At 46.7% G+C, this 52,201-nt stretch carries 58 protein-coding genes and 2 tRNA genes; 44 read left to right on the top strand and 16 right to left on the bottom strand.

Annotated features, from left to right (window positions below; translation table 11 throughout):
• Positions 1–693 precede the first annotated feature (693 nt).
• Both JNN12_15260 and JNN12_15255 read right to left on the bottom strand, forming a co-directional pair.
• Positions 694–1,395, bottom strand: a complete 702-nt coding sequence (locus tag JNN12_15260; GenBank protein MBL7979693.1) for a TIGR02206 family membrane protein — start codon at positions 1,393–1,395, stop codon at positions 694–696.
• A 13-nt stretch (positions 1,396–1,408) separates the two neighbouring features.
• Complete coding sequence (locus JNN12_15255; GenBank protein ID MBL7979692.1) at positions 1,409–1,657, bottom strand: hypothetical protein; 249 nt, start codon at positions 1,655–1,657, stop codon at positions 1,409–1,411.
• Between the two features lie 60 nt (positions 1,658–1,717).
• Here JNN12_15255 and JNN12_15250 point away from each other — a divergent pair, with 60 nt between their 5' ends.
• Both JNN12_15250 and recG read left to right on the top strand, forming a co-directional pair.
• The gene (locus JNN12_15250; GenBank protein ID MBL7979691.1) at positions 1,718–2,176 is read left to right on the top strand and encodes an NUDIX pyrophosphatase; all 459 of its coding nucleotides are present in this window, start codon (positions 1,718–1,720) and stop codon (positions 2,174–2,176) included.
• A 68-nt stretch (positions 2,177–2,244) separates the two neighbouring features.
• The gene (gene recG / locus JNN12_15245) at positions 2,245–4,359 is read left to right on the top strand and encodes an ATP-dependent DNA helicase RecG (protein MBL7979690.1); all 2,115 of its coding nucleotides are present in this window, start codon (positions 2,245–2,247) and stop codon (positions 4,357–4,359) included.
• Positions 4,360–4,396: 37 nt separating this feature from the next.
• On the opposite strand, the gene JNN12_15240 is transcribed toward recG, so the two are convergent.
• Complete coding sequence (locus tag JNN12_15240) at positions 4,397–4,750, bottom strand: hypothetical protein (GenBank protein ID MBL7979689.1); 354 nt, start codon at positions 4,748–4,750, stop codon at positions 4,397–4,399.
• A 323-nt stretch (positions 4,751–5,073) separates the two neighbouring features.
• Here JNN12_15240 and JNN12_15235 point away from each other — a divergent pair, with 323 nt between their 5' ends.
• Together JNN12_15235 and JNN12_15230 are read left to right on the top strand one after the other, a co-directional pair.
• Entirely contained in the window at positions 5,074–5,502 is a 429-nt protein-coding gene (locus JNN12_15235; GenBank protein ID MBL7979688.1) for a PH domain-containing protein, read from the top strand.
• A 166-nt stretch (positions 5,503–5,668) separates the two neighbouring features.
• The gene (locus JNN12_15230; GenBank protein MBL7979687.1) at positions 5,669–7,345 is read left to right on the top strand and encodes a putative transporter; all 1,677 of its coding nucleotides are present in this window, start codon (positions 5,669–5,671) and stop codon (positions 7,343–7,345) included.
• A gap of 149 nt (positions 7,346–7,494) precedes the next feature.
• On the opposite strand, the gene JNN12_15225 is transcribed toward JNN12_15230, so the two are convergent.
• The 4 genes from JNN12_15225 to JNN12_15210 form a co-directional block, all read right to left on the bottom strand.
• Positions 7,495–8,229, bottom strand: a complete 735-nt coding sequence (locus JNN12_15225) for an SDR family oxidoreductase (protein MBL7979686.1) — start codon at positions 8,227–8,229, stop codon at positions 7,495–7,497.
• On the bottom strand, positions 8,230–9,000 hold the full coding sequence (locus tag JNN12_15220; protein ID MBL7979685.1) for a response regulator transcription factor: 771 nt from the start codon (positions 8,998–9,000) through the stop codon (positions 8,230–8,232).
• A 28-nt stretch (positions 9,001–9,028) separates the two neighbouring features.
• A complete protein-coding gene (locus JNN12_15215) occupies positions 9,029–10,162 on the bottom strand; it encodes a histidine kinase (protein ID MBL7979684.1) in 1,134 nt (377 codons plus the stop codon).
• Between the two features lie 351 nt (positions 10,163–10,513).
• Positions 10,514–11,335 carry a fasciclin domain-containing protein gene (locus tag JNN12_15210; protein ID MBL7979683.1) on the bottom strand — a complete coding sequence of 274 codons (822 nt, stop codon included), beginning with the start codon at positions 11,333–11,335 and terminating at the stop codon, positions 10,514–10,516.
• 291 nt (positions 11,336–11,626) lie between these two features.
• Between JNN12_15210 and JNN12_15205 the strand changes: the two genes are divergently transcribed.
• The 7 genes from JNN12_15205 (at position 11,627) to JNN12_15175 (ending at position 16,492) form a co-directional block, all read left to right on the top strand.
• Positions 11,627–11,857 (top strand): hypothetical protein, encoded by a 231-nt coding sequence (locus tag JNN12_15205; GenBank protein MBL7979682.1) that lies wholly within the window; start codon positions 11,627–11,629, stop codon positions 11,855–11,857.
• 170 nt (positions 11,858–12,027) lie between these two features.
• On the top strand, positions 12,028–12,786 hold the full coding sequence (locus JNN12_15200; GenBank protein MBL7979681.1) for a prolipoprotein diacylglyceryl transferase: 759 nt from the start codon (positions 12,028–12,030) through the stop codon (positions 12,784–12,786).
• A 32-nt stretch (positions 12,787–12,818) separates the two neighbouring features.
• The gene (locus JNN12_15195; protein ID MBL7979680.1) at positions 12,819–13,337 is read left to right on the top strand and encodes an acetyltransferase; all 519 of its coding nucleotides are present in this window, start codon (positions 12,819–12,821) and stop codon (positions 13,335–13,337) included.
• 147 nt (positions 13,338–13,484) lie between these two features.
• The gene (locus tag JNN12_15190) at positions 13,485–14,180 is read left to right on the top strand and encodes an HAD family hydrolase (GenBank protein MBL7979679.1); all 696 of its coding nucleotides are present in this window, start codon (positions 13,485–13,487) and stop codon (positions 14,178–14,180) included.
• Positions 14,181–14,468: 288 nt separating this feature from the next.
• Complete coding sequence (locus JNN12_15185) at positions 14,469–15,404, top strand: TerC family protein (GenBank protein MBL7979678.1); 936 nt, start codon at positions 14,469–14,471, stop codon at positions 15,402–15,404.
• On the top strand, positions 15,401–15,925 hold the full coding sequence (locus JNN12_15180) for an adenine phosphoribosyltransferase (GenBank protein ID MBL7979677.1): 525 nt from the start codon (positions 15,401–15,403) through the stop codon (positions 15,923–15,925). Before JNN12_15185 ends, JNN12_15180 begins: the two co-directional genes overlap by 4 nt.
• A 15-nt stretch (positions 15,926–15,940) precedes the next feature.
• Complete coding sequence (locus tag JNN12_15175) at positions 15,941–16,492, top strand: hypothetical protein (protein MBL7979676.1); 552 nt, start codon at positions 15,941–15,943, stop codon at positions 16,490–16,492.
• Positions 16,493–16,560: 68 nt separating this feature from the next.
• Here the strand turns inward: JNN12_15175 and JNN12_15170 are convergent, their stop codons facing one another.
• Positions 16,561–16,947 (bottom strand): RidA family protein, encoded by a 387-nt coding sequence (locus JNN12_15170; protein MBL7979675.1) that lies wholly within the window; start codon positions 16,945–16,947, stop codon positions 16,561–16,563.
• A gap of 82 nt (positions 16,948–17,029) precedes the next feature.
• Between JNN12_15170 and JNN12_15165 the strand changes: the two genes are divergently transcribed.
• From JNN12_15165 to JNN12_15150, 4 genes are all read left to right on the top strand, one after another.
• Positions 17,030–17,821: an SDR family oxidoreductase gene (locus tag JNN12_15165; protein ID MBL7979674.1), complete on the top strand. Its 792-nt coding sequence runs from the start codon at positions 17,030–17,032 to the stop codon at positions 17,819–17,821.
• Positions 17,821–18,399 carry a hypothetical protein gene (locus JNN12_15160; GenBank protein ID MBL7979673.1) on the top strand — a complete coding sequence of 193 codons (579 nt, stop codon included), beginning with the start codon at positions 17,821–17,823 and terminating at the stop codon, positions 18,397–18,399. Before JNN12_15165 ends, JNN12_15160 begins: the two co-directional genes overlap by 1 nt.
• 87 nt (positions 18,400–18,486) lie before the next feature.
• Entirely contained in the window at positions 18,487–18,912 is a 426-nt protein-coding gene (gene ndk / locus JNN12_15155; GenBank protein MBL7979672.1) for a nucleoside-diphosphate kinase, read from the top strand.
• A 108-nt stretch (positions 18,913–19,020) separates the two neighbouring features.
• Positions 19,021–20,268 (top strand): DUF1343 domain-containing protein, encoded by a 1,248-nt coding sequence (locus tag JNN12_15150; GenBank protein ID MBL7979671.1) that lies wholly within the window; start codon positions 19,021–19,023, stop codon positions 20,266–20,268.
• A gap of 71 nt (positions 20,269–20,339) precedes the next feature.
• On the opposite strand, the gene JNN12_15145 is transcribed toward JNN12_15150, so the two are convergent.
• The 4 genes from JNN12_15145 to rpsT form a co-directional block, all read right to left on the bottom strand.
• Entirely contained in the window at positions 20,340–22,754 is a 2,415-nt protein-coding gene (locus tag JNN12_15145; GenBank protein ID MBL7979670.1) for a prolyl oligopeptidase family serine peptidase, read from the bottom strand.
• 126 nt (positions 22,755–22,880) lie between these two features.
• On the bottom strand, positions 22,881–24,437 hold the full coding sequence (locus tag JNN12_15140) for a PKD domain-containing protein (protein ID MBL7979669.1): 1,557 nt from the start codon (positions 24,435–24,437) through the stop codon (positions 22,881–22,883).
• Between the two features lie 357 nt (positions 24,438–24,794).
• Positions 24,795–25,115: a hypothetical protein gene (locus JNN12_15135; GenBank protein ID MBL7979668.1), complete on the bottom strand. Its 321-nt coding sequence runs from the start codon at positions 25,113–25,115 to the stop codon at positions 24,795–24,797.
• Positions 25,116–25,247: 132 nt separating this feature from the next.
• Complete coding sequence (gene rpsT / locus JNN12_15130; GenBank protein MBL7979667.1) at positions 25,248–25,502, bottom strand: 30S ribosomal protein S20; 255 nt, start codon at positions 25,500–25,502, stop codon at positions 25,248–25,250.
• Between the two features lie 112 nt (positions 25,503–25,614).
• On the opposite strand from rpsT, the gene JNN12_15125 reads away from it, so the two are divergent.
• The 25 genes from JNN12_15125 (at position 25,615) to tgt (ending at position 43,118) form a co-directional block, all read left to right on the top strand.
• Positions 25,615–26,604 (top strand): M23 family metallopeptidase, encoded by a 990-nt coding sequence (locus JNN12_15125; GenBank protein ID MBL7979666.1) that lies wholly within the window; start codon positions 25,615–25,617, stop codon positions 26,602–26,604.
• A gap of 49 nt (positions 26,605–26,653) precedes the next feature.
• Positions 26,654–27,163, top strand: a complete 510-nt coding sequence (locus JNN12_15120; GenBank protein MBL7979665.1) for a polymer-forming cytoskeletal protein — start codon at positions 26,654–26,656, stop codon at positions 27,161–27,163.
• Between the two features lie 97 nt (positions 27,164–27,260).
• Entirely contained in the window at positions 27,261–27,527 is a 267-nt protein-coding gene (locus tag JNN12_15115) for an AtpZ/AtpI family protein (protein ID MBL7979664.1), read from the top strand.
• 224 nt (positions 27,528–27,751) lie between these two features.
• Positions 27,752–28,054, top strand: a complete 303-nt coding sequence (locus tag JNN12_15110) for a hypothetical protein (GenBank protein MBL7979663.1) — start codon at positions 27,752–27,754, stop codon at positions 28,052–28,054.
• A gap of 16 nt (positions 28,055–28,070) precedes the next feature.
• Positions 28,071–29,165 carry a F0F1 ATP synthase subunit A gene (gene atpB, locus JNN12_15105; GenBank protein ID MBL7979662.1) on the top strand — a complete coding sequence of 365 codons (1,095 nt, stop codon included), beginning with the start codon at positions 28,071–28,073 and terminating at the stop codon, positions 29,163–29,165.
• A gap of 65 nt (positions 29,166–29,230) precedes the next feature.
• Positions 29,231–29,449, top strand: a complete 219-nt coding sequence (atpE, locus tag JNN12_15100) for an ATP synthase F0 subunit C (protein MBL7979661.1) — start codon at positions 29,231–29,233, stop codon at positions 29,447–29,449.
• A 121-nt stretch (positions 29,450–29,570) separates the two neighbouring features.
• Positions 29,571–30,080 carry a F0F1 ATP synthase subunit B gene (gene atpF, locus JNN12_15095; GenBank protein MBL7979660.1) on the top strand — a complete coding sequence of 170 codons (510 nt, stop codon included), beginning with the start codon at positions 29,571–29,573 and terminating at the stop codon, positions 30,078–30,080.
• Positions 30,081–30,135: 55 nt separating this feature from the next.
• Positions 30,136–30,687, top strand: coding sequence for an ATP synthase F1 subunit delta (atpH, locus tag JNN12_15090; protein ID MBL7979659.1), 552 nt, complete (start codon positions 30,136–30,138; stop codon positions 30,685–30,687).
• A 68-nt stretch (positions 30,688–30,755) separates the two neighbouring features.
• Positions 30,756–32,345, top strand: a complete 1,590-nt coding sequence (locus JNN12_15085) for a F0F1 ATP synthase subunit alpha (protein MBL7979658.1) — start codon at positions 30,756–30,758, stop codon at positions 32,343–32,345.
• Between the two features lie 55 nt (positions 32,346–32,400).
• Entirely contained in the window at positions 32,401–33,324 is a 924-nt protein-coding gene (gene atpG / locus JNN12_15080) for an ATP synthase F1 subunit gamma (protein MBL7979657.1), read from the top strand.
• Positions 33,325–33,444: 120 nt separating this feature from the next.
• Positions 33,445–33,645, top strand: a complete 201-nt coding sequence (locus JNN12_15075; protein ID MBL7979656.1) for a hypothetical protein — start codon at positions 33,445–33,447, stop codon at positions 33,643–33,645.
• 94 nt (positions 33,646–33,739) lie between these two features.
• Positions 33,740–33,824: transfer RNA gene (locus JNN12_15070), tRNA-Ser, on the top strand.
• Between the two features lie 69 nt (positions 33,825–33,893).
• Positions 33,894–33,978, top strand: a tRNA-Ser gene (locus JNN12_15065).
• Positions 33,979–34,053: 75 nt separating this feature from the next.
• A complete protein-coding gene (locus JNN12_15060) occupies positions 34,054–34,932 on the top strand; it encodes a DUF58 domain-containing protein (protein ID MBL7979655.1) in 879 nt (292 codons plus the stop codon).
• Between the two features lie 28 nt (positions 34,933–34,960).
• A complete protein-coding gene (locus tag JNN12_15055) occupies positions 34,961–35,545 on the top strand; it encodes an isoprenylcysteine carboxylmethyltransferase family protein (GenBank protein ID MBL7979654.1) in 585 nt (194 codons plus the stop codon).
• The gene (locus tag JNN12_15050; protein MBL7979653.1) at positions 35,542–36,546 is read left to right on the top strand and encodes a hypothetical protein; all 1,005 of its coding nucleotides are present in this window, start codon (positions 35,542–35,544) and stop codon (positions 36,544–36,546) included. Before JNN12_15055 ends, JNN12_15050 begins: the two co-directional genes overlap by 4 nt.
• The gene (locus JNN12_15045; protein MBL7979652.1) at positions 36,543–37,301 is read left to right on the top strand and encodes an NAD-dependent deacylase; all 759 of its coding nucleotides are present in this window, start codon (positions 36,543–36,545) and stop codon (positions 37,299–37,301) included. Before JNN12_15050 ends, JNN12_15045 begins: the two co-directional genes overlap by 4 nt.
• Positions 37,298–38,302 carry a VWA domain-containing protein gene (locus tag JNN12_15040; GenBank protein MBL7979651.1) on the top strand — a complete coding sequence of 335 codons (1,005 nt, stop codon included), beginning with the start codon at positions 37,298–37,300 and terminating at the stop codon, positions 38,300–38,302. The genes JNN12_15045 and JNN12_15040 overlap by 4 nt, the downstream gene beginning before the upstream one ends.
• Positions 38,303–38,388: 86 nt before the next feature.
• Entirely contained in the window at positions 38,389–39,312 is a 924-nt protein-coding gene (murB, locus tag JNN12_15035; GenBank protein MBL7979650.1) for a UDP-N-acetylmuramate dehydrogenase, read from the top strand.
• A 9-nt stretch (positions 39,313–39,321) separates the two neighbouring features.
• Positions 39,322–40,038, top strand: coding sequence for a heme exporter protein CcmB (locus JNN12_15030; protein MBL7979649.1), 717 nt, complete (start codon positions 39,322–39,324; stop codon positions 40,036–40,038).
• Positions 40,039–40,078: 40 nt separating this feature from the next.
• Positions 40,079–40,777, top strand: a complete 699-nt coding sequence (gene ccsA, locus JNN12_15025) for a cytochrome c biogenesis protein CcsA (GenBank protein MBL7979648.1) — start codon at positions 40,079–40,081, stop codon at positions 40,775–40,777.
• Positions 40,778–40,801: 24 nt separating this feature from the next.
• Positions 40,802–41,053, top strand: a complete 252-nt coding sequence (locus tag JNN12_15020; protein ID MBL7979647.1) for a CcmD family protein — start codon at positions 40,802–40,804, stop codon at positions 41,051–41,053.
• Between the two features lie 36 nt (positions 41,054–41,089).
• Positions 41,090–41,473 (top strand): cytochrome c maturation protein CcmE, encoded by a 384-nt coding sequence (locus tag JNN12_15015; GenBank protein ID MBL7979646.1) that lies wholly within the window; start codon positions 41,090–41,092, stop codon positions 41,471–41,473.
• Positions 41,466–41,930, top strand: coding sequence for a DUF1499 domain-containing protein (locus JNN12_15010; protein MBL7979645.1), 465 nt, complete (start codon positions 41,466–41,468; stop codon positions 41,928–41,930). Before JNN12_15015 ends, JNN12_15010 begins: the two co-directional genes overlap by 8 nt.
• 57 nt (positions 41,931–41,987) lie before the next feature.
• A complete protein-coding gene (gene tgt, locus JNN12_15005) occupies positions 41,988–43,118 on the top strand; it encodes a tRNA guanosine(34) transglycosylase Tgt (GenBank protein ID MBL7979644.1) in 1,131 nt (376 codons plus the stop codon).
• Here tgt and JNN12_15000 read toward each other — a convergent pair.
• Complete coding sequence (locus tag JNN12_15000) at positions 43,113–43,955, bottom strand: DUF4249 family protein (GenBank protein ID MBL7979643.1); 843 nt, start codon at positions 43,953–43,955, stop codon at positions 43,113–43,115. The genes tgt and JNN12_15000 overlap by 6 nt on opposite strands.
• A 316-nt stretch (positions 43,956–44,271) precedes the next feature.
• On the opposite strand from JNN12_15000, the gene JNN12_14995 reads away from it, so the two are divergent.
• Positions 44,272–44,616 carry a ferredoxin family protein gene (locus JNN12_14995; GenBank protein MBL7979642.1) on the top strand — a complete coding sequence of 115 codons (345 nt, stop codon included), beginning with the start codon at positions 44,272–44,274 and terminating at the stop codon, positions 44,614–44,616.
• A 148-nt stretch (positions 44,617–44,764) separates the two neighbouring features.
• Here the strand turns inward: JNN12_14995 and JNN12_14990 are convergent, their stop codons facing one another.
• The 3 genes from JNN12_14990 to JNN12_14980 form a co-directional block, all read right to left on the bottom strand.
• The gene (locus JNN12_14990; GenBank protein ID MBL7979641.1) at positions 44,765–46,972 is read right to left on the bottom strand and encodes a multicopper oxidase domain-containing protein; all 2,208 of its coding nucleotides are present in this window, start codon (positions 46,970–46,972) and stop codon (positions 44,765–44,767) included.
• 72 nt (positions 46,973–47,044) lie between these two features.
• A complete protein-coding gene (locus JNN12_14985; protein MBL7979640.1) occupies positions 47,045–47,785 on the bottom strand; it encodes a DUF3347 domain-containing protein in 741 nt (246 codons plus the stop codon).
• A gap of 117 nt (positions 47,786–47,902) precedes the next feature.
• A complete protein-coding gene (locus tag JNN12_14980; protein ID MBL7979639.1) occupies positions 47,903–48,388 on the bottom strand; it encodes a hypothetical protein in 486 nt (161 codons plus the stop codon).
• Between the two features lie 217 nt (positions 48,389–48,605).
• On the opposite strand from JNN12_14980, the gene JNN12_14975 reads away from it, so the two are divergent.
• From JNN12_14975 to JNN12_14965, 3 genes are all read left to right on the top strand, one after another.
• Positions 48,606–49,241 (top strand): hypothetical protein, encoded by a 636-nt coding sequence (locus JNN12_14975; GenBank protein MBL7979638.1) that lies wholly within the window; start codon positions 48,606–48,608, stop codon positions 49,239–49,241.
• A gap of 223 nt (positions 49,242–49,464) precedes the next feature.
• On the top strand, positions 49,465–50,358 hold the full coding sequence (locus JNN12_14970) for a hypothetical protein (protein ID MBL7979637.1): 894 nt from the start codon (positions 49,465–49,467) through the stop codon (positions 50,356–50,358).
• 160 nt (positions 50,359–50,518) lie between these two features.
• A complete protein-coding gene (locus JNN12_14965; GenBank protein ID MBL7979636.1) occupies positions 50,519–51,952 on the top strand; it encodes a hypothetical protein in 1,434 nt (477 codons plus the stop codon).
• The last annotated feature ends 249 nt before the right edge of the window (positions 51,953–52,201 follow it).

Raw genomic sequence — 52,201 nt, 5'->3', positions numbered from 1 at the left:
AGAAACCTACCGCTTTCCCAATTCCAGTCTGTTCTTCGGTGCGGCAAAAAATCGCTTGGAGACTTCTTGCTACGCAAGGCGGTCTTGCTACCTACGCAAGGCGGTCTTGTCAAGAAGCCACCATGTTATCCGGGTATCCACCAGCTATACCTTTTGCTCATCAGGCTATCCCTTCGGCTCATTTGTTACTGCCAATCCCTGAAACCTGTTCACGCCCCAATTTGGGGAGGGGCGTGCGCCGTATGTCAACCTTGTGCCTCGGCCTCCCTTGAGCAGCAGTTGAATGAGGATGGATGTCCGCTTTGTCGAACGATACGGGGGGCAGTCCGGTGCGGAAAAATGATTTCACGGATACAAGCAGTATAAAGAGCTATCAGCCAAGCGGTTTGTTAATATGCCTATGGTGTAAATACCAAAACTTGCGGTTTCGGCTCCAGTGCACATTTGATAACAAGTACTCCTATTAGGTAGATTGACCAATTGTAATATAAGACTTTCTAAAGTAAGGGTACAACTTTTGAAGGAAGTAGATCTTTTGGGAAACTATTGGGAAATGCAAAATAAGGGGGAACTCATGAAGGGAGAAATGAAATACAGAAGCGATGGGGTGTAGGTTTATTGGTGGTCAAAACCTATTGGTCGAGAATTGTAGCCGTTTAGAGAAGAAGGCTTATGGATATGTCTTCTTTGCATTCATTTAAGTTGGCGCCGCATCAATACCCAAAAGGGAGCATACAAAACCGCAAATAAAATCAGCCCCAACAACCCGATATACGGAATATAATAGGGCCAAATGGGCATCCCAAGAGCCTCTGCCGCAATGGGGGCATGGCCGAGAAACATGTAGTTGGCGTTGGGGATAAGCCAAACGGCCACGCCAATGGGAATCGCCAAGACGGCTGTAATGCCCAATGTCCGAAAGATGCCGCGAAAGGTGGGGCGCATGTCATAGGCCAATACCAAATATAAAGGAGTGGCCACCAAAAGGGCATGCCAAAAGAAAAACGGCGCGGCATAAATGTCCTCGTAGGGCAACTCCGGCAGAAGAAGTCCAGCAAGCCCACCGCCCAATCCCCAATAGTACCCCGCCTCGAACGCCCAGAACTTGCGGGTAAGGGCGGCATAGGAAAGGGTTATCGCCGAGATGTCGCAAAGGTGGAAGGGTAGCCCCTCGGCAAGCGACCAAAACCCGCCTTGTACCTCCAAAGTGGTAATCCAGCCATAAAACCCGATGAAGGCCATTGTCAAAAAACGGGCCATATTTTGTTGTTGCGTGGGTGTTCGGTAATACCTTGCAACAAGGCCCATAATCAATAAAAACAGGAAAGTAAGGCCAAGGGCAATCAGGTGATATGGGCCATACCAGACAAAAGGAGGAGGAGGTTGGGTAGGCATAACAAGGTTATGGTTATTTCGGACGAACCTTTACCGCTGGCGCTTCATCCGGCAGGTTCGGTGCAGATGGTTGGGCTGTTGCTTCGGCTTCTGCCTGTTTTTTTGCTTCGTATTGGGCCTTTAGTCGTGCCAGGTTTTCTTTGGTCCACTTTTCGTTTTCGGCGTCTTGTTTTTCCATAAACTTATAAATGGGATAGACTCCGGCTGCCATTAAAAGTGCAACGGCCAAAAACAAGATCACAGACATCACTTCAAAAGACATATTCTCTCCGTATTTTAAGGACAATCAGCACAAGAAAAATTACCATAATATAAGCGTTTTATGACCCAAAATCTGGTTCGGGTAGTGGATGTCTATCCCTATCGCCTAACGGCAGATGGATTTCGCTTTTTGCTGCTTCGTAGGGCAGCGGGAACCCTCTATACAGGCCAATGGCGTATGGTGGGCGGAAAAATTCAGCAGGATGAAACGGCATGGCAGGCGGCGCTTCGGGAGTTGATAGAGGAAACGAGCCATCCGCCCCGGATTTTTTGGGCCTTGCCCTCGGTGAATACTTTTTATAGTTGGACCATGGACGCCGTATTGCTGACCCCAGCCTTTGCTGCGGAATTGGAAGGCGACCCTATCCTAAACCATGAACACGACCATTTTGGCTGGTTTACCGCCGAAGAAGCCCTACGGTTGCTGGTGTGGGAAGAACAAAAAAGACTTCTTGCCCTTACAAATTGGTACTTACAAACAGGGGTAATCTTGCCAGACTGGATGATCCCACATAGGTGATTTTTCGCGGCCTATGGCTCTGAATCATGTAATTTCGTAACTTAGCTTGGCTTTTTTACCAATCTCCTATGACAGAACAGGCTGAACACAAGCCGGAAAATCCGTTAGACGCCGACATCCAGTGGTTGGAAGGCGTGGGGCCGAATAGGGCTGCTATTTTCCGAAAAGCAGGGATCCATACCTTTCGAGACTTGTTCCGGTTTTATCCAAGACGATACTTAGACCGCTCGACCGTCACGCCCATTAGACAGCTACAAGAAGGTATTGCTACCACCATAGTAGGACGGGTTGTTTCCCAGAACATGATAGAAGGTGGACGAAAACGCTTTGAAATGCAGGTGGAAGATGAGTCTGGTGGACGGCTTAACTGTGTATGGTTCAATGGGCATCAGTGGGTGCGGCGGTTGTTCACCAACGGCGAATTGGTGGCCCTGCACGGTATGCCGCAAAAATATGGCCGAACGTTCTCCATTTCTCACCCCGAATACGACAAATTGGAGGCAGATAAAACTTCCGTAACCACCGGACGCATCATTCCACTTTATCCTGGTGGGCAGGCTTGGGAGCGAGTAGGTCTCTCTAATAAGGTACTCCGACATATTATATATGGCTTGTTCAAGAAATATGGCCTGCTCTTAGAGGAAAACTTGCCCGAAACGGTCATTCGCAAATACGACCTTATGGAAGGCCGTGTGGCGCTCCGAGCTATCCACTTCCCTAAATCAGAAGAAGAACGCGAGTTGGCGCAATATCGGCTGAAGTTCGAGGAATTTTTCTTCCTACAACTGCTCTTGGCCACAACCCGCCAGCAGGTCAAAAAAACCGCTGATGGCCTTGTTTTCGAATCACCGGGTACGTATTTCGCGCGTTTCACCCAAGAGGTTTTGCCCTTTAAACTAACCAATGCACAGCTAAAAGCCATAACCGATGTCATTACCGATACCCGTAGTGGCTATCCGATGAACCGTCTGGTGCAAGGAGATGTGGGCAGTGGAAAAACAGTCGTGGCTATTGCTGCGATGATGCACGCCATAGACAGCGGGTTTCAGTCGGCTTTTATGGCCCCTACCGAAATTCTTGCCGAGCAACACTACCAAAGTTTGCGGCGGTATTTAGAACCGTTGGGACTCAAGGTACACCTCTTGGTGGGCGGCCAGCACAAAAAACGACGTACCGAAATCCTGAACGATCTGGCAACGGGCGAAGCCCAAATTGCCGTCGGGACACATGCCATTATCGAGGATAAGGTGGTATTTAAGGCACTTGGGATGGCCATTGTGGATGAACAACACCGCTTTGGGGTTATGCAACGTGCCCGCATGTTCGACAAAGGCCAACGCCCACATATGTTGCTGATGACGGCTACGCCCATTCCGCGTTCCCTCGCGATGACGGTTTATGGAGACTTGGACGTGACCATCATGAATGAACTTCCCGCCAACCGGAAGCCGATCCAAACCCAACTCCGCAACGAGGCCCGACGCGGCGAGGTCTATGAGTTTATCCGCTCCGAACTCCGCGCCGGACGGCAGGCGTATATCGTGTATCCATTGGTAGAGGAAAGCGAAAAACTCGATTTGAAGGATGCCGAAAATGGCTTCGAGCAAATTACAGAAACCTTCCGCCCATACAAGGTGGGCTTGGTGCATGGCCGTATGCTGCCCTACGAAAAAGACGAAGAAATGCAACGCTTTAAGTCGGGAGAATTGGATATTTTAGTGGCGACTACCGTGATAGAAGTGGGCGTAGATGTCCCCAATGCTTCCGTGATGGTCATTGAACACGCCGAGCGCTTTGGCCTAAGCCAACTGCATCAATTGCGTGGACGGGTGGGGCGTGGAAGCGAGCAAAGCTATTGCGTCTTAATGGCCGACTATAAACAATCTGCCGAGGCGAAAATCCGCTTAGAGGTGATGGCCCAAACAACCGATGGCTTTGTGATCTCGGAAGAAGACCTGAAATTACGCGGAGCAGGAGACTTCTTCGGCACACGGCAAAGTGGTCTTCCCGACCTCAAAATTGCGAATATCACCCAAGATGCCGACATTTTGGCCCAAGCCCGTGAAGCCGCTTTTGCGTTGGTGACCCAAGACCCACACCTCCGCACGCCCGAAAACCTTGCCACCCGCGCCCATTTCTCAAGGTCGGCTCCTCAAAGTTTGGGTATGGCCCGCGTAGGGTGAGGTTTATACGCATCCCAAGGTTCTGGAGAAATTATATTTAAAACCACCAACCCAAACTTAAAGTAGGAATGATTGGGAAAATACTCACCTGCTTAATTTTAGTTTCCGATTTTATTATTCCTAAAATAGGGTCAATTTCAATTTCTTTTTCTGGATAGACATAAAAGGGATTTTTATGAGAATAAACATTGTAAATACTTAGTATTGTGCTACGTTTTTTTTGCTTAAGTTCTCTACGAACCCCCAAATCTAAATGATGGGTTGCAGGTAACCTAAAGGCATTCCTTCCACCATACCAAACCACTTCTTGGCTACTAATGGTATAGCTTTGTGCAGGAAACGTAATGGCCTGCCCCGATCCATAAGTCCAAGCAAGGGGGGTGCATTTCAAAAGTTGTCAGCTTTCTGCATTAGTAGCTTGATGACCTGCTCCCAGTTAGACATTGTATAGAAGTGTTCTTTGAAAACCTGCCTGTTGACGTGCTTTTGGGGTCTAATTTTTTATAGGGAGCCAACAACTCCATTAAGGTTTCTTTTGTATCTTGGATAGGAGACATATGGCGTTTAAAATGAAACCTGAAAAATTCTATGTTAAACGTTCCGTTAAGGAAATATGTCTCCTTTTTTCTTCTTCTTTACACTTTTGTCATGTACTTAGATCTCGGCTAATCATCTATATGACACCAAACTTTTATCCACAACCAAGTTAGTCTAATGGTACAAGTGTACAAATCTAAAATTGGGTTGGAATTGGTTATTCCCATTGCCCTGGTGCTCGGAACGGTATTGATATTGTCCGCATGGGAAGAGCCACGTTGGGTTGGGCCATTGATTATTTTAGCAGTTGGGAGCTTTATTTACTATGTTTTTACAACGACATACTATGTGATTGATCAGAATATGCTGAGGGTCAAGTCTGCGTTTTTTATTGATTTGAAAATAGATATTCAAGACATACACACCATTGCGGAAACCCGTAATCCACTCAGCGCGCCCGCAATATCATTAGATCGCTTAGAGGTCCGGTACGGCCATCATGGCAGGGTGCTTATTTCTCCGAAAGACAAGGCTGGATTTATTCGCGAGATACAGCACATCAACCCCCATGTTGTGGTCCGCTTGAAAGGGGATTTCGTTCCTTAAGGATATAACAAAAGAGAGATAAAGGCCAAAGGCCAAAAGAATTTTACAAAACCACTTGTCGAAAAGCCCTTTCGTATTTACATCTTCATGGTTAAGCGCTTGCACTCTTCGGTGAATATCCGGAAATTAGCGCCCTATTTGCCATTTAATTTGGACCTCCTACTATATGAATTGGTTGGTTGATTTACTGACGGACAAAAGCACCATTGCCTATACCTTGCTGGTCTATAGCATAGTAATAGCACTTGGGGTCGGGCTTGGGAAAATAAAGATCTGGGGGATATCTTTTGGGATTGCTTGTGTATTATTTGTGGGCTTGGGTGCTTCTTTTCTGGGTTTTGAAGTGAACCATGAGGCCCTGCATTTTGCCAAAGAACTTGGGCTTATTCTGTTTGTTTACACCATCGGTCTGCAAGTGGGGCCTGGTTTTTTTGCCTCGCTTCGCCGAGAAGGACTTAAACTGAATGGACTTGCTGCGCTGATTGTAGGGGTAGGGGGTGTGCTCGTGATTGCCCTGCACTACATGACCGAACTGCCAATGGCCACATTGGTGGGCATTATGTCGGGTGCTGTAACCAATACGCCCGGATTGGGAGCGGCCCAACAGACATTGGCCGATTTAGCGGCGCAGAATCCTGCAATAGCGAATGCCCCGGTTGCTGCTGGATATGCCCTTGCCTATCCGTTTGGCGTACTCGGTATTGTTCTCACCATGCTCATTCTAAAACGAATCCTTCAGGTAAATATTCCGGCAGAAGCCCGGCTACACAACAAAAAACAGGTGGCCATTAATCCCGCCCCCAGTACCATTACCCTTACCGTCAAAAATCCTATGGTCTTTGGGCGCCCCGTGAAAGCCATTCGGGATATTCTAAAAAGTAATTTGGTCGTTTCGCGGATTTATCAGAACGGGAAAATTTCCCCAACCACCGGAGAAACCATTCTTCAAGAAAATGATGTGGTGCTGATTGTCGCCAATCGTGAGGACTTTGACCGCCTCCGGATGGTTGTGGGTGAGGACAGTAAAATGGATCTTTCCAAAACGCCGCAACAAGATTTGGTTTCGCGACGCATCAACATTACACGGAAAGAAGCGTATGCCAAAACTTTGGCCGAATTAGATGTAATCCATCGGTTTAATGTGACCATTACCCGCGTGTATCGCTCTGGTATTGAATTTATTCCGGATGGACGGACGCACCTGCAATTTGGGGACACCGTGACGGTTATTGGGGATGAGGTACACATCGAGGCGTTGGCGCGGGAATTTGGTAATTCACCCAAACGCCTCCGAACCCCGAATGTGGCTTCGTTGTTCTTGGGTATAGCCGCAGGAGTACTACTGGGTAGTATTCCTTTTAATATCCCTGGTGTGCCGGTTCCGGTTAAACTGGGTTTGGCAGGTGGTCCACTGGTAGTAGCCATCCTAATCAGTCGGTATGGTGGTAATATCGCCTTTAATACATATGTAAAACCAAGTGCAAATCTCATGTTGCGTGAGTTGGGTATTGTGTTATTTTTGGCAAGTGTTGGCCTTTCTGCTGGTACTGGTTTTGTCGAAACCCTTGTTGGAGGGGATGGCCTGTACTGGTTATTGTTAGGAGCGCTGATTACCTTGATCCCGTTGCTGGTGGTTGCGCCAATTGCCCGCTTTGTGTTTCGGCTAAATTATATGGAGTTGTGTGGCTTGCTCGCGGGTGCCTCTACCGATCCGCCCGCACTTTCCTTTGCCAATGAAACTACCGGAACCGATGCGCCCGCCGTTACGTATGCTGCCGTTTATCCGTTTACCACGTTTTTGCGGATTATGGCGGCGCAGTTACTGATTTTATTTTTTATGTAGGGTCGCTTATAGAAAGCCCAAAAAAGGGCTTGCATTGTGCTTTTGATCTTCGTATATTGGCGATCACAACAAAGACTTTTCATGGCTCAAGATACAAGAGGCCGGGACTTCCAAAGAGTTTCCGGCCTCTTGGTTTTTCGGTAAAGCCTTCACGCAACAGATCGTACAGAGGACAAGCCTCCATCCACCGCCAGTACTTGGCCCGTAATCCAGCTACTTTGGTTGTGATCCAACAAAAACACGATCGCCTTGGCTACATCATCGGGTTCTCCGATTCGTCCGAGCGCATGAAGGGCGGCAGAACTTTTCTCTGCGGCTTCGGTTGCCGTGAGATGTTGTGTCATGGGGGTTCGAACCAATCCGGGCGCCACCGCATTGACACGCACGCCCCGTTTGGCATAGGTGGCCGCAGCAGAGCGGACCAAGCCATTGATCCCTGCTTTTGCCGCTGCAATGGCTTCGTGATTTTGTAGCCCATGTTGTGAAACCGATGAGGAAACGAGCACAATGGCGCCCCCTTGACGGAGCATGGTGCGGGCAGCAGTCTTCAAAATAAAGAATGACGTATCTAAATTTTGCCGAAGGGTCAAATACCAGTCTTCAGGTGTAGTAAGGTGGGCTGGCTTCAGCAAAAGCGATCCGATACAATTGACCACACCATCCAAGCCTCCCATTTGGGCTTCCGCTTGTTGAACGACGTGGGCCACTTCCTCTGGCTTCGTGGCATCGGCCACCAGTCCCACTACATTTCTTTCATGGAGCAGGGGGTGTAATTTTTCCTGTACACGGCCCACTCCCACCAACTGATGCCCTTGTTGGTGCAATAAGCGAATCACGGATTGACCAATGCCACCGCTGGCGCCAAAAACGAGATAACGTGCCATCTAAGATTTCCGGTTAAGTACGGGTTCCACCTGCCCCCAATAGCGACGGCTGATGGTGATTTTTTTGTTGTTTGTTAATACGGCAATATAAGCGCCATTAAAATGTGGTTGAATGGCTTTCACTTTTTCGATGGCCAAGATGCTGGATCTATGTACCCGGACAAATTTTTGGGGGTCTAAAAGGCTGGTCATGCGTTCCATGGTTTCCCGCAACAAATGGCTCCGGTTTGCGACATGTAATACTACATAGTCTCCGGCAGCCTCTATCCAGTCAATGTCTTGTACTGGGATAAATTCCATGATATTTCGGGTACGTACCGAAAATCGTTCCGGGTATTGGGGCTTACGTTCTTCTTGACGAGCCGCAAGCAAGGATGTAATCTTTTCAGATAGATCACTGTTTTCGATAGACTTAAGCTGGTAGATTGCACGGTCTAAAGCTTTGAAGAACCGATCGTCGTCATAGGGCTTTAGCAAGTAATCCAACGCGTGAAAGTCGAAGGCCTTAACCGCATATTGGTCATAGGCTGTCACAAAGATGACCACGGGTAGTTCTTCGGGGGTGAGTGCTTCCAATACCGAAAACCCGTCTCCGTCTGGCATCTGAATGTCTAAAAAGACGATGTCCGGTTTCTCGGTTTTGATGGCGGCAAGGGTTGTAACCCCTCGGTCGGTTTCGGCAACCACCGTTATTTCGGGGCGTTCTTTGAGTAGCAGACGAATAGTATCGCGCGCCAACGATTCATCATCTGCGATAACAACACGGGTCATAAGCCAGACACGTTAGGTTTGGGTAAGGTTATTGTTGCGGAAGTAGAGGTTTGTCTAAGTATGGCATATCTATCGTCACCAAAAGTCCACCTAATTCTGAACGGCCAAAAGTGACATACCCACTTGGGCCATAAAGTTCACGTAAGCGATTTTGGGTGTTTTGTAGTCCAACTCCTTGTTTTTTAGGCGCTTCGGTAAGGCCAGGGCCATCATCGGCCACTTCCAGCATCAGCCGATCCTGTTTTTTTCGTGCTCGTACAGAGACCTTTCCAGCATCTGCATGGGGAGCAATGCCGTGTTTGATGGCGTTTTCGACCAAGGGCTGAAGCAGCAAGTTGGGGACATAAGCCTGCATAGCCTCTGAATCAATCTGGAAATTGATCTTCAGACGTTCATTAAAACGGACCAATTCGATATCCAAGTACCGTTGTAGAAAAGCCACTTCTTGGCTTAAGGGTATTTCTTGTTCTCCCTTGGATTCCAATACCACACGCAGAAAGTCTGCCAACTTACCAAGCATGGTAATGGCGCGTTTGGACTCGTTCTGACGAACCAAACTTGCGATTGCATTCATGGTATTAAACAAGAAGTGGGGTTGCAATTGCATCTTTAAAGCCATGAGTTGGGCTTGTACCAACTGCACTTGGAGCATGGCGGCTTGTTGCTCACGGTTATGGTATCGGCGATAATAATCGGATGCGTAAAAAAGTCCGACGACCAGCCCATATGTCAGAATATTGATTTGTGCGCGGAGGGTAAGGTGAACTTTCCAGAGTTCAAGGTTCATTGTGTCGTGCAATCCCAAAATACGAAAGGCGGCCAGATTGCCCAATGCCTGAATGCCAAGCAACAATCCCATAACCACTAAATGAATCCCTATCCATTTAGGCCAGTTTTTAGGCGGGTCTAAAGGTAAACGTTGTGCCGTCATCCATGCGCCCGGAGTCATGATCATCCAAAGATACCAATTCGAGAAGGTAGTGGTGATGGCATAGACAGGATTAAAGACCTGCTCTGCCAAAACAGCGTTTAGGTAATAGTAGCTCAGGGCGATGAGGGCCGGAAAGTTCCAGCCGAAAAACAAAATTAACCATGTCTTAGGGGCGCGCCAACGAAAAAGGGGCGGCATGGGCGCAAGTGGAGCAAGGGTTAGGGCATTCACGGCATTTAAAATTAACACAAATTCAGGAAAGACCTTGGATGAAATTTATCCCTAAAGAAGACCTAGTCAAATGGTAGGCTCTCTTTTAGGTGAGGAAGACGCATTAGAGGATGTTTACGTCGCAATCACATCAAAGGCGGAAACAACGGTATGGTACATTATTTTTTTAGCGATTACCACGATTTAAGAACGCTTTTTAACATAGCGTGATGGATGCGTATGAACAATCGTATTTCGGTAGGGGGAATGACGGCTGCGACGAAAGGCAACAAAGGGAGGTTGCGTGCAGCCAGCTATCCGAAAACCGGCGTACCTGAACAAGTACGCCGGCTATTCATCTTGATCAGCGGCTTAAAGTCCTTCATAGACTGTTTCTAAAGCCCGGCGCATGGTCCATGCACGGTCGCTTGCATTTTTAGCGTGCTGGGCGGTTGTGAGTGCATTTTCTAAGCCCATTCGGAGGTCGTTTGTCAGTGGCTCGTTTGCAATTAGGGTGCGTGCTGTTTGCATATAAATTGCAGCACATCCCGCTGCATCCCCTTTATTATAGGCTTCGGAGCCTTTTGCAATGCTTTGTTCAATGCGGTTTTTTGCCCTTCTAAAGCCCGTTCCTGCCTCACGTTGTTGCCAACTATGGTATTCGTCTCTCCGGTATTGATCTGTATTGTTGTTGTGTGTTTTTTTCGTTCCGCCCCGAGCTGCCGATACTTCGGAGGGTGGGATAAGTACTGCATCAATTACATGAATTACCCCATTGCTGGCCGCGATATCTGCCTGCACCACCCGTGCATTCTGAACCGTTAGCCCAATAGGAAGGGGTGCTCCATTGACTGTTCTGGCGCTACTGGTTGTGAGTAGTGCATCGGAACCTACCCGCCCGGAAACCACATGATAGGTGAGAATGGCCCTGAGACGGTCTTTGTTTTCCGGCTTTAAAAGGCTTTGAAGGGTGCCTTGGGGTAACTTCGCAAAAGCGGCATCGGTGGGGGCAAAGACCGTAAAGGGCCCGTCACCAGAAAGGGTGCTCGCCAAGCCAGCAGCACGTATCGCTGCCAAAAGGGTTTTGAAAGACCCTGCACCTTCTGCGGTTTGTACAATGTTCTGAGACTGCGCGAAGGCAAACAAGGGAAATAATTTGACCAAAAAAGCCAATAGCAACAAACGGTTTTTCATAAAAGAATGGAGTTAGAATGTATTAAAATCGGGTGGACTTACAACCAATTTATCATTCAATATGAATTGTGAACAGCCTATAACGTTCAAGGGAAGCCCTAAAACGTTATGTGGACGGCCTAAAGAGGCGAAGGGTGTGTATTGATCGGTAAGGCTTTTTGGAGTACCACTCGCTTTTCTTGCCATGCACCTTACCCTGCGTCCGTGAAAATGGGACCATGTCAGTATCATATTTAACTTTCAGAGAATCTGTTCGTCTAAAAATGACATACAACTTACTTCAAGAATATCATGAAAACGATTCAAGACTTTACCCTTTACTCCGTTGAGGAAGCCACCGAAGCAAATATAAGAGGTGGTGCCTATAGATCTCGCCGACAAGTGTTTGCAAGACCGGAAGCAGGCACTTTTGTAAAACGGCAAGTACGGGTTTATGAAGAAGGTTCTCTTGTGAATGGCCTGCCCATTTCATACCCACTTTACACACCCACAGATCCAGGGACACCACCTCAACTTCCTTGAGCCAAAGACATACCACTTTGGGTGTCGCTATGATATTTAAAAGGCTTTTGGGTTTTGTTTCCAAAAGCCTTTTTTGTGATACGAACCTCCACACCAATTAATAAAGGCCCATCTCGTCTTTGGCTAAAAGCGTATATTTAGACATCTTGTCCTCAAAAAAGTACATTGTCATGCACTTTCCCATCTACATTCCAATTGGGTTTGCAAGGGTTCATCCCCATTTTTTATTCGAGACCTTGGCCTATTTTATGGGCTTTAGGTTTTATTTGTGGCTACGCAAACAACAGAACGACCCCATTTCGACATCAGACCGGTTATCTATTTTTATTGGTGCCTGTGCCGGCGGATTACTCGGTTCGCACCTATTAGGTTTTTTAGAAAGCCCTGAGCATTGGGTTGACTGGCGAAATTTGGCCAATAAAACCGTGGTAGGGGGACTTCTTGGGGGGCTAATTGGGGTGGAATGGACAAAGAAAATCATCGGGGTAACGGTTTCTTCCGGAGATATGATGACCTATCCGCTGATAGTAGGCCAGTTGATTGGACGCATTGGTTGTACCCTAACAGGTGTTTCGGATGGAACGTGGGGGGCACCCAGTACCCTGTCTTGGGCCTTTGATGCCGGAGATGGGATACTGCGACACCCCACACCCTTGTATGAAGTACTGTTTCTGGCGGCAATGGCGGTGGGGTTGTGGGGCCTGGAACGTCGTTTTATTCTGACCGATGGAAGCCGATTTCGGCTATATTTGGCGGGTTATCTGTTCTTTCGTTTTTGGATAGAGTATATCAAGCCTGTTTATGTTTGGCCAATCGGCTTCTCCACCATTCAAGTCGCTTGTTTAGCAGGATTGCTCTACTACCGCAGGATTTTCTGGAAACCCCAACAGATATTTCAGAAACACCGTACAAAGAAGTGCGAAAAATAGGACGTTTATCATTCCTCTCTACCAACGCTTTTATGGCCTTAAAAAATATGGTCTGCCTCCGTGCAGCTACCATCCAAGATTTAGATATCCTTCGATACTGGGATGAGCAGCCCCATACCATTGCCTCAGATCCGAATGACGACTGGAACTGGGAGGTTGAACTTTGCCATACACCCAATTGGCGGGAACAATTGATCGCTGAACGAGAGGGGCAACCCATTGGTTTTATTCAAATCATAGATCCGGCATTGGAAGAAACCCATTATTGGGGACATGTGCCGCCCAACCTGCGGGCCATAGACATTTGGATTGGCGAGGCCTCCGACTTGGGCAAAGGGTATGGGACCGAGATGATGCGTCTGGCTTTAGAAAAGTGTTTCGCCAATCAACAGGTAGAGGCCGTATTGTTGGATCCTTTGGTATCGAATACAAGGGCCATACGGTTCTATGAGCGACTTGGCTTCCGGTTTGTGGAACATCGTTGGTTCGATGAGGATTATTGCGCCGTTTATCGCTTAGATCGTGCTGACTGGATTGCACGTTCGCGTTAAATTGTCCATTGCACTTGGAATCACTTCATTCAAGCGAAAAACCTCCACCTCTTTTTAAGTAAAAAAGCAAAACCGTGCATTCAAATAGAACAAGCATTCTGGTTTTCTGTTGGAAGTGTTTTTTGACTTATTTTATCTTCCTAAACTGTGATACGATTTATCTATTTTGATCTGGATGACACCTTGTTGGATCATCATCATGCCCAAGAACAAGCGTTGGCAGCTTGCTTCACTGCATTCGATTGGGGCATGGCCACATTAACGGAACTTCAGGCCGTTTATCATCACATCAACGTTCGGTTGTGGGCAGATTATGCACAAGGCCGAGTGTCTAAAATGGAGCTGAATAGCCAACGGTTCTCCGAAACGATTGCCACCCTAGAAGCCTCTGTAACAGAAGAAGACTTTAGACACCTTTATCTGAATCACTATTCCAAATGTTGGCGATACATAGCTGGAGCAGACCATGCTTTTCGCACCTTAGCGAACCGTTTTCCCGTGGGAATTTTGACCAATGGTTTTGTGGAGATCCAGTCGGAGAAGTTGGCACGGTTCCCTGAACTTCGTGCGTACTCTAAGGAAGTGGTGATTTCCGAAGAGGTGGGCGTATTAAAACCACATCCTACCCTCTTCCGTTGGGCTGCCGAAAAAACGGGGGTTACACCAGCAGAAATTCTGTGTGTGGGGGACTCCCTCGCTTCCGACGTCATGGGGAGTTTACGTGCTGGATGGCAAGCGGCTTGGTTCCGGCCTTCTGCTACTACAGCCGAAATCCCAATAGGTGCGTTTGCTTTTGCTCGCTGGGAAGAACTTTTTCGCTTTGTGTCTGAACAGTCCGATTAAATAACCACCAAAAACATAATGAAATAATTGGTACTTTTCAATTTACTTATACCTATTCATTTACTAGACGAAATATGCTCTTTTGTAACGCCTAACGACCTTGATTAGCTGTATTGGATTCCTATCAGGCAACGGTAACGGCTGGCCGAAAGGCATACATGATTGTGGCCTCCCCTCGGTAAGAAGTGTTAGACCTCTCTTAATATTAGATTAGACTATTTTTAATCCTGAAACATGCGCCAAACCCAACCGTTTAGGTTCCGTTCTAACAATTAAACGGACTTTAAAATGGATCAAACTTGGCTTTGGATTGGCTTTAACCTTTTCATTTTGATCATGCTGGCCCTAGACCTCGGTGTTTTTAATCGAGACAATCATGAGGTAAGTATTCAAGAAGCCCTCACTTGGAGTGGAATTTGGGTTTCGTTGGCAATGGTCTTCAATTTTGGGGTTTACACCTTTATGGGGGAAGAGAAAGGCATTGCTTTTCTAACCGGATACTTGATTGAGAAGTCGCTCAGTGTGGACAATATTTTCGTTTTTGTACTCATTTTTTCATACTTCAGCGTACCCGCTCGATATCAACACCGAATTTTATTTTGGGGCATTCTGGGGGCACTGGTCATGCGTGCCATTTTTATCTTTGCAGGCGTGGCCCTCATTAAACAATTCCATTGGATAATTTATGTATTTGGTGCATTTCTGATCTTTACTGGGTTCAAAATGATCCTCCAAAAAGAAAAGCAGTTCGAGCCAAACAAAAATCCACAGGTTAGGCTTTTTAAGAAGTTCATGCCCGTTACCTCACAATTGCATGGCCAAAGGTTTTTTGTAATCGAAAATGGTGTACGCCACGCAACCCCGCTTTTCATTGTATTGTTATTAATAGAAGTAACGGATCTAATTTTCGCGGTGGACTCCATACCCGCCATTCTTGCTATTACCGATGATGCCTTTATTGTTTATACCTCCAATGTATTTGCCATTTTAGGGCTTCGTTCGCTGTATTTTGCATTGGCTGGCATTACGCAATACTTCCATTATCTCAAATGCGGCTTGGCGGCGGTGCTCATGTTTGTGGGGACAAAAATGGTGATGGTAGATTATTACAAAGTTCCGACGGAAATTTCACTTGCGGTGATCGCGATTATCTTGGCATTCTCGGTTTTGGCCTCTATCTTGTATCCACCAAAAGAAGTGGAACAAGTTGCAGAAATCCCATGACCTTTAGCGATCAACTGAGCCAAGTAATCCGCACTATTCCCGATTTTCCTAAGCCAGGAATACAGTTCAAGGATATTACGCCCATTTTACAAGACCCGGCGCTTCTTCGTGCCACTGCCGATGCCCTTGCCGAGCCATACCGAAATAGGGGAATTGAAAAAGTGGTAGGGATAGAGTCTCGGGGTTTTTTATTTGCCTTAATGATTGCCGAGCGGCTGAATGCTGGCTTTGTTCCTGTACGAAAACCTGGTAAACTACCCGCCACAACCATTCAGGCCTCTTATGCGTTAGAATATGGGTTTGACACCCTCGAAATGCACGCCGACGCTTTAAAAGCCAATGAAAGGGTGTTGATACATGACGATGTTTTGGCAACGGGGGGGACTGCAGAGGCTGTTGCGGGCTTGGTAACACAACTTGGGGCCAATGTAATCGGGTATTCCTTCCTGATTGAATTGGGATTTTTAAATGGCCGGGATCGTATCAGGCAAACCACCGTTCAAGCGTTGATCCGTTATTAAACCAAATTGAAGACCATGAAGCATTGGATGTATCGTATCGGGGGGCTGTTGGGCCTATTGTTTTTGTTGACATCGAATGGGTGTGATCCGGTTGGACCTACGGATACCGTCACGTTAACCGCCAATAAAGAATTTTTCTTTACCTTTGCAAGTGGTGACGGGCAGACGAAAACCCGTTCTTTGACGTCTGATAACAAAATTGACATCACAGACGTACTTGCTGCCCAAAATTTCACCAAAGCGGCTCTTTCTTCCGGAACATTAGACTCGGCTGTTTTGGAGGTCATTTTCCCAACAGGCGTACCCATCTCGTTCTTAAAAACGGTAACTCTCAGTTTCTCGGCACCGGGCCTTTCGGCGCTTGAGGTAGCTACCCAAACGAGTTTTCCCTCTGGTGTAAATGAGGACACCGTAACGTTAACCATAGATGCGATCAAAGACATTACCCCGTTTTTACGCGCAGATTCTTTTTCCGGAAACCTGAATCTTACGGCCAACTCGTTATTATTGAACCGTGAGTATGAATTAAATGTGCGACTTAAACTGCTGGCAAGGGTCAATTTTTGATTTAAGAAACGTTTATAAAGCGACCACCGCGAGGGCAATCGCTTTATAAACGCAGCATTTAGCCTTTGTTATACCTGAGCGGCAATACAGGAAATCTCAACTTTTACCCCACGTGGGAGTTTAGATACCTCCACTGTGACACGCGCAGGCGGCGACTCATTGAAGTAGCGCGAATAAACCTCGTTCATTTGCGCAAAATCGTCCATAGAGGCCAAAAATACCTCACAACGCGCCACGTCGCGATACGACATACCAGCCGCTTTGAGTACTGCACCTAGATTTTCCAGAACCTGTATGGTCTGGTTTTCTATGTCGGCATCGGTCAAAACAGTATTGGTTTTGGGATCAATCGGGATTTGGCCAGAACAATATAGGGTTTTTCCAACCTGTATCGCTTGGCTGTAGGGTCCGATGGCCGCAGGCGCATGGGGTGTGTTGATCACTTCTCGTTTCATATTGATGGATAGCGTTAGGGGTTTTACATGAAACCTAACAGTACCAAAAACGGACATCCAAAAAAGCCAATTATCAACGAAAATGGATTTAGGACTTCAAGGAAAAGTAGCTTTTGTATCGGGCGCAAGTACCGGCCTGGGATTTGCAGTTGCCCAAGCCCTCCACAACGAAGGGGCAAAGGTGGCCATTTGTGGCCGAGACCACGAAAGAATTGAACAAGCAGCGGCCAGAATAGGAAATGGGGTTTTGCCGCTGTGTTGTGATGTGGTCCAAGAACAAGAGGTTCAGGCTACGGTAGCCAACGTTTTACATCACTTTGGCAAACTTAATATTTTGATAACGAATGCAGGAGGGCCGCCATCTGGCTTCATCAGTGATTTTTCGGCACAGGATTGGCAACATGCACTAGAACTGAACCTGATGAGTACCATAAACCTGTGTCGATATGCACTACCTGCGCTTAAACAGGCTGCAGTACAGGAATACCATGCGCGGATTTTGATGATCACCTCCATATCGGCCAAACAACCCATTCCCAACCTATACCTATCGAATGTTGCACGCGCGGGGGTGCAGGGATTTGCGAAAAGCCTTTCGGAAGAAGTTGGGTCGCTGGGTATTACGGTCAATACCCTCTTGCCCGGTTTTACCAAAACAGAGCGATTGGAGGCGTTACGGCAGGCAACAGAACAGCAGACGGGGCAGTCAGGTGAGGATGTTGAGGCCAATTGGGCAGCAGCCAACGCGCTCAAACGGCTGGGGGAACCGGAAGAATTTGCGGCTGCGGCTACTTTTTTGGCTTCTAAACCTGCGGCCTACATCACAGGAATTGCGCTTCCTGTGGATGGTGGCCGGGCAAAAGGATTGATGTAATGAAACAATATTCATTATCGGCTCCTTCTTTGGGAGCTTGGACACGCTACACGTTCTATGGATGGTTTTTAGGGGTTGTGCTCATCTTATTGTTCTCGTCTATATTAGATGGGATTGGTATAGAAGGAATGCAGTTCTACTTGGGCCTCGGTATGGGAGCAGGCATTGGCACCATGCAATGGTGGCTCCTCAAAAAACATGGGGGCATTAGCCTAAAGTGGGTCTGGTTTCTGATTCTCGGTCTTACAAGCCCTTTTGTCGCTTTCGACTTGCTATTCAAAGCGATACTCCCCTATAAACTGGCTGTTTGTCTTGTATTGGGTGCTATTCTATCTGGAAGTTTGCAAATATTTGTTCTTCGGGATTATAGTCCTAAAGCCAGATGGTGGGTGACTTATGCATGTAGTGGCTGGATACTGGCTTTGGGGAGTATTTTGGCAATGGATTACACCAAACTACTTTCCCCATACGTCAATAATTTATTCATCGCTTTTATGAATCTCTTGCTGATACTGTCCGGAGGGTTGCTGTTAGGTGTGGTGACAGGAACTGGATTACGCAAAATACTGCACGCTTGAGCTTCGTATTTGCCAAATTTTTCGACAAATACAAGAGTAGGTTAATGTATTATGCAAAGTTAATTAAAATCTAAATAATCACTCCCTATGAGCAATCGTACCCTGACCATTTTAAAACCAGACTGCGTTCGTAAAAACCTGATTGGTACTGTTACTAAGCACGTAGAAGAAGCGGGATTCAAAGTGCTGGCCATGAAGTTGGTTAAACTGACCAAAGCCGAGGCGGAAGGCTTCTATGCAGTGCATCGTGGCCGCCCGTTCTTTGAAGAACTGACCACTTTTATGTCCAGTGGGCCTTGCGTACCCATGATCCTCGAAAAAGAAAATGCCGTTGCCGCATTTCGTACCTTGATCGGAGCAACCAACCCTGCGAATGCCGATGAAGGAACCATTCGTCGCCTCTATGCAGATTCAGTGGGTGAGAACATTATTCATGGCTCCGACTCAGATGAGAATGCCCTAATGGAGGGCAATTATTTCTTCCCCGGCATGGAACTTGCGGGTAATTGGTAAGGAAACTCTTCCGGCTCTAATATTATGCCGATAAGAATCGTTGATATTGACCGGAATCGTTTCTTGTTGCTACGATTCCGGTTTTCTTTTTTCTAAACCCCTTCACCAATGAAAAGCATTGTCTCTCTATTATATTTCGCCAGTTGGTTTTTGGTCTTTGATGCAGATCCAATATATGCTCAGGTACTAACGGGGGCCGAACGGCTTGCGATGTATAATTTTGAATTATTACAAGGGAAGCGAGTAGGGCTGATCACCAACCATACGGCAGTCGTTCATGGGCAACATGTTATAGATTTATTTTATCGTTCGCCTAATGTGAAACTGACCACGCTTTTTGGCCCAGAGCATGGCATCCGAGGTCTTGCTGATGCCGGAGCCGCTGTCACAAATGGCAGAGACCCGCAGACCAATTTACCCGTGTATAGCCTCTATGGTGCAACAAAAAAACCAACCGCCCAGATGCTCAAAAATGTGGATGTGCTGGTTTTTGACATTCAGGACGTAGGCGCAAGGTTCTATACCTATATCTCGACCATGGCATTGGCCATGCAGGCTGCCGCCGAAAATGACATTCCATTTCTTGTATTGGACCGCCCAAATCCACTGGGAGGAATGCGGGTATCGGGCTTTATGCTTGAACCGAGGTTTACCTCCTTCGTTGGACAGTTTGCCATTCCGATTCAGCATGGCATGACGGTGGGGGAATTGGCCCAAATGATACACGGAGAAAAGTTAATGCCCGGCTTGGATTCTCTTCAACTCACCGTAGTGAAACTAGAAGGTTGGTACCGAACCATGCTCTGGGAGGAAACACAGTTACCTTGGGTTCGCACAAGCCCAAATATTCCGGATGTAGAAACCGCCTATTTGTATCCGGGTATGTGTTTTTTTGAAGGAACCAACCTTAGTGAAGGACGCGGAACACAACAGCCTTTTAAAACCGTTGGGGCGCCTTGGGCCAATGCACAACAATTAGCCAATACACTGAACGCCAAACGCTTGCCCGGTGTCGTATTTCAACCAACCAACTTTGTACCCAAAAGCATTCCCAATATGGCCACATCACCCAAATTACAAGGCCGAAAATTATATGGGGTACAACTAAAAGTGACCGATCCATTAGCCTTGCAATCCGTAGAAGTGGGCATCCATACGCTGGCAGCCTTCTATGCGCAAGCAACGCCCACCATCCGAAAAACATTCTTCCTCCGCGATTTTATGGGCAAATTGGCTGGAACAAACCGCTTGATTGAGATGCTGGAGGCAGGAAAAAGCCCTGAACAGATTATCCGCTCGTGGCACCAGGAACTCGCCGCCTTCCAGCAAAAAAGAATGCCGTATTTATTGTATTAACGAAACCCAATTTGATTAAAAAATAAAGCCGGGCGATGCTTGTCTTCCGGCTTTATAATGCATGATGGGTGCTATTTGGGAAAACGACTCTTTGGAAGCCGATTGGGGCCAATATGATCCTCGAATAACTTTAAGATCCGTCTGTATTCATCTGTCCAACTGGAAGGTTCTACAAAGCCATGATCTTCCACCGGGTACAAGGCCATCTCCCAGTTGTCTTTTTCCAATTCAATCAACTTTTGGGATAATCGTACCACATCCTGAAAATGTACATTGGTATCTACCACGCCATGACAAATCAACAAAGGGTCTTCGAGGCCACTGGCAAAATTGATTGGCGAAGAACGGGCGTATGACAGTGAATCCTGTACGGGGGTATTCAGAATGTTGGCCGTATAGGGGTGGTTGTAGTGCGCCCAATCGGTTACAGATCGAAGCGCAGCTCCTGCGCCAAAATGCTCAGGTTCTGTAAACAAGGCCATCAAGGTAATGAATCCACCATATGAGCCACCATAAATGCCAATACGTTCGGGCGGGATACGATGGCGTTGGGTTAAATACCGAGAAGCATCTACAAAGTCTTGCAGGTCTCTTCCGCCCATGTGCCGATAAATGGCCGTCCGCCAATCTCTACCATACCCTTCTGAAGCACGATAGTCCACATCTAATACCGTGTACCCCAGATCGGCCAATAGGTTATGAAACATGTATTCACGAAAGTACGTGCTCCACCAGCGATGTACATTTTGCAAATATCCGGCTCCATGAACAAATAGCACCCCAGCCCCATTTGGTTTCTTTGGTTTGTATAAGCGTGCAGGGACTTCTTTACCATCCGAAGCCTGGATCATGATGATTTCGGGGTCCCTCCAAGGATAACCCAACCACTCGTCGGTGGGCGAAGAGGTGATTTGTATAGGCGCTTTACCTATTTCCTGCAAGTAAATTTCAGGCGGCTTATTACTATAAGAATACAAAATGGCCATTCTTTTCTCGTCTGGACTAAGCACCACTTCATTTTTTCCGATAAGGGTGGTTAATTTTTCTCGTTTCCCGCCGTGTATAGGCATTCGATAAAAATGGCGTTCAAACGGCGACCCCTCACTACTGGTGAAATACCAATGCTGGCCGTCTTTAGAGATATACGGATCAAAAACCTCGAAACTACCAGACGTGAGGGCTTGGGTCTCTTGTGTGTTCACATTGTACACATACAAATGGCTGTACCCCGTTTTTTCGCTTTGGAAGTACACATGCTGATGATCCGGCAACCAACCTGTTTCACCGGCGCCCCCTGCCCACGATATGCCAGGGCCAGCAATCCAAGCCTCATCGTGCTGGTGTTCTATCATCTTAAGTTCACCCGTTTCTGGATTTAGCAACGCAAGCCACCGATCTTTGTTATCGGTGGTACGTATTTCGATATAAGCATGTGTTCCAGTAAGGTTCCATACCGGGCCATATGGAATAAATCCACGTTTATGGATGCCCTCCAGCTTTTTGACCCCTTGCTCGGTCAGATATTGCGGAACACGATCGGCACCGGGTAGATTCGCAAACGATACAGTGTAAGTGGTATCTCGTTTAATATCCATAATCCACATTTCGTAAGAATCAGCGGGCTGTCCTACCTTAGCGCGTGTTCTGAGAGAGCCAGCATATCCGTCTTCGCTTACGTAAGTGCCTACTGTCGTGCTTTTGGCCTGGCTGTTTCGGGTAATTAAGTTCAAGACCACAAAACGATTTTGTCCGTCGTAAGAGAGGCTCCGAAGGCTTCTTTTTCCTAAATAGAAAGAGGATGGGAATACTTGAGTCGCTTTGCCTTCTCGCTTATTAAAGGCTTCAGAAAGTTCTGAACGTTCGGTTTTATCACGAATGACTGCAAACAAGTTGCGTTGTTGTTGCAGGAGAAACTTGTCTTGCTCGCTGGACTTAGGGGGCGTTGGTGGGGCTTCACCCGTTCTGATGTCGGTCATCTGGAGTACGGAACCTGTTTTCAACGAAAGCCGGAAGAGGTTTTGTTCTTTCTGGAAGTACACATATTGCCCATCCATAGAGAAAGCAGGATCGGATTCGGAACTTATGGTTTGGGTAAGTTGGGTTACGTCTTGCGTCTTGGTATCTAAAAGGTATAAATCTCCGCGATGCGTAAAAACTTTTTTTGTAAAGTCTGGATTATACAAGCTAAATGCGTGGTGCCAGCCAGAAAAACTTGGGCGGATACTCCGTCTTTCTTGGGTTGTAAGTTGGCGAGCAGAAGGAGTGGTGAACGAGGTTTTATACAAGGAGTCTGCCTTATACTTACCTTTAGGGTTCCAGTTAAAATAAATGGCTCTTCCGTCCTCTGCCCAGTATGGCGTTCCTGGCCATGCACCGATCCATGTTTTGGGATCTCGCATAATTTTACCCACTGTCAGTGGAGAGGTTTGGCCCAGAGTGGTAATGGTAGAGAATGCCGCAATACATAAAATCAGCCATTGTTTCATGTTACGAGAGGGTTTCGTTGAGGAAAAAGACAATATCCTTAAAGGACGTACTTGAAAGAAGAATGTAACGAAAAAGGGAAGCTCCGTTGGAACTTCCCTTCTTAAATTGAGCCTTATCGCGGAGAATTAGCGAATAATCACTGCTTCTACACGGCGGTTGCGGCGGCAACCACGACCTGGATCTTCCTTATCGCAGTTATTAGGATCAACACCTGCACCACGTACCGAGATACGGCTGGCATCAATACCCTTAGAAGTCATGTAGTCTGCAATGGCTTTTGCACGGCGTTGTGCAATCGTCATGCTGTTTTCTACAGAATCGCTGTAACCCGTGACAACAATCTTAAGGTTCGGGCAGTCTTTGAGTGCCGTAATGTTTTCATCAATCAGGCTCATCGCTTGGGCATCAATGGTGGATGCGCCATAGTTGAAATAAACCGAATTGAGTTCTGTCACCTTGGAACAAGGATCAGGAGGTTGTGGAGGTGGTGCAGCCGCATTGACCGTAACGCGGAAAGTACGGGTGTCACTTCCTGCAGCATTTTTTGCAGTTACTTTAACGGTATAAGTCCCTGGTGTAGAGAAGCTATACGAAGCATTCGCTGTTGAAGCCGTAGCACCATTGCCGAAGTCCCAGGCATACGTCACCTGGCAAGAACCTGAAGCACTGGAGGTAAAAGATCCACTCTTGCCACTTTCCAAGGTTGAGGGTGCATTCGCAGCCGAAATTTTAGCTGGGTTGCTGGCACATGGATCTACAACCGTTACAGTACCCGTTTTGGTATCGGTTCCACGGCAGTTCATTGCGCTTGATGTAACCGTATAGGTACCAGGGCGAGAATAGCTATGCGTTACGGCGGCACCTGTACCAGTATTGCCATCACCAAAATCCCACATATAAGACACTGGAACGGTCGCGGTTGGTGCAACGCCCATGCTGAAGTTAGCTGCTTGACCAGCATTCACAGAACCAGTGGGTAAATTGATGTTGGTCACCAAAGCCGGATTACAGACCACGCCTTCTTTCAGATCAAAAGATAGGTTTGCACTAAGATAGTTTAAATAGTCAAAGTTGGCTTTATCACCAGTAATACCTGAATTTTTGCCCTTTGGATCTGCTGCATCCACAGCAGCATCTGGGAAAACCATATAACTTGTGCCATCAATACCAAGTTTTACAGGGCCTACTTTGAATTGTACACCAAGGCCGAGTGATGGCCCGTATCCTAAACCAGGAATAGACTTCGCATATGAAAGATCCGTTTGCTTCGATGCTTGGGTCAGGTTTGCGCCCAACTGTACGTACGGGGACAAGGCCTTATTGGCAAGTGCACTAAAAATTTGATAGCGAAGCAACAACGCCCCAGTAATCCGTCCTTCTTCTTGCGTATTGGCCGCAAAGCGAGACTCAATATTGGGATATTTCCCCCAAGCACCGCGAACCAACGCCGTTAATTGGTCGGTAAGGCCATAGCCAAGCTCAAGACCGAGGTTGGGGCCAGCGTTATCAAAATATGCTTTACCAAGATTTAGGTCGCCGGGATACTTATCGTTATCGCCGCCATAACTGGCAAGGCCACCCATCAGTGCAGCATGCACACGGCCTTGTTGTGCATAGGCCATTCCTGTTGCCAAAAACAGCACAAATGCAAAGGTTAGAAGGTTTTGAAGTTGTTTTTTCATGGTGATCTCCTGAGTCGGTGTCAAGGTTAACACAATTGTTTATTTGCGATTGTAAGGTATTACAATGTATTAGATTTCGTAAAGGATTTGATGAAGATGAATACAATTATCTTTATCAAGATAAAATTGCTTTAAAATGTATTTTAATCTTGATAAAGAGATTCATCAAATGATAAAGCCTAAAATGCCATTGGGAAACATAATAAGCACTTTTTTCTTAAATGTAAAGAAGAGTACCAAAAAAACTCGGTTGTTTAACGAAAGCTCCACCCACCTCCACCAGAAAGTTTGCTTGATCATCTTCACCAAGGGAGCATGGAACTACAAAAATTTGGCACCGTAGTCTCCACGCGCTGATCAACCAGCGATACGTAGTACATCAGGCAAGTCGTTCCGTTGCGGATGTGGATTTAACCCATCTACGAGAGGTGTTTCGAGTGCCGTAACAAAAGGGGCTATGGTGGAGAACAAGAATTCTTGTTGCAGTTCCAACATTTCATCGTCAAAAACTCCGGGTGCTCGCTCGTGACCGAAAATATCCATGTATAAGGCACGCGGCCAGTCTGGGAACCGCTTTTGTGCTTCTTTTACCGCATTAAACACACCATTTGCGGCCTCGTCGAACGATTCGTCGGCTTGCACAGCATAATACACAGACACGGTGTTGTCGTGGTTCATGAAAACACCGGGGGATTGAGGTTTGTTGTAGGAAATTGTTTGCACGTAAACTTTTATACAAAAAAATCATTCAACAAAAAAAGCCCATCGCTTTGGACGCATGGGCTGGAAACGAGCGGGCTTAGCAGTTCATCAGGCCAACGCATTCACATGACGATCCAATTTGCTTTTCACATTTGCAGCCATGTTGTTATGAATGACCCCTTTGGCAGATAGACGATCCAAATAGGCTTTGGCGTCATTTAATAAAACAAGCGCGCTGTCTTTGTCTTCGCTTAGTTTGACTTTCTTGATCATCGTACGGACACGGCTTTTGTGTACGCGGTTGCGAAGACGGCGCTTTTCACTTTGACGAACTCGCTTCTCAGCAGATTTGTGTTGCGGCATGACAAACTATTAGATTGAGATTCAATTTATTTTTTGTTTTTTCAGAACAACCAATATAAATTGCTACTCTAGGAAAATACAATTCCTCAAAGTGGATTTTATATGCAGAATCATGAAATCATTCCTTCTGGATCTTTGGCGGAACCCTGCTAAAGACATTTCGGTCATCACCATGGATGTCAACGGATTGGAGACGCCGCAGCAGTACTTGCTAGCGCCACGCCCGTTTATGACCAAGGTTTTGGCTAGTGTGGGGGGGAGCTTTCTGCTCGTGGTGGTGCTATTCCTTATTTTCCCCATACGGGAATGGGTGATTGGGGGTGTTGCTGGGGGAGACAATCCTATTAGAACCAGTGCAGACCGTTTGGCAGCTTTGCAAGATTCATTGGAAACACAGCAATTATATTTATTAAAACTTCGCGAAGTTTTGTTGGGCACAGACACCACAAAAGTTAAAATACGAGCAACCGCAGTGAAGTCTGATACAACTGCCTCAGGCCCCAAGGTTACTGGCTTTGGTGGTTCAGACGGTACCATGCGAAGCAATATAAACCCAGTCCCCCAGGCCAAGGAACCACCTGTAGCCTCAAAAAGTTCAGAATTACGGGCTTTGGTTAAAGAGGTATCCGTTTCGCGCTCTATACCTCATCAACAACCTGCCTTGACCCTTAGTATTATGTCTGTTCCTAATGGCCACGTTCCGCCAATTCGTTTGTTCTTAAACCCTATTACTTTACCAGCACCAGCTCCTGTGGGAGGATTTGTGACACGGGGTTTCGAGGCAAAATCCGGACATTATGGGATTGACATCGCCGTTCAGAAAGGTACAACGGTTCGTTCGATTGCAGATGGTTATGTAACTTTTGCTGATTGGACACACGAAGGTGGATTTGTGATTGTGATTCAACACGCTGGTGGCTATATTTCGGCCTATAAACACAATGGACGTTTGCTGAAACGGGTTGGGGAACGTGTAAGGTCGCGGGAAGCGATTGCGATGAGTGGAAATACAGGTGAAATATCCAGCGGACCCCATTTGCATTTTGAACTTTGGCACGAGGGCCTAGCCCAAGACCCTCGTACCGCAATTATTGGTTGGTAAAACTCACACTAACTACCTAAACGAGTATAGATTATTCAGGGAGATTATCATGGCATTATTTAACAAAACTACCAACGAGACGACCCAGACGGCCTCGCCCCGTCCAACACCCGCCTCGGTTCCTAACCCTATGCAGTTAAACATGGTGGGACCAGGTGCTACCTTCGAAGGGGTATTACGTACCAAAAGCGATACCATTATTAATGGGAAAGTGATTGGTAAAATATTTGTAGAAGGTCGGCTGGTTATCAATCCAGAAGGCTTTGTGGAAGGGGAGGTAAACGCGACAAATGCGGATATTGCAGGCAAAATTACAGGAGATGTGAATTGCGACGAGCGTCTTTCGCTAAAATCGGGTGGCCGAGTGGATGGCAATATTTCCACCAAGAAGTTATCTGTGGAAGATGGCGCTTCTTTCACCGGAAAATGCTCCATGACCATCATGGAAGCCCCCACTTCAGAAGCCCCCGCCTTTCCAGCCTCTACAGACCCTAAACCAGGGGCAAGCAAAGAACGTTTTGCGGCAGCTCCAGGCGTTGGAATGAACAAGGTTCGATGAACCTCGTGTTTTGACCTTAGCTACTTATTAGAGTAAAGCGTATGTTGTACTTGCGGCATGCGCTTTTTTGTAATAAACAAGAATCACTATCATCACTATGGGAAACATATCTCCGAAACGGAAAGAAATTCGGCGGCACCCCAAAGCAGGCAATGAATACATGCAATTGGGTATTCAAATCGGTACTTCTTTTCTCGCTTTTATCGGATTGGGTTATTGGCTGGATGGTATGTGGCATACCAAGCCCTTGTTCCTACTGATTGGTGCTGCCTTTGCGATGCTTTCTATGGTGGCCTTGCTGTACAAGGTCTGGAAACAATTGGATGCCAAGGCCGAAAAAAAAACAAAAGATCAGGTCTCTTAACAAACTATTTCGGAAGGGCCTTTTCTTAGAACAGCTTTCAAGACAAAAGAATCATCTCGTCTTCGGAAGTCCTTCATCTTATTTGATCCAAATCTTTAAAAAGCATAGGCATTCATTTAGTATTCATTCCGGTCTCATTTAGAATTCACCCCCCGCTTTCCCGTCTGGCTTGGTTGCTGAATTATTTTGGCTACGCTATCAACAACTTATGTTTAAAACCACTCATGACAGAAAATGCTGTTTTATTCAGTTTGGTGTTGGGGTTAGGAGTAGGCCTTCTAAGCGCAATAACCAATTTTTGGTTGACAAGACGTGGGATAGGACAGGATGTAAAACGGTTTCTGACATTGGTTCTTGGTAGCATGGCATTGCGGTTTATAGGCGTTTCGATTATGGCAGTTCTGATTGTTCTGTTTCTGCCTGTGAAGAAAGAGGTTTTTATACCTGCCATGTTATTGTCTCTGCTTGCCGGCATTGCGTTTGATACGTATCGGCTCTATTCGAAAGCAAAAAATAGAATTGAATAAACCATCTGTTGTACGTATGAAGTTCAAGCATTTGTTTCTGGGCCTGATCCTAACCGCTTTTTGTGGGAGTGCTCCTGTTTTTGCCGGAGGTGACGGCGATTTTGATGCCGTGAGCCACACAGCGGATGGGAATTATTTAGATTTTTCACCGGCAGGCTTGCTGGAACTGCCCCGTATCTTTTTAGTGAAGGATGCAAATGGATCATATGGCTTAGAGTTTTATGGCAGTACGGGCAATGCCTTGATTTCGGGTAACTATGCTATTTCTGAAGCCGAAACGACCAAGAAAGCGGAACACGAAAACCATGATACCAGTACAGAGGCACTAGACCCACACCATTACCTTCATGCAGACATTGTAGCAACACATGCGACCCTTGTGGTGGACTTTTCCCCTACAAGACATTTGGTTTTCATGATCATCGCAGCCATTTTGGTTTGTATTGTTTTTATCTCGCTTGCCAATCGGTACAAAAAAGGTGTTGGACGTACTTCTGCGCCTAAAGGGCTTTTCCAGAACATGTTCGAGACCCTTGTGCTGTTTGTGCGTGACGATGTGGCCCGTCCGAATCTCGGTAAGAATGCCGACAAATACATGCCATATTTACTATCGTGCTTTTTCCTGATTCTTTTTGCGAACCTTTTCGGGCTTATTCCATTTAGCGGTACGGCAACAGCCAATATTACCACAACAGCTGTTCTGGCGATCTTCACGTTTCTCATTACGCAGAAGGCTGGCACGAAAGATTATTGGATGCACATTTTCTGGCCTCCGGGTATTCCTATCTGGATGAAACCCATTTTGATTCCGATTGAAATCTTGGGCATCTTCACCAAGCCTTTTGCATTGGCTGTGCGGCTTTTTGCAAATATGACCGCCGGACACTTGGTTATCCTGAACTTCATCGGCCTTATCTTTTTATTCAACGTAAAGTTTGGTAGCGTGGCCGCATATGGGGTTGCACCCTTAGGTGTGTTTATGGCCTTCTTCATTAATATGATTGAAATCATGGTCGCCTTTATCCAAGCCTATGTATTCACGATGCTCTCTGCATTGTTTATCGGAATGGCGGCAGAAGAACACCACCATGACGAAGCACACGCGCATTAATCGGTTTTCTCAATAAGAACCAAAACATTATCCTAACAACATAACTAACTACGAAAGGTAACAACATGGAAAACATCGGTCTTCTTAGCGCTGGTCTCGGTGCCGGTCTTTCAGTAATCGGAGCGGGTTTAGGCATTGGACGTTTGGCTGCTGCTGCTCTCGAAGGTGCTGCACGTCAGCCGGAAGCAACGGGTGACCTGCGCGCCCTGATGATCGTAGCTGCTGCCCTTATCGAAGGTGCTGCGTTCTTCGCACTCGTAATTTGCTTATTGCTCGCGCTCTAAGTTAACCATAGCGTTTTGTCGTAGAGGAGCTAGGCCATCTTGCTCTTCTACGACCATTGCGAAGTACCTCTACTTCTGGCAGACCTTGATCTGAACCCTTCACGTTTATTGTTTAATTATCATGACCCTCATCATTGCTGGTGGCATTGTATCGCCCAATTTAGGTCTGGCCTTTTGGCTGATTATTGTTTTCTCGCTCGTCATGTTTGTGTTACGCAAATATGCTTGGGGCCCCATCACAAAGTCTTTGGCTGAACGGGAGGAAACCATTGCCCTCTCTATATCACGTGCCGAAAAAGCACTAGCAGAAGCCAAGCAACTTTCCGAGGACAATGCGAAAGCGCGCCGTGAGTCTGAACTTCAGGCACAGCAAATCATTCGCGATGCCCGTGAAGCAGCCGAGTCATTACGCAAAGCCGAGGAAGAAAAAACCAAAGCACAGATCAAACAGATGCAAGAACTGGCACAGGCAGAGATTGACCGTGAAAAACAAGGCGCACTTGAAGTCCTACGGGCCGAGGTCGCTACACTGGTTATTATGGCTGCCGAGAAGGTTGTAAAAGAAAATCTGGATTCTCCGAAGCAACGGCAATTGGTGGATCATTTCATTAAGGATCTATCCAAAAATTAATTCGATTCTTTGGTGGTGTACAATCGCCATCGAAGAAGCAGAAAAACAAAAAAACATGAGCCAGAATATAGCCCGGCGATACGCACAAGCCCTGTTTGCAGATGCCAATGCACAACAAAAGGTGACGGCTGTGGATGCCGACGTATCTTTGTTGTTGCAAACCCTCAACACGTCTCGGCCTTTGACCCTGTTTTTTTTAAGTCCAGTCGTCAATCGCGAAAAAAAAGAAGCTGTCATCCGAAAACTACTGGGTGATAGGGTCTCTGTTGGCTTCCAAAACTTCTTGCTGTTACTGGTAGAGAAAGGACGCGAAGCCATGATCCATGAGGTTTGTGACGCCTATCAGCAACTCAGAAACATCCAGCAGAATATTCAGGTGGCCGAAACACGGGTAGCCGTTCCACTAAGTAACGACGAACAAGCGGCCTTGAAGCAGGAACTGGAAAAACTGACGGGAATGCATATACAGCTACATGTATCAACAGATGAAAGCCTCATCGGCGGGGCGGTCGTCCGCATCGGGGACATTGTTTACGATGGCAGTGTGAAGACACAACTCAATGCGCTTCGCGATCGTTTGCTGAAAGGTTCCTTTCTGAACAATTGAGGGCGTACCTAAAACCTGAACGTGAAAGTCAAACAAACCGCATAATCACCTTTTGAAAGAGAATAAACATGGCAACTGCAATCCGCCCAGATGAAATTACAGCTGTACTTACCAGCGAATTAGGTAATTTCGCAAGCGAAACGGATGTTTATGAAGTTGGCACCGTACTCCAAGTGGGGGACGGGATTGCCCGTATCTATGGCCTTTCGAACGTTCAGGCCGGAGAATTGGTCGAGTTTACAGCTTCCGGTGTGACCGGAATGGTACTGAACCTCGAAGAAGATAACGTGGGCGCCGTATTGTTCGGTAAAAGCGACCATGTAAAAGAAGGCCACGAAGTACGCCGCACCAAGCGGATTGCTTCTATCCGCGTTTCCGAGGCCATGCTGGGTCGTGTTATTGACCCGCTCGGTAATACACTCGACGGAAAAGGCCCTATCACTGGCGAAACCTATGAAATGCCCCTTGAGCGGATTGCGCCGGGTGTTGTATTTCGGGAGCCTGTAAAAGAACCCTTGCAAACGGGGATCAAGGCCATTGATGCCATGATTCCGATTGGTCGTGGGCAGCGTGAATTGGTGATTGGGGATCGCCAGACGGGTAAAACAGCCGTATTGGTGGACACCATCATCAACCAGAAAGACACCCACAAGACCAATAAGCCCGTTTTTTGTATCTATGTGGCAGTGGGTCAAAAGTCTTCTACGGTTGCACAGGTCATGCGTTCGCTCGAAGAAAATGGTGCTTTAGAATATACCGTTATTGTAAATGCACCTGCCTCAGACGCCGCTCCGTTACAATTTATTGCGCCTTTTGCAGGTGCAGCCATCGGAGAATACTTCCGCGATACCGGACGCCATGCACTCGTCATTTATGATGACCTTTCCAAGCAGGCCGTTGCTTACCGCGAAGTTTCGTTGCTCCTCCGCCGCCCACCCGGTCGCGAGGCTTATCCGGGCGATGTTTTCTATCTGCACAGCCGATTACTGGAGCGTGCGGCCAAGATTATTAGCGCAGATGAAGTGGCTAAGAACATGAACGATCTCCCAGAATCGCTACGGGATAAAGTGAAAGGTGGGGGGTCGCTGACCGCACTTCCGGTAATTGAAACCCAAGCGGGCGACGTTTCGGCCTATATTCCAACGAACGTTATCTCGATTACCGACGGACAGATCTTCTTGGAGTCTAACCTCTTTAACTCTGGGGTGCGTCCGGCCATTAACGTAGGGATTTCGGTAAGCCGTGTTGGGGGGAACGCTCAAGTGAAAGGGATGAAGAAAGTGGCTGGTACGTTACGTTTGGACTTGGCGAACTTCCGAAGCCTCGAAGCCTTTGCAAAGTTTGGATCGGACTTGGATGCGTCCACCCAAGCCACGTTGCGCCGTGGGGAGCGTTTGGTTGAAATGCTCAAACAAGGACAGTTTCAGCCCATGGGGGTTGCTTACCAGATTGCAGAAATATACTTGGCTGGGAAAGGTATCTTGGATAAACTCCCTGCCGAAAAAGTTCGTCCGTTCCTACAAGAATTAAACGAAACCTTGCGCACCCGCTATACGACCCAGATGGACGCCATCACCCAATCCGGTGTAATGGGCGACGAAGAAGCAAAAGTCATCGAAGGAGCGGCCAAAGATTTGCTAAACGTTTATGGGGCATAAGGTTAGGTTTTGGGAAGTGGCTCCTTTCTTTACTCTGAAGAATCGTTAGAAATACATGGCAAACTTAAAGGAAATACGCAACCGGATCGCCTCGGTTATCAACACCCAGCAGGTTACCTCTGCCATGAAGTTGGTAGCGGCCTCTAAGTTGCGTAAGGCACAAGAACAGATATTTGCTACGCGCCCCTATGCGTTCAAAATACACGAGTTCATCTCCGAAATGCAGGCCAGCATTGATCCAGAAACGCATCCTTTGCTCAAGCCTCATACAGAACTGAACAATGTCTTGATCGTTTTGATCTCGGCAGACCGTGGGTTGGCTGGTGCATTTAATACCAATGTCATCAAAAAAGCGGAAGCGCTCATTAAAGACGAATACGCGGAATTTGAGGCGAATGGCAATTTGTTTATGCTGTGCTTGGGGCGTAAAGGACATGATTATTTTGCTAGACGTGGCGCCAAACTGATTGGTGACTATCGTGGGTATTTCCAAAACCTAAACATCCGACACAACGATGAGGTAGAAGACCTGATCCGAGAAGGATATCTGGAAGGTAAGTGGGATAAAGTGGTGATCGTTTATAATGAGTTCCGAAATACAATTTCTCAGAACTTGATAGCGGAACCCTTTCTTCCTATTCCACACGAGCGATTTATAACGCCTGTGATGGAAAAGTTTACCGATGAAGCCCATCAGTATCATCCGACCAAGAACTTCAAAGATCAGTATATTTTTGAACCGGATGCCACATCATTGGTGAATGAATTGATTCCTCGGTATCTAAATCTTCAGCTTTGGCGGATGTGCCTAGAGTCTAATGCAGCCGAACAAGGTGCACGGATGGTCGCGATGGAAAACGCCACCAACAACGCAGGTGAATTATTGCGTCAGCTTAAATTGACATATAACCGCGAACGGCAGGCCGCAATTACCAAGGAAATCATCGAGGTTTCTTCTGGCGCAGATGCACTCGGATAAGCAGGCTACGATATCTCTCTTTGAAAGGCACTATTGTTTCGATAGTGCCTTTTTTGTATCATCCAGTTATCATCCACAGGCCAATGCCGCTTATAAATGGTAACCCAAATTTTCTAAGGAATGGAAAATCCAACTCCACAGCAACACCCACCACGGCAAGTAACGGGCTTTTTAGCACTAGGATTGGGGCTGGCAATGCTGGTATTTGCATTGGTTGAATACTTGCGTAACGGAACGTTTAACCAAATTTTATTTATTCTTGGAGTGGCGAATCTGGTATTGGCACTTGCACGCATGAAAGCAGCCCGAGTGCGTAAATAAAGTTGGTGTGATGAGATGCTTTTAGTCATTTCTACTTGCGGAAGCTGTCCAAAAAGTTTTATATTACGGGTCTTACGGCATTAAGCGTAATTCCGGAAGGGTGGGTGAGTGGCTGATACCACCGGTTTGCTAAACCGACGTACCGAAAGGTACCGCGGGTTCGAATCCCGCCCCTTCCGCAACATAATTCATATGTGGATACGGCTTGCTTTTAGCAGAAAGTCAAGATATGTATATTTATGGATTCCGGAGGGGTGGCAGAGCGGTTGATTGCACCGGTCTTGAAAACCGACGTACTGAAAGGTACCGGGGGTTCGAATCCCTCCCCCTCCGCAAATTGTGCCCTCATCGGTTTCCGGTGAGGGCTTTGTATATTACGCCATTCCGTATTTTTTATATCCTCGTGCCATGGTCCCACGCGAAATTCTCCGAAAAGTCCGTCAGTTGGAAATCCGTACAAAAGGGATTGTCTCCAACCTATTTGGGGGCGAATACCACTCTGCATTTAAGGGGCGAGGAATGGAATTTGTGGAAGTACGTCCTTATCAGTTTGGAGACGATATCCGTACCATAGATTGGAATGTTTCAGCAAGGAGTGGGGACGAAACCTATGTGAAGGTCTTCCAGGAAGAGCGGGAGCAAACTTTGATGCTGGCGGTGGATATTTCGGGATCGGGGCTTTTTGGTTCGCGTTACATGTTCAAAAAAGACTTGGCAGCGGAAGTCTGTGCAGTCTTGGCCTTCAGTGCCATTCAGAACAATGACAAAGTGGGATTATTGCTTTTTAGTGACCGCGTAGAATTGTTTGTCCCCCCCAAAAAAGGTAGGCGGCATGTCCTGAGGATTATTAGGGACTTATATGCTTTTCAGCCCATTTCCAACCAAACGAACATTGCTATTGCCTTAGAGCATTTGCTGCATACGCTGCGTCGTCGGTCTATTGTGTTGATTTTGAGCGACTTCCTGAACGAGGGGTATGATCGTCCATTAAGGATTCTGGGTCGTCGTCACGATACCGTTGCCATACGGATTTCGGACAAGCGTGAAGAACAATTACCCGCATTGGGGTTATTGCAGGTCACCGACACCGAAACGGGAGAAACGTTGGTTTGTGATACAAAGAGCAAAGACTTTCAGAAACGGTTATGGACGTTTGTGCGGAACCGAGACACTGCATACGCAGAACGATTCCGTAAAATGCAGGTGGACCTGATCGCATTACAAACCGATGAAAGCTATATTGAGCCTTTGTCGCGGTATTTTAGAGAACGGCATCGGCGCCGTTAGTTTTATCTATAACCAAATTAAAGTATATATGGAAACCGAGTTAATTCAGCGCTTGCTTTTTAGCGGTCTGGTGGTTTGTTGGTTTCTGTTTTTTATAACCTTTTTGTATCAGGCCCTGGTTCCGATTCACCCTGGACTTCGGCGGAGCCATTCATTGCTGGGGAGTTTTCTTCAGATACTCGGTTTTGTTGTTTGTATAGGAATCCAGCGCCCTGTTTTTGTACCATTAGTTAATGTTTCATTCTTTTTTCAATGGTTTTTTGGTGTGGTCTCTCTGGCATTGGGATTTAGTGGTTGGTGGTTGATTGTACGGGCACACCAATACATTCGCTTTAGGCCACCTGTACGGTTTGAACCTGCAGAGCCGTTTCGTTTGGTACGCGAAGGCCCTTATGGGGTTATCCGCCATCCAATGATGGTAGGGTGGTTTTTATTGTTGTTTGCCACTGGTATCACAGTCAGTTCATGGACCGGATTTGTTATGGGCGTCCTCTTTTTTGTTTGGGGCACCTATATCCATTTGATCCGCGAAGAGAAAATATTAGCGGATACATTTGGGCAAGCATTTGAGCAATATCGAACAGAAATACCTCCTTTTATTCCCAAGTTATGAACACAACCTATCGCTTCAGACAATGTTTATGGGTAGGCATCTTGCTGTTTTGTTTAGGTCTCTTGGCTCCTGTTTGGGCACAAAAGGCTTGGTTGGAGGCTACGGTGGACTCCGTGCAGAATGGGCAACGGTTTGAACTAACCTTTTTGGTTCAAGTGGGCACTGGCCAAAAATTGATCCCGCCTCCTATTGGGAAGCAACTGGGAGATACAGACTTGTTGCGCGAAGTGGCCCGTGAAAAAAGCCGTACAAATAATGGTCCCGAAGTAACGGCTATCCGGTTTGAATCTGCGGTCTTTGGGGTGGATTCGGTTCAGGTCCGGCTGCCCTTTGGCTTAGTCGCCGGCCAAGATACCCTTTGGCAAGAGACCGCGCCGCTTGTTTTAATCATACAGGGCGTGGTTCCTAAGCAAGCACAAGAATTAAAAGATATTACTCCGATCACAGCATTTGGGACAGATTGGATGTTCTGGATATGGATGGGGCTTGCCCTATTCATCTTGGGGCTTGCTGGATGGTGGATATGGCGTAAGTACTGGAGAAAAACAGAACAAGATCATCCATTACCAGAACCTATCCCAGTCTTGACCCTGTTCGAGCGTGCATTGACACGCCTTCAGGCATTGGCGTCATGGGAATTAACGGATCAAGAACGAATTAAAGCGTATTACACCGAAATTTCTGAAGTAGTGCGCATGTATTTGGAAAAGTCGCTTCGGATTCCTGCACTTGAATCCACTACAGGAGAATTATTGGCTCGATTAAAGGCAAAGGAAGACCGGCATTTGCGGATACATTTCTCCCCTCTTTTGATTGGTGAAATTGACTCCCTCTTGTCCTTATCGGATTTGGTAAAATTTGCAGACTTCCAACCGACGCCAGCGGTTCATCCACAGGCATTAAAGCAAGCCATTGAATTACTTACAACAATCGAACAGCTCTTGCACCCTGTCGTACCAACCACTCCAAGCCCACCCGTAGTGCCAGAGGTTACGCCATGATTCCAGAATTGCTGATTCAAAAAATGTACACTGCAGAACAGGTTTTGGTACTCACGGGCGCTGGAATCAGTGCAGAAAGTGGGTTGGCTACGTTTCGTGATCCGGGCGGATATTGGGATCAATACCGACCGGAAGATTTGGCAAACGAAGGTGCTTTTCGGCGGAACCCACGTTTGGTACAAGGCTGGTATCATGCGCGTCGGAAGGCGGCACTGGCCGCCTCCCCCAATCCTGGCCATCAGGCATTGGCGGCATTGGCCGGGTTTTTCTGTGTGTTTACCTTGGTGACACAAAATGTGGATCGGTTGCACCAACGGTCAGGAAGTGATCGTGTAATCGAGCTTCATGGCAATATTCAGCAGTTTCATTGTATCGAATGTGGCTTAGATGCTCCCGAAGCAGTGTTCGCGGAAATAGCGTCGGGCCAAGTGGCTTGTTGCAGGGCGTGTGGCGGCTTGGTACGCCCGGCAGTGGTCTGGTTTGGCGAATCACTGCCAGAAGAGGCCTTAGATGCGGCTTGGCAAGCAGCGACACGGGCGGACGTGGTACTTTCTGTTGGCACCAGCGGACTGGTATATCCGGCGGCGCACTTGCCACGGGTCGCCAAACGTGCGGGTGCATTCATTGCGGAGGTCAATATTGCCCCGTCGGCGCTCGCTTCCCAGATGGACATGGTGCTGACCGGAAAAGCAGGAGACCTGCTTCCGGCCTTGCTTGATGCACTCCAAAACCGTAAAAAAGCCCATAAATCATGATTTTACCCCGCATAGATCAATTTGCCCAGCCTTGGTTCCTCGCTCTCCTGAGCCTGATTCCCCTTCTTTTTTTGTGGTTTTGGTGGAAAAAAAGACAGGGCCAAGTAGGATTATGGTTTAGCAATGTAGCGCTTTTACGGAGCGTACCCAGTTCTTGGCGGATACGCCTGCAATGGATTCCAACGGCCTTACGATATATCGCTTTTGGGCTGGCAATTATTGCTCTTGCAAGGCCCCAAGCCACTCACACCTCGAACGAGAAATTTGCCGAAGGGATAGACATCATGATGGTGATGGATGTCTCTACTTCAATGAAGGCCATGGATTTTGAACCCAACCGATTTGAGGCCGCCAAGCGGGTGGCCTCTGAGTTTATTGCCAGTCGGATATCTGACCGCGTAGGGCTGATCGTCTTTGCAGCAGAAGCTTTCACACAGTTCCCTCTTACCCTAGACTATGACTTTGCCCAAAATATGCTGGCTGATGTACAGATGGATGTGATTGAAGATGGAACAGCAATTGGTACCGCTCTTGCAACGGCTACAAACCGCTTGCGCGATGCTAAAGCCAAAAGCAAAGTAGTGATATTGCTCACCGACGGACAAAACAATCATGGTGTCATAGATCCGGTTACGGCCTCGGAGGTGGCTTCGAGCATGGATGTACGGGTTTATACCATTGGCGTTGGACGAAAAGGCACTGCTCCCTACCCGATGGATTCCCCGCTTTTTGGTCGTCAAACGGTTCAGGTACCTGTAGAGATAGACGAAGACATGTTGCAGAATGTCGCCAAGAATACGGGTGGAAAGTACTTTCGAGCCACTACTGATGGTGCCTTAGAATCCATCTATCAAGAAATTAGTAATTTAGAAAAAACCAAAATTGAACAACGCATCTATACCGACGCGGTAGAATTGTATCCTTATTTTCTTTGGCCCGCTTTGTTACTGCTCTTATTGGAATTGGGTATGCGTGCCACCATATTCCGGACGTTTCCTTAAGTTGCTCTATAACCCCCATTTTTCTCCCATATTCCACTTGGTAAGCCCAACCCAAAAGCCTACTTTCTGGTGCAAAAGCCCAATACATGACCGTACACCATACCTTCGTCCATAAAATTCAAAAAAACGTTGTTCTGGCTCCTTTTACCACGTTTAAGATTGGGGGGAAGGCTGATTATTTTGTAGAGGCAACCACCGAAGACGAATTGGTACTGGCCATTACCCAAGCCCGAAAAGCGAACTTGCCCTATTTTTTATTGGGATTAGGTGCTAATATTCTGATTGGAGACGGTGGTTTTCGGGGTTTGGTGATCCGTAACTTAGCACAAAAAGCTTTCTTAGACCCCTTGACGGGGCTATTAACCGTAGAAAGCGGGGCTTGTGTGTTCCCAAACCTAATTGAAATGGCTGTTTCTGCGGGATATGGGGGGCTGGAGCATTATGCGGGCATCCCCAGTACCGTTGGCGGAGCGTTATGGCAAAACCTACATTTTTTATCGCCACCACCCGCCCGCAGCCGCACCATGTTTATAGAGGAAGTACTACACACGGCACGCATCTTTACTCCCACTAATGAAATCTTTACCGTAGAACGGGATTGGTTCGGGTTTGGATACGATCAGTCTCGGCTACACCACTCTGGCGACATCGTGCTTTCTGCAACATTTCAATTGACAAAAACAAACGAACCCCACCTGCGTGAAACAATAGCGGCGAACCTGCAATGGCGTCAGGAACGACACCCGCCTCTTGATACCGAGCCCAGCGCCGGAAGCATCTTTCAAAAAATTGAGGGTATCGGCGCAGGACGTTTGATAGACCAGGCAGGGCTAAAAGGATACCGAATAGGTAAGGCAGAAATTTCCTCAAAGCACGCCAATTTCATCGTAAATCGAGGTGGGGCGACTGCTGCCGATGTCCGTACCTTAATTGCGTATGTACAGCAAGTAGTTCAACAGCGTTTCGGTCACTTTTTACAGCCTGAGATCGGTTTTATCGGAGAGTTTTAGGTCTATTTTATGCCTCAGAAGAATATGTTACATAGCAACCCGACACGCTCGAAACTCCGCTATTGGCTCAATGGTGCTTATGCCGTATTTGAAAAAGATGTTCGTCTGGAACTGAGAAGCCGATATGCACTCAATATGTTGCTGATGTTCATTGCGTCCACATTGTTTTTGGTGGTGGTCTCTTTGGGGAATGAGGTGATTGGTGCAAGGGTGCAAGCAGCATTGGTGTGGATTATCCTGCTCTTTGGTTCGGTCATTGGTTTAGGACGCGGATTTGTCTCGGAAGTGGACCAAGGAACGGTTTTGTTGCTTCAACTTCATACGCGTGGAAGCATGGTCTATGCCGGAAAGTTGGCTTTTAATATTGTGCTTTTGTTTGTACTGAATGTGCTGGCATTAGGTGCTTTTTTACTCCTGATGAACATCGCCGTAGAAAATCTTTGGCAACTAGCATTGGTATTGTTTTTAGGTACCTTAGGACTCTCCGGAACCACCACGCTGCTGGCCGCCATGATTGCACGGACCCGGAACAGTGGGCCATTATTGGCTGTTTTGGCCTTCCCATTGTTAATCCCCTTGCTCATGTCGGTGGTTGCAGCTACCAATACCATCTTGCTAAACGGTGGGTGGGTGCGGATACAAGAAACCTGTGTTACGTTGGTGGCCTTTGCCGGATCGGTGATCAGCGCATCGGTTTTGTTGTTTGATTATGTGTGGCGAGAGTGATCTTGCGTAGAATATAGGATATGACTTATCCTTTAGCCGAATGAACATGACAATTGTTGTAAAAAAACGAATTAAGATGGGCATTGCCATATGGATGACCGCCGTTATTATTGCGGCTTTTGTTCTTTCGGCTGCAACCAAACTACCCATCTTAGAGCAAACCGCTCGTAATTTATATTTCCACGTACCAATGTGGTTCACTATGATGATGGCCTACTTTGTCTCGGCCTATTTTGCGGTACAAGTACTGAGAACCGAAGACCTGCAATGGGACATGAAGGTCGTAGAAGCCACCCGAATTGCCATGCTGTTTGGGGTTCTTGGAATGTTGACAGGCATTGTATGGAGTCGGTTTACTTGGTTTTTGGGAACCGGAAAATGGTGGGGAAGTGATCCTAAACAAATGATGGCTGCTGTCCAACTGCTTATTAGCGGGGCCTATTTTGTCTTACGCTCGGCGTTGGATAATTCGCGCCTCCGCGCACGCATTTCTGCGGTCTATACTTTGTTTTCAGTGGTATCCATGATTTTTTTGCTGTATGTTTTGCCCCGTTTAACCGAAAGCTTACACCCTGGAACAGGAGGCAATCCAGCCTTTGATAAAATAACCGATCCAACCATGCGGCTCGTATTTTATCCGGCCATTTTGGGCTTTTTTGGCATTGCGTGGTGGCTGTTCGACCAACGAGTCCGACTCGCACGTGTAGAGGAAGACACCGAAGGGTTTTATATCCGATAACCTTCATTTACGTTTATGACAAGTATGCTGTATCTTTTTAGCCTTCTGAACCTTTTGCAAGGGCAACAACCAAAGTGGTCTGATCCCAATGGTGTTCCGACTGCACAACCCACCGGATACGAAGCGGTGATGGTTTCGGATGATAAAATTTGGGTGGTACTGGCGGTGGTGCTGATCATTTGGATAGGAATCCTGTTTTACTTATTCCGTACAGATCAGAAAATCAGTACGTTGGAACGGGCATTGCAAGAGGCCAAGCATGAACAGACTCTTTAACACCTTTATCCTTAGGTTATTTTAATACAAAATCTTATGAACAAGAAAACGATAATAGGATTGATCCTTCTGATCGGATTTGGTTCCTTGTTGTTTATGAACTTTGGCAAGCAAGTGGGCGGCTATATGAACTTTACGGATGCTGCTACAACCGGAGCCCAAGCCCATGTGGTAGGGACTTGGGTAAAGGAAAATGCCTATTCGTATGACCAACAGACGAATGTTTTTTCTTTTCATATGAAAGATCAAAATGGAAAAGTGATTAGGGTGGTGTATAACAACCTTAAACCAGCTAATTTTGAAGATGCCGAACAAGTGGTGGTAGAAGGTAAGATGTTGTCAGACGGACAATTTGAGGCCAAACACATTCTGGTGAAGTGCCCTTCAAAATACAATGAGCAAGTTAAACCAAATGTTTAAGCGCAAAAACCTGCTCGTTTTGGCTGGCATAATGGTCTTTTTAGGAGGTGCCCGAATGCTGTTTCCGAATAGCGACCAAAATATGCACCCTCTGCTGAACAAAATGGAAAATCCATTACCACCTTGTCCCAATAAACCTAATTGTATTCGAGAAACCCGTGTTTTTTCTTCGGATCGAAAGCAGGTATTCGAGGCTGCCTTTGCGTCTATTCAGCGTTGGAATGGTTGGTTACATAGGAGTCAGATTGTTTGGCAAAGTACTGAGCGGGGCGAAATTACGGCCACTTTCCGAATTGGGATCTTTACAGATGATTTCCAAGTTGCCCTTACCGAACAATACGGACAAGTTTATGTCCATGTAAGAAGCGCAAGCCGCTTGGGGCATGGTGATCTCGGCGTGAACAGCCGAAGGGTGCACACGTACTTTCAATACGTAAAGGAAATACTTACAACTTGACCATAATGGAGATGGGGCTTTTTTCGTTGCAATTAATGAATGTTACCTCTTAACTGAATGAAGTTTACCCTTTTCCATACCGACGAACACACCCATGCGCGTGCTGGCTTGATCGAAACCGATCATGGGACCATCGAAACACCGATTTTTATGCCCGTTGGAACGGTAGGGAGTGTAAAAGCCATACCACCGTGCGACCTTTTGGATGAGGTGCAAGCACAAATCATTCTGGGAAATACGTATCACCTCTATCTTAGACCGGGTACGGGTTTGCTTCAGGCGGCAGGGGGACTACATAAATTTGCCTCTTGGCCCAAGCCCATGCTGACGGATTCTGGCGGCTTTCAGGTATATTCCCTTGCTGATAACCGCAAACTCACGGAAGAGGGCGTGCGGTTCCAAAGCCATATAGACGGTTCTACACATTTCTTTACGCCTGAATCGGTAATAGACATTGAACGGATGATTGGTGCCGATATCATGATGGTTCTTGATGAATGCCCTCCTGGCGATGCCCCTTATGAATACGCAAAAAAATCGTTAGATCTAACCTTACGATGGGCAAAGCGATGTCGCGACCGCTTCGAGCATACCGAACCGCTTTATGGCTATCAACAAACCCTTTTCCCCATTGTTCAGGGCGTAGTTTATCCGGATTTGCGGCGCGAGTCCGCACGCGCCATCGTAGATATGGGATTCGAGGGCTATGCGATTGGAGGACTTTCCGTAGGGGAACCTGCTCCGTTAATGTACGAAATGGTGGAGGTGGTAAATGAAATTCTACCTACTAATAAACCCCGCTATTTGATGGGGGTCGGTACACCCGAAAACCTGATCGAAAATGTGGCGCGGGGCGTGGACATGTTCGACTGTGTAATGCCCACACGAAATGGCCGGAATGGGATGCTGTTTACGACCGAGGGCATTGTAAATATTAAGAATAAAAAATGGGAATCAGACTTTTCGTCTATTGATCCGGGGTTGGAGGGCTATATCCACCGAACGTTTAGTAAGGCATATCTACGCCACTTATTCAAAGCCAGCGAGATTTTAGGGCTATGGATTGCCTCAGTGCAAAATCTCACGTTTTATCTGTGGTTGATGCGTCAAATGCGAACGGCCATTTTGGAAGGTAGATTTGATGCCTGGCGACGCGAGTGGTTGCCCAAAGTTACCCACCGCTTATAGCGATTGGCGGTCTATGTGCCCCATTTGCCGAAGCGTTTCTGGCGGAATTTTCCATGTAACCACATATCGGTTTTGCGAACCCCAAAAACCAATCCCATTGGCTACATTTTGGAGTGGCATATTGGGTTTGCGCAAGCGTTGTTCCCACTGGGCATCCAATTGTACGCCCTCCACCGAAATGCCATAAATACGCAATCCGTTACTGATATTCAGCATATCGGCCACACGGAAGCAATCGTTTTGAAGTTTAATGGGTACATTCCATTGTCCGGCATTTAATTCACCTGCTGTGTGATAGTCAAAACGAAAGGCAGCAGGCGGGGTTGTATCGTCTTTTGCAGCACGATACCAAACTTTAGCGCGATAAGGCAATATGGACGTTTGTACCAAAACCCGCTGAATCCAGCCCAATCCAACATCACGAGCCGGGCTTTGTACAGAAACCAGTGGAGTGGTTGGGATGGTGGTCTCGGCGGAGGCCTCGTATCCAGTTGTGTCTGTCACTTTCAATGTATAGGATTCTCCGGCTTGGGCACGAAAAATGGCATAGAATAAGTGTTCTTTTTCGCCGTTTGTGGCCGTAATCAATGAGTCGCGCCACACAAGCGTTTGTCCGGTACTTTTTACAATGGTTTTTACGCCTCCAACCTCATAAAGCCCACGCCCATCGGCCCTTTTTAAGGCCGTTACCCGTACAAATTGCGTATCCCGTGCGGTATCCAAATACCCATAAACCGAAACACGGATGGGCGCATTTTGGATGTAAGGCTGGATGGTGTTGTCGCAACCGCTCAAAAAGAAAACCCATAACCCGAAGAACAAAACACTTTTTTTCATTGTGGTAAAGTTCGTGATCAAGAACCTTGCTTACATAGCCGCATACTAAAAAAAGATGCGATACAGTTTTAGGCATAAGGACAGATTTAATCTACAAGAATTAGATTTCCAAGTCTATATTTTACAAATATTTACTTCAATATTTAATGACGTTTTTTTTATTTTTCCAGACAAGATGAATATCCAATACCTAAATAAAATGAGATCAGGGGTGTAGAAAATACATATTCAAGTCTTGACATGATGGTCATAACGTCCTATCATACCATAATCGTTTGTTTAGACAAATCCATCCAATCACCCAAACACTTAAAATATGGCATATGTAGTAACGGAGGCTTGTATTAACTGTAAATATACAGACTGTGTTGAAGTCTGTCCTGTAGATTGTTTTTACGAAGGCCCCAACTTCTTGGTCATTCATCCCGACGAATGTATTGATTGTAATGCTTGTGTACCAACCTGCCCAACCGAAGCCATTTTTGCCGATGATGAACTACCATCACGTTTAGAACATTATGCAGAGCTAAACCGCGATTTGGCAGATCGTTGGGCTGCCCAGCATCGTAATATCACGGCTAAGCAAGAGCCTTTACCATACGCTGATGCTGAGATGCACAATGAAAGTAAATCGGAACGGGATATTAAGCTGTGGGACTAACTCTATACCTGTTTCTCGAAATTAAGAGCCTCGCCTATAGTTGTGTAGAGGCTTTTTTATTGCAAAAGCTCTTTTGAAGTGCCAAAACAGGTTTCCTTAGAAAAACGCCCATCAGTACCGGAGTTGGCATGATGGGCGTTCTGTATGTCTAATAGGTAAAAGCCAAGCCCGCGCCCCATCCCATTTCATTGTGATAGCTTGCAGAGAGTGCTAATTTTTTGGTTAGAATATAATGCACATCCAATAGGTATTCCCTTTCGGACGTTATAGACATCCCCAATCTACCTCGGCTCGAAAACGCCAAATCCTCACGGCTCAACTTCATTTTAACACGCCCGGTATGATCCATTCGCGCATCTAATTCCAGAAAAAGCGGTAATACATAACGAAATCCAGCAACTATATGGATTTTTTCATGGGAATGATCTTGACCCAACCAGTCTTTCTCGTTGGCATGGGTTTGGTTTCGGAAATCTATGCCAACATATGGCATCAGGAATTGATTCCGGCCTATGAAACGCCCGACGTGTGTTTCTACCTCCACTTTAGGGTGGTTTAGCCAACCTACATGCCAGTGCGTCCCGATAGACCAGCGGGTATTTCCAAAGCCCAACATTCCTTCACTCCCATTGGTTTGTAATCCTGCATGAATCATGGCATGAAACTGCCGATCGTCTTGATACACTTTACGTAGCGCTTTCTTGGGATCAGGGATTTCAGGATTTGGAGGAGAGTTTTCGTAGCGGAAAATCCGCCCCATACCTGCCATCATATGGTAGAGGATATGGCAATGGAAAAACCAATCCCCTCCACTTTTATCGTTTGCGGCAAATTCTATGGTATTGGTTTCCATCGGCATAATGTCCAGCACATTCTTGAGCGGAGCATATGCTTCTTGTCCATTGATCACACGAAAAAAATGCCCATGTAAGTGCATCGGATGACGCATCATGGAACCGTTATACAGCTCTATTCGGATGTTTTCGCCTTGTTTAATCTGGATCACATCACTTTCCGATACGGTGCGGTTATTGAGTGTCCATACATAGCGGTTCATATTGCCCGTTAGTTCAAACCGGAGGGTTCTAATGGGTCCTTCGGGGAGTGTGGTTTTGGTTGTAGAGCGTAGCATCGCATAGTTCAACACGGTAAAATCATCCGAGACCACATAACGGGACGGGTCTTGTTTTCCATCTTCATAGCCAGACACCTCTGGGTACATCACCGTATTCATGTCCATTTGTTGGAGCGACATGTTCATGCCCATATCATCCATCGAGCCATCTAAGCGCATCATATCGTTCATCATCTTCATGCCCTCAAAGTATTTGAGTTTGGGCAAGACTGGCTGTTGAACCGTATCGCCGCTTCCAAGAAACAAAGAAGCATAGTTTGTACGATCTTCCGAGGTGGCCTTCAGTTCGTAACGCTTATTTTCGGGGATGTTCAGCACTACATCGTAGGTTTCTGCAACAGCAATCATCATCCGATCTACCCCAACGGGTTCCACATCTTTGCCATCGCTCGCTATGACGCTCATTTTCCCACCTGCATATTCTAACCAAAAATAGGTGGATGCACTCCCATTAATGATTCGCACGCGCACCTGATCTCTGGCTTTAAACTGCGGTGCATTTTGTTCGGGCTGGCCATTGGCCAGAAACTGTTCATAATACACATCCGAGACATCCATCGCTAACATACGCTTCCATTCATTCACTAATTTGGTTTTGATGTGGCCTTTTCGGAGGGCCTCGCCGTAGTTTTGGGTGGCTCCTTTTTTGATAGCATACCAGTCGGTGGCATGGTGTAAACTGCGGTGGATTTGGTTGGGGTCTTCGTTCGTCCAATCACTCAGTAATAAGACGTATTCCGGGAGTTTATCTTGTGGCCGAATGGTTGGATCGTCTTGTTTTTTATGGACAATCAAGGCCCCATACATGCCTTTTTGTTCCTGCATTCCCGTGTGACTATGGTACCAGTAGGTTCCACTTTGGATCAAGGGAAAAGTGAACAACTTGGTTTCGCCCGGCTGAATAGGCGCTGTTGTCAGATAGGGTACACCGTCGTAACGATTGGGCAAGAGAAGCCCATGCCAATGCAACATCGTCTCTTCGCGTAAGGTGTTGTGAACATAAATCTCGGCAATATCGCCCTCTGTAAACGTAAGGGTGGGTGCTGGTAATTGGTTGTTAATCACTATTGCCGCCACATTTTTACCGGTGAAATTGACTGTTTTTTCGCCCACATACAAATCGTACCGGATAATGTTTTGGGCTTGACTCCATCCCCCACTTTGTAGCAAGAAAAAAGCAAGGCAAGTCCATAGGAGTCTATTTTTAAAACACTTCTTCATACCCATTTTTAGCTAATACGGGAACAGGAGGTCCCAATCTGAAACCTCCCGTTCTCCAAAGAAGTGAAAAAATTAATTAATGGTCGCTTTTACGTTCCCACACGTCAACATGCTCTTGCCATAGTACGGGTTTTTAATGACCTTCTCCATACTCAGCCAGTCGGCGCCTTTTCCTTGATTGGCCATCGGGCAAAATTGCAGATATGCGGGCATATCCAAAACGTTGAAGGTCTTTACGAATGCAATAGTAGCCTCCGAAAGGCGTATAAAGGCCATACGTTGGTCTTTAATGGCATTGGCACTCGAAATGGAAGCGGCGCTTTCGTCTATTTTCGCTGCAAGGGATATATATGCCGTCCGTTGATTTGCTTGGAATTTGTCTCTTGTCACTTTTCCGAGTGTCAAACGGAGTGCCTTTGCTTGTGTAATTGCATCGTTTGGATTGTCTTTTACTAACGCATCCTTCACCGAAAAATAGGCGGTCAGAACGGAACGCAACTCACTTCTAAGGCCCGCTTCTAAGACGTTTTGTGGAGCGGCTGTGGCCGATTCTTTGGGTTCCTCACTGCTTGTTTTGTGGCCGTCGCCTTTTTTGCAATGTTCGCAGGCTTCACCCGCTTTGTGGCCGTCGCCTTTTTTGCAATGTTCGCAGGCTTCACCCGCTTTGTGGCCGTCACCTTTTTTGCAACGCACACACGTTTCACCCGTGCAAGCACAATTTTCTTTGCAATGTTCGCAGGTTTCACCCATTTTATGGGACTGCGTATAGGTAAACGGAAGACTTAAAAGAAGAAAAAAGAAAAAGAATTTCATGGTTGAATTAGGTTTAAGTTCAGTGTTTGGGTGTTAACAACATCTCCCTATCGTTAACACCAAGCCTTATACTGCTTTAGTACAAAGCATTGTAATACAAAGATTTGAACAAATATCCTAATTCCGAAAAATGCAGAGTAGTGCTTGCCAGTTGTCCGGTGGCGGACGGGCCTCATGATAGAAAAACGGCTTGGGTTGGGGCAGTCCCGAATCCAATACCACCAACGAGGCCGTAGAAATAGGCGCGACCAAATCGTTGGTAGAAGTTGGCACAATAATCCCAGCGGCGGTATCGGTTTGGGGTACTTCTACCTTGCAACATACGGCCCGTTTAAGGCTGGATGGTTGGGGAGTATGTGGTGTATTCCGATGCGCAACCGAGGCACGATGACAACTTTTGGAATGGAGTGTTTTCTTAAAGGCATGAGACCCAACACGTGGCTGTCCCTTCTTGCCCTTCATCCGACAACATGCCCTCTTTCCCGCCACTTGCTTCTTTCCCGACATAGCGCACGCATGAACCACTACCGGAATATGGAGCAATAACAACCAGACCAATAAAAAGCCAGCAAAAAGCCGAAATATGGGATGGTGGTTTACCACGTGTTTTTGGAAAATGATGCAATTTTTTTAAAACATCCAACATACATGAAAGGTTCCATTTTCTTTTGATGATTTTTTCTGACTTGCCTGCTTTCCCGATTATCAGCATCTGGTTAATGGAAAAGGCATGGCTGTTTTCAAAAAAATACCTTGATGTCTCTATGCAATTCTTGTATTATACCGCAATCACCAATATTTTAACCATAAAAGCAGAACCATGAAAAGAATCTTGATCACCGTTTTGGGCGTTTGGTTGATGGCCCCAAGCACACACGCCCAGTTTATGAGTAGTAATCTTGAAGTGGGGGTTCTAACCGCTAAGGTAAATGGCGACCAAACCACCGCTTTGCGTCTGGGCGTGCGTAATTTTTATTTACATGCGGCCAATACCGAACTTGCAAGCGGTTTAAAGGCGGTCTCTGTTGGGCCAGAACTTTACATCCCCATTATTGGACGACGCACCCGAAAACACCACCCCGAAAGATTGGGCCTTACGTTACAGGGATTTGCACGCGCTGGCAGTTACTACGACGACGATGGCAGTTTGGTAGAACCTTTTATCATACGCTACGGTGGAAATGTACACCTGCATCGCGGTTTGGCATTGGGGCGCCTGATGGTTATTCCACGCGCCACTTGGGGATATTACCGGAATAATAACTATGACGAAGACGCCAACCAACTTTCGCAGACGGATTTCCGAAATCTACAACTGGCCATAAAAGGCGGGTTCCGGATTGGCCGTAAGGCAACCTTGGCCGCCGAATGGTCCACGGGAAATACCCAAAACCGCATTACCGAACAAGAAACCAAGGCTTCTGCTTGGATGTTCTCCCTGCTTTTCCGGCGATGAGCCGATTTTGGTCATCTGTTTTAGCCAATAAATAGTATCTTATTAGGCGGTAACATCGTTACTGCCTTTTTTTATTTATCCTTTAACCCTAATTATGATGAAAACATGCCTTTTTCTTCTGTTTGGCCTTCTTTTTTCCTTAAGCACACGAGGGCAAAGCCAATCAGATACCAGTATCCTACTTTATTACAACGGTAGTATCAATGGGAAATTTCAAATTTTAATGCACCTTTCACTGACCGAGGACGTACTAATTGGAACGTATGTTTATGCTTCTCAAAACAAGCCCATTACCTTGCGCGGAAGCCTGTATGAAGCCCAGTTCTCTGCTTCAGAATACGATGCTGCTGGGCGCATCACCGGAACCTTCAAAGGGGAATTAGATGAGTTTGAGAACATTCAGGGGCTTTGGCGCAGTGCCGATGGTAAAAAACAATATCCCTTCTCCATAGAACGCATCGGCAGTCGAAACCGACTAAACACTACGCATCCCCATCAATTTGTCATCAAAGATGCATCTCCTAAATACGAAGCACGGTTTAGTGTGGCAAACTGCGAAGACGATACCTGTACAGGACTGGCCACCATTGGTTTATACGACAAATCTGGTAAGCACATTCAGACCTTTTTTTCCGATGATTTATACATGGCACTCGACGAAAAACAAAAGCCATCCATAAATGTGGTCCAACTTTATAATGAACAAAGTGCGCTCGTTTTTGATGATTTTAACTTCGACGGGCAAACCGATCTGGCTATCCGAAATGGCAATATGAGCGGATACGGTGGGCCAAGCTATGATGTTTATTTATATCAGCCTGCTAAGCATCGCTTTGAATTCCATATTCCGCTCTCACTCATGGTCATGGAAAACCTAGGCCTATTCCAAACCGATGTGAAGCGAAAAGTTTTGGTCACCTTCACCAAGAGCGGCTGTTGCTGGCACCAAACCAGTGAGAATGCCTGGCGAAACGGCCAAATTGTGCCCATTAAAAAAATTACCGAAGATGCTACAGTAAACAACGACCGGGTAGTAGTAACTACGGAGGTGTTGACCGGGAAAAAGTGGAAAAAAAGCGTAAAAAATTATAAAATAACAGATTATTACAAAGAATAATTTACAGACATTTCGGGATGCATCTGCAACGTAACAACCAACGGCTTTGTTTCGTTATTTCTAAAAACCATTTTCGTAAGGGGTTCTCTATACGATCCCAAAGGACGAAGTATCTTGTAATCCGAAAAGTTTTCCACCTTAAACTTGTTAAACAAGCCCTATGAACAAACTTGCTATACCTGCCTTGCTCTTCCTGATGCTTTTTATATCCGCCTGTGATACCACCGGGAAGGTACTGAAGCGGGCTACCACCCTTGAGGCAAAAGGGCGGTATGAAGATGCCGCAATGGCCTATATACAGGTTCTCCAAAAAAATCCTACCCTTTCTAATGCACGTTCTGGCTTACAAAGTACGGGCGATGCGGCCATTAGGGCCATATTGGCAGAACAAACCCGGGATGCCAAAGCACAGGTGAACCACTACCGCCGGGTGGATAACCTGGTGCAAAAAGCAGATGCCGTAAACCTCTCTCTCACGCTTCCAGCAAATTATCAGACCGACCGCCGGCGGGCCTTTAACAATGCCATCCGTGAACTGGTGACACAAGCCGAAAACTTGGGCATCGAACGAAAGTGGGAACAGGCCCTGAATAGTGCCAAAGAAGCCCTGCAATATGAACCAGACCCGGATGCTGAGCGGATGATTCGTAATCAAATGTTTGACCTCGAAGATCAATGGAGTAAAGATCTTGCCGCTGCGGGATTGGTTGCAGAGCGCAAACGCGATTGGTCGGGCGCCCTGCGTAACTACGAAAAAGCTGCCGAAATCACACCTGATGAGCGCATGAAGGAGGAAATGACCCAAGCCCGAAGCAATGTCTTGTTTCAATGGGCCGAGGACGACATTCGATACAACAAGTTCCGTGCAGCGTATGACAAGTTGGGCCGTTCCTTGGAAATGACCCCGCGAAACGAGCGGGCCCGTAGCCTGATGGAAGAAGCCATGCGGCGCGGTAGCCGGAAAGTAGCGTTTTTACCCCTTTACCGCACGGCGGCAGCCACACAAGAAATGCCGGATAGTTTTGTGCAGGAATTAAACGACGAACTCCAGTTTGGCTACTGGGGCAAACCGCCTGCCTTTGTTGTTACCAGCGACCCACGCGACATACGGCGCGAAATGCGCAAAGACGACCTCGAAGGCCGTGTCCTTTCTGATGACAAAGTGTATCTCTTGGGAAGGCGTATCGGGGGAGATTTTATTGTTTTTGGAGAGGTAGATCGCTTTGTTGTAACCGAACGTAACGTCCGTGAACGAGACCGAAATGCGAATACCTTCTCTAAGCAAAAAGTAACCTACAAAGAAGTGATTGTAGAACGGAAGGTGGAAGTGGGCGTTTCTTTTCGGATTCTGGAACTGAGCAAACGTCGGCTCTTTACCTCTGGCGGCACCCGGCATACCGAGGTGATTCAATATAAAACTGCAAAATATGCGGGTAATATGGCCGATTTAGACCTCAACCGTGAGCAGCGGGGCATTTTTAATGGAGAAGACAAACGCGAAAACCTGAACAATATGATTACAAAAATGGTGCGGGAAATCGGGAAAAAGACCGCTAATGGGGCTTATACAAAACTTTTAGACGGTATTGAATAATCCCTTTTTGTACAAAATTATACAACGGGTCTCTATTGCAGTGGCCCGTTTTTTATCCAAGAGCCTCACTATATCTGACATTCCCCACCCCTTTAGATTCGGAAATAGTCTAAGTACATGACAAAAAAGGGGTAATGATTTTTTGGTACAAGTGATTAAATTGATTGATTAAGACTTGCGCCACCCATTCTAAGCCATATGCGAATAATGATTTTTCTGGTCTTCCATGTTTCTTGATTTTGATTGGTT

This window comes from Bacteroidetes Order II. bacterium (genome assembly GCA_016788705.1).
Lineage (GTDB): Bacteria > Bacteroidota > Rhodothermia > Rhodothermales > UBA2364 > UBA2364.
This window is presented reverse-complemented; position numbering and strand designations above follow the sequence as displayed.

Excerpts from the sequence above, each read along its gene's own strand:
- JNN12_15260 (MBL7979693.1), bottom strand. The coding sequence starts at position 1,395 with ATGCCTACCCAACCTCCTCCTCCTTTTGTCTGGTATGGCCCATATCAC.
- JNN12_15255 (MBL7979692.1), bottom strand. The coding sequence starts at position 1,657 with ATGTCTTTTGAAGTGATGTCTGTGATCTTGTTTTTGGCCGTTGCACTT.
- JNN12_15250 (MBL7979691.1), top strand. The coding sequence starts at position 1,718 with ATGACCCAAAATCTGGTTCGGGTAGTGGATGTCTATCCCTATCGCCTA.
- recG (MBL7979690.1), top strand. The coding sequence starts at position 2,245 with ATGACAGAACAGGCTGAACACAAGCCGGAAAATCCGTTAGACGCCGAC.
- JNN12_15235 (MBL7979688.1), top strand. The coding sequence starts at position 5,074 with ATGGTACAAGTGTACAAATCTAAAATTGGGTTGGAATTGGTTATTCCC.
- JNN12_15230 (MBL7979687.1), top strand. The coding sequence starts at position 5,669 with ATGAATTGGTTGGTTGATTTACTGACGGACAAAAGCACCATTGCCTAT.
- JNN12_15225 (MBL7979686.1), bottom strand. The coding sequence starts at position 8,229 with ATGGCACGTTATCTCGTTTTTGGCGCCAGCGGTGGCATTGGTCAATCC.
- JNN12_15220 (MBL7979685.1), bottom strand. The coding sequence starts at position 9,000 with ATGACCCGTGTTGTTATCGCAGATGATGAATCGTTGGCGCGCGATACT.
- JNN12_15210 (MBL7979683.1), bottom strand. The coding sequence starts at position 11,335 with ATGAAAAACCGTTTGTTGCTATTGGCTTTTTTGGTCAAATTATTTCCC.
- JNN12_15205 (MBL7979682.1), top strand. The coding sequence starts at position 11,627 with ATGAAAACGATTCAAGACTTTACCCTTTACTCCGTTGAGGAAGCCACC.
- JNN12_15200 (MBL7979681.1), top strand. The coding sequence starts at position 12,028 with ATGCACTTTCCCATCTACATTCCAATTGGGTTTGCAAGGGTTCATCCC.
- JNN12_15195 (MBL7979680.1), top strand. The coding sequence starts at position 12,819 with ATGGCCTTAAAAAATATGGTCTGCCTCCGTGCAGCTACCATCCAAGAT.
- JNN12_15185 (MBL7979678.1), top strand. The coding sequence starts at position 14,469 with ATGGATCAAACTTGGCTTTGGATTGGCTTTAACCTTTTCATTTTGATC.
- JNN12_15180 (MBL7979677.1), top strand. The coding sequence starts at position 15,401 with ATGACCTTTAGCGATCAACTGAGCCAAGTAATCCGCACTATTCCCGAT.
- JNN12_15175 (MBL7979676.1), top strand. The coding sequence starts at position 15,941 with ATGAAGCATTGGATGTATCGTATCGGGGGGCTGTTGGGCCTATTGTTT.
- JNN12_15170 (MBL7979675.1), bottom strand. The coding sequence starts at position 16,947 with ATGAAACGAGAAGTGATCAACACACCCCATGCGCCTGCGGCCATCGGA.
- JNN12_15165 (MBL7979674.1), top strand. The coding sequence starts at position 17,030 with ATGGATTTAGGACTTCAAGGAAAAGTAGCTTTTGTATCGGGCGCAAGT.
- JNN12_15160 (MBL7979673.1), top strand. The coding sequence starts at position 17,821 with ATGAAACAATATTCATTATCGGCTCCTTCTTTGGGAGCTTGGACACGC.
- ndk (MBL7979672.1), top strand. The coding sequence starts at position 18,487 with ATGAGCAATCGTACCCTGACCATTTTAAAACCAGACTGCGTTCGTAAA.
- JNN12_15150 (MBL7979671.1), top strand. The coding sequence starts at position 19,021 with ATGAAAAGCATTGTCTCTCTATTATATTTCGCCAGTTGGTTTTTGGTC.
- JNN12_15145 (MBL7979670.1), bottom strand. The coding sequence starts at position 22,754 with ATGAAACAATGGCTGATTTTATGTATTGCGGCATTCTCTACCATTACC.
- JNN12_15140 (MBL7979669.1), bottom strand. The coding sequence starts at position 24,437 with ATGAAAAAACAACTTCAAAACCTTCTAACCTTTGCATTTGTGCTGTTT.
- JNN12_15135 (MBL7979668.1), bottom strand. The coding sequence starts at position 25,115 with ATGAACCACGACAACACCGTGTCTGTGTATTATGCTGTGCAAGCCGAC.
- rpsT (MBL7979667.1), bottom strand. The coding sequence starts at position 25,502 with ATGCCGCAACACAAATCTGCTGAGAAGCGAGTTCGTCAAAGTGAAAAG.
- JNN12_15125 (MBL7979666.1), top strand. The coding sequence starts at position 25,615 with ATGAAATCATTCCTTCTGGATCTTTGGCGGAACCCTGCTAAAGACATT.
- JNN12_15120 (MBL7979665.1), top strand. The coding sequence starts at position 26,654 with ATGGCATTATTTAACAAAACTACCAACGAGACGACCCAGACGGCCTCG.
- JNN12_15115 (MBL7979664.1), top strand. The coding sequence starts at position 27,261 with ATGGGAAACATATCTCCGAAACGGAAAGAAATTCGGCGGCACCCCAAA.
- JNN12_15110 (MBL7979663.1), top strand. The coding sequence starts at position 27,752 with ATGACAGAAAATGCTGTTTTATTCAGTTTGGTGTTGGGGTTAGGAGTA.
- atpB (MBL7979662.1), top strand. The coding sequence starts at position 28,071 with ATGAAGTTCAAGCATTTGTTTCTGGGCCTGATCCTAACCGCTTTTTGT.
- atpE (MBL7979661.1), top strand. The coding sequence starts at position 29,231 with ATGGAAAACATCGGTCTTCTTAGCGCTGGTCTCGGTGCCGGTCTTTCA.
- atpF (MBL7979660.1), top strand. The coding sequence starts at position 29,571 with ATGACCCTCATCATTGCTGGTGGCATTGTATCGCCCAATTTAGGTCTG.
- atpH (MBL7979659.1), top strand. The coding sequence starts at position 30,136 with ATGAGCCAGAATATAGCCCGGCGATACGCACAAGCCCTGTTTGCAGAT.
- JNN12_15085 (MBL7979658.1), top strand. The coding sequence starts at position 30,756 with ATGGCAACTGCAATCCGCCCAGATGAAATTACAGCTGTACTTACCAGC.
- atpG (MBL7979657.1), top strand. The coding sequence starts at position 32,401 with ATGGCAAACTTAAAGGAAATACGCAACCGGATCGCCTCGGTTATCAAC.
- JNN12_15075 (MBL7979656.1), top strand. The coding sequence starts at position 33,445 with ATGGAAAATCCAACTCCACAGCAACACCCACCACGGCAAGTAACGGGC.
- JNN12_15060 (MBL7979655.1), top strand. The coding sequence starts at position 34,054 with ATGGTCCCACGCGAAATTCTCCGAAAAGTCCGTCAGTTGGAAATCCGT.
- JNN12_15055 (MBL7979654.1), top strand. The coding sequence starts at position 34,961 with ATGGAAACCGAGTTAATTCAGCGCTTGCTTTTTAGCGGTCTGGTGGTT.
- JNN12_15050 (MBL7979653.1), top strand. The coding sequence starts at position 35,542 with ATGAACACAACCTATCGCTTCAGACAATGTTTATGGGTAGGCATCTTG.
- JNN12_15045 (MBL7979652.1), top strand. The coding sequence starts at position 36,543 with ATGATTCCAGAATTGCTGATTCAAAAAATGTACACTGCAGAACAGGTT.
- JNN12_15040 (MBL7979651.1), top strand. The coding sequence starts at position 37,298 with ATGATTTTACCCCGCATAGATCAATTTGCCCAGCCTTGGTTCCTCGCT.
- murB (MBL7979650.1), top strand. The coding sequence starts at position 38,389 with ATGACCGTACACCATACCTTCGTCCATAAAATTCAAAAAAACGTTGTT.
- JNN12_15030 (MBL7979649.1), top strand. The coding sequence starts at position 39,322 with ATGCCTCAGAAGAATATGTTACATAGCAACCCGACACGCTCGAAACTC.
- ccsA (MBL7979648.1), top strand. The coding sequence starts at position 40,079 with ATGAACATGACAATTGTTGTAAAAAAACGAATTAAGATGGGCATTGCC.
- JNN12_15020 (MBL7979647.1), top strand. The coding sequence starts at position 40,802 with ATGCTGTATCTTTTTAGCCTTCTGAACCTTTTGCAAGGGCAACAACCA.
- JNN12_15015 (MBL7979646.1), top strand. The coding sequence starts at position 41,090 with ATGAACAAGAAAACGATAATAGGATTGATCCTTCTGATCGGATTTGGT.
- JNN12_15010 (MBL7979645.1), top strand. The coding sequence starts at position 41,466 with ATGTTTAAGCGCAAAAACCTGCTCGTTTTGGCTGGCATAATGGTCTTT.
- tgt (MBL7979644.1), top strand. The coding sequence starts at position 41,988 with ATGAAGTTTACCCTTTTCCATACCGACGAACACACCCATGCGCGTGCT.
- JNN12_15000 (MBL7979643.1), bottom strand. The coding sequence starts at position 43,955 with ATGAAAAAAAGTGTTTTGTTCTTCGGGTTATGGGTTTTCTTTTTGAGC.
- JNN12_14995 (MBL7979642.1), top strand. The coding sequence starts at position 44,272 with ATGGCATATGTAGTAACGGAGGCTTGTATTAACTGTAAATATACAGAC.
- JNN12_14990 (MBL7979641.1), bottom strand. The coding sequence starts at position 46,972 with ATGAAGAAGTGTTTTAAAAATAGACTCCTATGGACTTGCCTTGCTTTT.
- JNN12_14985 (MBL7979640.1), bottom strand. The coding sequence starts at position 47,785 with ATGAAATTCTTTTTCTTTTTTCTTCTTTTAAGTCTTCCGTTTACCTAT.
- JNN12_14975 (MBL7979638.1), top strand. The coding sequence starts at position 48,606 with ATGAAAAGAATCTTGATCACCGTTTTGGGCGTTTGGTTGATGGCCCCA.
- JNN12_14970 (MBL7979637.1), top strand. The coding sequence starts at position 49,465 with ATGCACCTTTCACTGACCGAGGACGTACTAATTGGAACGTATGTTTAT.
- JNN12_14965 (MBL7979636.1), top strand. The coding sequence starts at position 50,519 with ATGAACAAACTTGCTATACCTGCCTTGCTCTTCCTGATGCTTTTTATA.